Source organism: Seohaeicola zhoushanensis, from assembly GCF_014656415.1.
Classification (GTDB): domain Bacteria; phylum Pseudomonadota; class Alphaproteobacteria; order Rhodobacterales; family Rhodobacteraceae; genus Seohaeicola_A; species Seohaeicola_A zhoushanensis.
Genome location: NZ_BNCJ01000012.1, coordinates 73,398 through 128,216, shown reverse-complemented (window position 1 = coordinate 128,216; position 54,819 = coordinate 73,398). Strand labels below are relative to the sequence as shown.

The window sequence follows — 54,819 nt, the reverse complement described above, 5'->3', positions numbered from 1 at the left end:
TCGCGCGAGACGCTGGCCGAGCCGGCGGTCATGGTCAGCGCCACCCCGGCGCGCGCCCGCTCGGCGTGATAGGCGCGATAGCGCGCCTTGGGCATCCCGTCCTCGGCATAGGCCGGTTCATGGCTGGTGATCATCAGCCGGTTCTTCAGGGTCAGATGCTTGAGCTGGTAGGGCTGCAGCAGCGGGTCGTTCGACATGGGCACTCCTTCGGCTTGCCCTCAGGAAGGCGCATCGTCCCTGCCCTGTCAAACGCCCAAACGACACGGGGCGGCGCCGCTTTGCGACACCGCCCCGTCCCTGTCCCCCGTCTGCCGCCTTACTCGTCGAGCTGGCGGCGCAGGTTCTCGATATCTTCGGCCATCTGACTGTCGGATTCCTTCAGCTCCTCGATCCGGCGCACCCCGTGCATGACGGTGGTGTGATCGCGCCCGCCAAAGCGGCGGCCGATCTCGGGCAGCGAGCGCGTGGTGAGCTGCTTGCAAAGATACATGGCCACCTGGCGCGGCCGGGCATAGGACCGCAGCCGCTTCGGCCCGATCATGTCCGAAAGGCGGATGGTGTAATATTCCGAGACCTTGCGCTGGATCTCTTCCACCGTGACCTTGCGCTCCGAGGCGCGCAGCACGTCGGCGAGGCAGTCCTGCGTCAGCTCCATGTCGATCTCGCGCCCGACCAGCGAGGCGAAGGCGAAGAGACGGGTCAGCGCGCCTTCCAGCACGCGGACGTTGGTCGAGATACGCGCGGCCAGGAACTCGAGGATCCCGTCGGCGATCTGCAGGCCCGGATAGGTATTGCGATACTGTTGCACCTTCGATTGCAGGATGCCGAGCCGCAGCTCGTAATCCGTCGGGTGCAGGTCGACGACCAGCCCGCATTGCAGGCGCGACTGGACGCGTTCTTCGAGGTCCTTGATCTCGCCCGGCGCGCGGTCGGCCGAGATGATGATCTGCTTGTGCTGGTCGACCAGCGCGTTGAACGTGTGGAAGAATTCCTCCTGGGTGGAATCCTTGCCGGCGATGAACTGGACGTCGTCCACCATCAGCACGTCGACCGAACGGAACATCTGCTTGAAGTCCAGCATCTTCTTCTCGCGCAGCGCCTGCACGAAGCGGTACATGAACTGTTCCGCCGAGAGATAGAGGATGTTGGCCTTCGGATTGCGGCTGCGCATTTCGCGCGCGATGGCGTGCATCAGGTGCGTCTTGCCGAGGCCGACGCCACCGTAGAGCACCAGCGGGTTGAACGTGACCGGCCCGCCCTCACTCACCCGGCGGGCGGCGGCATGGGCCAGTTCGTTCGGCTTGCCGACAACGAAGGTGTCGAAGGAAAAGCGCGGATCGAGCGGCGCGGTATAGAGCTCCGTCACCGTGTCATCGGCCGTGCGCGCCTCCGGCTGCGCCCGCATCACGCGCTGGCCGCTGTGTTTGGCCGCGTCCACGGCCACCGCGACCGGCTCCGGCCCCGGTTCGGCCCTGCGCGCCGCACGCGGCTCACCGCTTTTCCGTGCCACCTGAAACAGCAGGCGCTTCACTTCGTGGCCTGCAGCCTTGAATTCGTACAGAATCAAGTCCGAGAAGTTCTGACCGACATAGTTTCCGGTAAAGTTGGTGGGGACGTGAAACATCGCCACTTCGTCTTTCAACCCATTGAATTCGAGCGGTTCGATCCAGGTTGTGTAGTTGTTCTGACCGACAGTCTTCAACAATCGCTGTCTGAGTTTGCCCCACTGGTCGTCGTTCATTTTTATCGCCCCATGCATCCCCTCGGCCTTTCAGCCTGATTTTGTATTGCCGGTGTCCCGACCGGCCGATTCACAAGCAAAAGAAATGACGTTCCATCCCTTTGCGGATGGAAATGTTCCCCCAGGAACACTTCTCGCAACGCCCTCCCGGCTCCTTGCCCTGGTGGGCGCAGAGACCGGGCGACAGGCGCCACGGACACATCATTTTGACAGGGCTTCGTTGCTGCGAGCAGCTTTGCAACGTCGCGCACCGCACCGACCGGGGTGGCCGGGTGTTACGGTATCGTCATCGGAAAATCCCCGAATGCCTGCCGGGAATCGCCGCTGACGTCCTGTCCCCCCAAGCGAGTGAATCGCTCAACCGTCCTAGCAATTCCCGCAGGAGAGCGGCAACGAAACTATGCTGTTGACTCCCGTTTTCCCCGGGAGGGCGGCGGGGCTGCACAGATTCTCGCAACACCCGCTCGCAGACGTGAAAAAGGCGCTGCCGATGGCAACGCCTTGTGGTTCTTGCACTTAAGATCGCGCCTTGCGGATCAGGCCATCGCCTTCACGCGCGACGACAGGCGCGACATCTTCCGGGCGACAGTGTTTTTGTGCAACACACCCTTGGTGACGCCGCGCATCATCTCGGGCTGGGCGGCGCGCAGGGCGGCGACAGCGGCTTCCTGGTTGCCCGAAGCAATGGCTTCCTCGACCTTGCGCAGGAAGGTACGGATGCGCGAACGGCGGGCTTTGTTGATGGCGAAACGGGCTTCGTTCTGGCGGGCGCGTTTCTTGGACTGCGGCGAATTGGCCATGTTGGTTTCCCTCTGATCGGGTCGATTGCAATAGGTTCTGCGCAGCCAAGGCCCGACCGGGTTCATAACCGGCTGATTCTGACCAGAGCGGGTCTCGCACGCATGTGTGGGCTGCCTCTAGCGCAAAGTTCCGCGAAAGGGAACAGCTAATCGGCAACCTGGCCGGAGACGGCGCCTGACGCCGCCCCCGAGAGGCTTACTTGTCGCGGAACTGCGGCTGGCGCTTTTCCATGAAGGCGCTCATGCCTTCCTTCTGGTCCTCGGTGGCGAACATCGAGTGGAACACCCGGCGCTCGAAGAGGATGCCTTCGGCCAGCGTGGTCTCGTAGGACCGGTTCACCGATTCCTTGATTGCCATGACCGAGAGCATCGACTTCTCGGCGATCTTCTGCGCCGCGGCCATTGCCTCTTCCATCAGCTTCTTGGCCGGCACCACACGGCTCACCAGCCCGGCGCGCTCGGCCTCCTCGGCGGTCATGAAACGTCCGGTCAGGTTCATGTCCATCGACTTGGACTTGCCGACGAAGCGGGTCAGCCGCTGGGTGCCGCCCAGCCCGGCCATCACGCCCAGGTTGATCTCGGGCTGGCCGAACTTGGCGGTATCGGCGGCGATGATGAAGTCGCAGGCCATCGCCAGCTCACACCCCCCGCCCAGCGCGTAACCCGCGACGGCGGCGATCACCGGCTTGCGGATACGGGTAATCCGGTCGTTGGCACCGGCGAACATGTTCTCGGTGAAGACGTCGACAAAGCTCTTCTCCGACATCTCCTTGATGTCGGCGCCGGCGGCAAAGGCCTTCTCCGAGCCGGTGATGACGATGCAGCGCACCTTCTCGCTGCCATCGGCCTCTTCCAGCGCGGTGCAGAGTTCGTCGAGCAGTTGGGAATTGAGCGCATTCAGCGCATCCGGACGGTTCAGGCGTATCAGGGCGACATAATCTTCCGTGTCTACGGTGATCATCTCAAAGGCCATGGGCGCGTGCTCTCGATTGTTCCGTTTGTACCGGAGTCCTTACCATGCGAGTGCAGGGCTGCAAGTTATCTTTGGCATTTCGGGCAGTGGAAGGACGACCGCCCCGACTGCACCAGTCGGCCCACGGTGCCGTCGCAGCCTGGCCGGCGGCAAGGTTCGCCCTCGCGCCCGTAGACGTCGAAGGAGTGCTGGAAATAGCCCAACTCCCCGTCCGCGCGCCGGTAATCCTTCAGGCTCGACCCGCCCGCCTCGATCGCCTCGCCCAATACCGCCCGGATGATCGGCACCAGCGCCGCCACCCGCGCCGCGGCGATCTGCCCCGCCTTGCGCCGGGGCGAGATCCCGGCCCGGAACAGCGCCTCGCAGACATAGATATTGCCCAGCCCCGCGACGATTCCCTGATCGAGCAGCGCCGCCTTCACCGGTGTATTCTTGCCCCGGAAGGCCGCAACGAGGTGATCCTCGTGGAAATCGTTGCCCAGCGGCTCGGGCCCCAGCACCGAGATCAGCCGGTGTTCAGCGGCGCGCGCCGTCTCCATAAGGTCCATCGCGCCAAAGCGGCGCGGGTCGTTGAACACGATCCGCGTGCCGTTTTCCATGTGGAAGACCACGTGGTCGTGCTTCTCGGGCATTGCGTGCTCATGCGTGAACACCCCCAGCGGATCGCCTGAAACCGTCATTCGCCCCGACATGCCCAAGTGCATCAGCAGCGTCTCGCCCGAGTCGAGATCCGCCATCAGATACTTCGACCGCCTTCCCAGCCGCAGCACCCGCCGCCCTGTCAGCCGCTCGGCCATCCGCTCGGGGAAGGGCCAGCGCAGGTCGGGCCGGTTCACCTCGGCCCGCGCGATCACCTGCCCCTCCATCACCGGGGAAAGCCCGCGGCGGACGGTCTCGACTTCGGGCAGTTCAGGCATGGTTCGATCCAGTGCAAAGGGGCCGCATTGTGCCGCCCGGAAACGCCCTATAACAAGGGGCAAACTTTCCGAACGGCAAGGCCCCATGACCGAGACCACCCCCAAGACCACCCATTTTGGGCGCGAGACCATCCCTGAGGGCGAAAAGGCCGGGCGCGTGCAGGGCGTGTTCAACTCGGTCGCCTCGAAATACGACGTGATGAACGACGTGATGAGCGTCGGCATCCACCGGCTCTGGAAGGATGCGATGATGGACTGGCTGGCGCCCCGCCCCGGCCAGCGCCTGCTCGATGTCGCCGGCGGCACCGGCGACATCTCCTTCCGCTTCCTGAAACGCGCCGGGTCCGGCCATGCGACGGTGCTGGATCTGACCGAACCGATGCTGGTCGAGGGCCGCAAGCGCGCCGAGGCGGCACAGATGGAGGGCAGCCTCGACTGGGTGGTGGGCGATGCGATGGCCCTGCCCTTCGAGGACAATACCTTCGACGTCTACACCATCTCCTTCGGCATCCGGAACGTGACCCGCCCGCAGGAGGCGCTGAACGAGGCCTTCCGCGTCCTCAAGCCCGGCGGGCGGCTGATGGTGCTCGAGTTCTCGCAGCTGCCGAACGAGGGCCTGCAGAAGCTTTACGACCTCTACAGCTTCAACGTGATCCCGCGCATGGGGCAACTGATCGCCGGCGACCGCGACAGTTACCAGTATCTGGTCGAATCGATCCGCAACTTCCCCGACCAGGAGACCTTCCTCGGCATGGTGCGCACCGCCGGATTCGAGCAGGCGAAATACCGCAACCTCAGCCTCGGCATCGCCGCGCTGCATTCGGGGTGGAAACTGTGAGGGCCACAGTGACAAGGCGTCAGCCGGGCAGCGCCTGCCTGGGCGGGCGCCCGCGCGCAACGTCCAAGCCGGTGCTTCGGTTGTGCAATAATCTGGCTGCGTCGCTGGCGGACAGGTTGAAAGCGCCTGCCGGGGGGCAGGCAGGCGCTGCCCGGCTGACGCCCGGCGGTCTGTGCGGCATCCGTCGCTCTCAAGACGCCGCCCTGCTCGCAGCCCCAAGCCAGGGGCACTGAATGCGCGGCCCCCACAACATCATCCGCCTGATCCGTACCGGCGCCACCTTCGAGCGCACCGGCGCGATGGACGTGATCCTCGACGCTTATGACGCGCCGCCGATGCTGCGCCTTGTCGCGCGCCTGCTCGGCAAGCCCTTCATGTGGCTCGGCTATCGCGGCGACCCGACAATGCCGCCCGCCACCCGCGCGCTGACCGCGCTGGGGCCTGCCTACATCAAGTTCGGCCAGGTGCTCTCCACCCGCCCCGACCTCGTCGGCGACGATCTGGCGGTGCAACTGCGCGTGCTGCAGGACAAGCTGCCCCCCTTCCCCACCGCCCAGGCCCGCGCCGAGGTGCAGCGCGAACTCGGCCAGCCGGTCGAGGCGCTGTTCTCCGAGTTCAGCGAGCCGATCGCCGCCGCCTCGATCGCCCAGGTCCACAAGGCCCGGCTGGCCGACACCGGCGAGGACGTGGCGGTCAAGGTGCTGCGCCCCGGCATCGAACGCGCCTTCCGCAAGGATATCGACGCCTTCTACTTCGCCGCCCGCATGATCGAACTCTTCGCCCCCGGCGCGCGCCGCCTGCGCCCGATGGAGGTGATCACCCATTTCGACGGCGTGGTGAAGGGCGAGCTCGACCTGCGCCTGGAAAGCGCCGCCGCCAGCGAATTCGCGGCCAATACCAAGGACGACGCCGGCTTCCGCCTGCCGCCGATCAAGTGGCATCTCTCGGGCCGCCGGGTGATGACGCTGGGCTGGGCCGATGGCACATCGCTCGGCGACAACGCCGCGCTGGATGCCGCCGGGCACGACCGCCGCGAGCTGGGCGAGCGGGTGCTGCGGCTGTTCCTGATGCACGCCCTGCGCGACGGCTATTTCCATTCCGACATGCACCAGGGCAACCTCAAGGTGGCCCCGAACGGCGATATCATCGCCTATGACTTCGGCATCATGGGGCATATCGACGAGTATACCCGCCGCGTTTATGCCGAGATCCTCTTCGGCTTCATCCGCCGCGACTACAAGCGCGTGGCGGAGGTGCATTTCGAGGCCGGCTATGTGCCCGCCGACCGCGACGTCGACGAATTCGCCCGCGCCCTGCGCGCGGTGGGCGAGCCGATATTCGGCATGGATGCCTCGCATATCTCGATGGGCCGCCTGCTCGCCTATCTCTTCGAGGTCACCGAACGCTTTGGCATGGAAACCCGGACCGAGCTGATCCTGCTGCAACGCACCATGGTGGTGGTCGAAGGCGTGGCGCGTTCGCTCTCGCCAAACCTCAACATCTGGGAAGTCGCCCGGCCGGTGGTCGAGGATTACATCAAGCAGTCGATCGGCCCGCGCGCGCTGGTCAAGGACCTGGCCCAGACCGCGCTGGTGCTGGCCCGCTTCGGCCCCCGCCTGCCCCGCCTGGTGCAAAACGCGCTGATCGCCCAGGCCGATCCGCCGCCGCCCCCGCGGGGCTTCGGCCGTGCCGCCCTGGCCTGGACCGCGCTGGCCGCCGCCGCGATGGGCGCGCTGGCCATGGCCCTGGTCGACCACCTGGCCTGAGCGCGCTCAGCCCAGCTCGGCCGGCAGGCTCGCATAGCCGCGAAAGCGCATCCGCCCGCCGTTCACCCGGCCTTCGGCCAGGCGGAACTCGGGGAATCGGTCGAGGAAACGGGCAATCGCGATCCGCCCCTCCATCCGCGCCAGCGTCAGCCCGACGCAGACATGCGGCCCGCCGGCAAAGGCAAGGTGCCGGTTCGGCTTGCGCGCGATATCCAGCCTCGCGGGATCGGCAAAGACCGCCGGGTCGCGGTTCGCGGCGCCGATGCAGAGATGCAGGTTGGTGCCCTTCGGAATCGTCATCCCGTCGATCTCGATCTCGGCCGTGGTCTCGCGGTTGCCCAGCTGGTTGGGCGAGCGGAAGCGCAGGAACTCCTCGACCGCCGGGGTAATCAGCGCCGGATCGGCCCTCAGCCGCGCCCGCTGGTCGGGCCAGTCGTTCAGCAGCGCCAGGCCGTTGCCGATCAGGTTGGTCGTCGTCTCGTGCCCGGCGTTCAGGATGAAGATGCAGTTTTGGATCAGCTCGATCTCGCTCAGCTTCGCATCCGCGCCGTCGCCCCGGATCAGCCGGGTCAGCACATCGGTCTCGGGATCGCCCGGCCGGGCGCGGCGACGGGCGATGAGGTCTTCGAGATAGGCCTTGAAGTCGCGCACCGCCGCATGGCCGCGCTCCAGCTGCTCCGGCGTCAGCGAAGGCTCCAGCGCGCCCAGGATCGCCAGCGACCAGTCGCGCAGCGGTTCGCGCTCCTCCATCGGCACGTCGAGCAGGTTGCCGATGATCTGGATCGGAATGGCCGAGGCGAAATCCTCGATCAGGTCGACCGTGCCACCTTGCCCCGCCAGCCCCTCCAGCAGGCGGTCCACCGTCTCGACCAGCCCCGGCTCCATCCGCTGCAGCGCCCGTGGCGTCAGCGCCGAGGTCATGATCCGCCGCACCCGCGTGTGGAGCGGCGGGTCGGAGAAAACGAGCGAGGTGGTGTGATGCTCGAACAGGGGCGAGCCCGCGCCGAATTTCGGCGCAAAGGCCGCCTTCTTGTCCGAGGAGTAAAGCGTCGTGTCCCGATAGATCCGGTCGAGATCGGCATGACGGCTCAGGAAAACCGAGCCATCCGGCTGCACCAGCACCGGCGCGTGCTCCAGCAGCGCGTCATACCAGGGGAACGGGTCATCCACGAACCCCTGCGGCGGCGCCGCAAGGGTAAAGTCCAGCGCCATCTCGCGTGTGATTTCGGTCAAGCCCGCCCCCTCCCCGAAGCGGGCTCACCCTCGCCCCGCACCGCCGCGCTGTCAATCGCGGGCGGCCCGGATCAGAACAGGAAATCCGCGTCGACGAGATGGTCGACGCCCACCACCTTGAACACCAGGTCGGCTTGCCGGTCGCCGTCGAAATCGACGCGGACGCGGGTGTGCTCGCCCACCACGCGGGTCGAGACCGAGGGGCCGTCGGGGCTGAAGAAACGGTCGATCCGCAGTTCGAGCGCCGCCACCTCGGCAATAATCTGGATGGTATCAAGGCCCGAGACGAAATCCATGATCCGGCTCACGCCCGCCTCGCTCCCGTCGCCCGAGCGCAGGTCGAAGACGAAACAGTCAGCCCCCGCCCCGCCGTAAAGCTGGTCCGCCCCACCGCCGCCCTGCAATGTGTCGCGGCCCGCACCGCCGCGCAGGATGTCGTCACCGCGCCCACCGATAAGGGTGTCGTTGCCGCGACCGCCAAGCAGCACATCGTTGCCGGCACCCCCATTGATCCAGTCGTCGCCGTCCAGACCGCTCAACCGGTTCGCGGCCCGGTTGCCCATGATACTGTCCTCGCCGGCCCCGCCGAAGGCATTCTCGATCAGCGACCGGTTGTCGCCATCCACCAGCAACGCATTCGCCACGTTGCCCCGCGCCGTCATGTTCGGCCCGTCGCCGAAACGGTTAAGATCCGCCAGCTGGCCTTGCGAGAAGGTCGACCAGGCGCCGGGCCGCAGGTCGATCTGCACGCCGTTGTCATAGTTCGACAGGTCGTAGGTATCCTTCCCGTGCCCGTCCCAGATGGTGCGGAAGATCCGGTTGCCCGCGGGAGTCCCCTGGCCTTCCCCGTTGATCGACATCTCGCCGGTGAGCGGGTCGAAAGTATAGACCGACCGACCGCTCCAGACCTCGCCCCGCGCCGAGTAATTCGCGCCGTAGAGATATTGCAGCGCCGCGATGTCGAGCTGCTGGTAGCTTTGCGCCCAGTCGACCGCGCCCGAGGCATATTCGTGCAGGTTGGTGTCACCGACGTAGTCGGTGTAGGTCATCAGCGTGAATTCCTGCGAGTTGTAGGCAGACTTCGCGAAGGTTACCGACTGGTGGCCGTGCTCCAGCCCCAGCGCATGGCCCAGCTCGTGCAGGAAGTAGAGATTGGCCTCGTTGCCGATCTGCGCGCCGGCGGTATTGCGGCCATAGAAGGAATCCCCGCCCGAGTCCTCTCCGTTCGGAAGATAGGCATAGGCCCCCGTCTCGCCGGTATCGCGCGAAAAGCGCAGAACGCCGTCGCCGGCTTCACCGGACTTCTCGAAGGTCAGCTGGGTAAAGCCTGAAATCTCGGCCATCGCCCGCTCGACGGCGGACACCTGGTCCGGCAGCAGCTCGGCGATCGGCGTGCGGCCAACGTATCCGTAATCCTCCGCGGCGACCGGGAAGGAGTAAGTCAGGTTGAGAGACGTCCAGTGATAGCTGAAGAGCCATGTACCGAAGATCTCGTGCGAGTAGTCCGTAGGCGTAACCAGTGCCAAACCAAATCCTCCGACGACGCCGCCAAGGCCTTAAAATAGTCACAATCGGGATTTAGCACTTTTTTTATATATGGCGAGCCGCAAGATTCCAATCTCGCGGCGGTTGAACCGTCCAGACCCTCTCGCTAGGGTCCGTTTCGCCACATCTTTGGCGGTTCAACCCCCTTTGTCGCGATGCCCACACCCGTCTCCTCGATCCGGAATCTCGGCCCCGCCTTCGAGGCCGCCTGCACCCGTGCGGGGATAAATTCAGCCGAGGAACTGCGCGCGCTCGGGCCGGACGCGGCCTATGCGCGACTGCTGGAAACCGGCTCGCGGCCGCATTTCATCGGCTATTACGTGCTGGTCATGGCGCTGCAGGGCCGCCCCTGGAACGACTGCCGGGGCGCCGAGAAGGCGGCGCTCCGGGTTCGCTTCGACGCGCTCAAGGCCGCCAAAAGCGACGAGGGCCGCTCCCGGCTGGAAGCGGCCCACGATGAGATCGGGGTAATCGAACCGCGCTGATCGCCGCGCGGTCAGGCCTTAGCCGACCAGCTCAAGTCCCGAAAAGAAATAGGCAATTTCGACTGCCGCGGTTTCCGGGGCGTCCGAACCGTGGACCGAATTCTCGCCAACGCTCTCGGCGAATTCGGCGCGGATGGTGCCGGGGGCCGCGTCGGCCGGATTGGTCGCGCCCATGATTTCGCGGTTCTTCGAAATGGCGTTCTCGCCTTCCAGGACCTGCACCACGACCGGCTCGGACGACATGAACTCGCAGAGTTCGTCGTAGAAGGGGCGCGCGCTGTGGACGGCATAGAATACGCCGGCCTGCTCCTTGGTCATGTGGATCCGCTTCTGCGCGATGATGCGCAGGCCGGCCTCTTCGAACTTGGCATTGATCTTGCCAGTCAGGTTGCGGCGGGTGGCATCGGGCTTGATGATCGAGAAAGTGCGTTCGAGGGCCATTGCGGAATTCTCCATGTTCGCGGGTCCGGGACAATTCCTGCCCCGCACCGGGTTCGTTTCCGGCGCCCCGTTATCACGGCCCAGAGGGGTTGGAAAGGCCGCCGGTTCCGGGAATCACCTGCGCTTGCTAGGCTCGTTGCGTCGCCAGCCGCAGGGACGGCCACAATGATGCCCCAATCGCTCAGCCGCCGCCAATTCGCCGCGCTCGCCGCCAGCGCGGCGCTGGCCCCTCGCGCGGCCCTCGGCGCCTCCCCCGGCGACAGCCGCATCCACGTCATCGATATGGCCAACGCTCCCTTCCTCGACCGCGACAGCGTGCCGGCGGGGCTCGATGGCAGCAACGCCTGCACCCGGCCCAATCACCGCTTCCTCGAAACGCTGGGCAATGCGGGGATCGACACGGTGTTTCGCTACTATTCGGACACCAACAACGCGAACCTCAACTGCAAGAACGTCACCCGGCGCGAGCGCGACCTGCTGCACGACCACGGGCTGGCGCTGGCCATCGTCTACCAGTTCGAGGGCCGCGCGAAGGACCGCTACACAGGCGCCCGCGCCCGCCAGGACGCCGCCTTCTGCCTGGAGCGCGCCCGGGTGATCGGCCAGCCAGAGGGCAGCACCACCTGGTTCGGCGTCGACTCCGACACCGGGCTGAACGCCGACCGCGACGTGCTCGACTATTTCCGCGAGGTGCGCCGGATCTTCGCCGGCCGTTTCCGCATCGGCCTCTACGCCGCGGGCGCGCGCTGCCGCCTCGTGCGCGAGGCCGGGCTGGCGGAGGCCTTCTGGGTGCCCGAGGCCCCGGCCTGGGAGGGCACCCGCGCCTTCATGAACTCGGGCGACTGGACGCTGTTCCAGAACAAGACCGATATCGACCAGAACCTCCTGACCCGCGGGATGGGCCAGCAGCTGCACATCGACACCGACATCCTGAACCCTTCGGCGGGCAACAGCATCGGCGCCTTCCTCAAGGACGGCTCGATCCGCACCTACGACAAGGCGCGCCTCCGGGCGGTGGCCGGCGCGCGCCACTGGGTGAAGGCGGGCAAGCTCGACATCTACGACGAACCCGACGGCGCGGCGCAGGCCCATGCCTGCATCGCGCGCATGGTGCACGTCCTCGACCATGGCCCGAAATGGGGCCTCGTCGACATCGACGAGGACGGCTTCGCCGAGGGCTGGTGCCGCAGCCGCGACCTCGCCCCGCTGGGCCAGATGCCCGCCTGGGCGCGAACCGACTGCAAGCCGATGGATATCTAGGCGCCTGCACGGCCCCGCGCACGCCCCCTGGCAAGGCCGCTTCCCTGCCCCCGCCACCTCTGTTAAAGCGCCGCCATGCTACGGATCAGCGACATCACTTATGCCGTCGACGGCCGCAACCTCTTCGAGGGCGCCAGCGCGACGATTCCCGAGGGCCACAAGGTGGGTCTCGTCGGCCGCAACGGAACCGGGAAGACCACGCTCTTCCGGCTGATCCGGGGCGAACTCGTGCTCGAGAGCGGCGACATCTCGCTGCCCTCGCGCGCCCGCATCGGCGGCGTGGCGCAGGAGGTGCCCTCCTCGGACGTCTCGCTGATCGACACGGTGCTGGCCGCCGACAAGGAACGCGCCGCGCTGCTCGCCGAGGCCGAACACGCCACCGACCCGGCCCGCATCGCCGAGGTGCAGGCGCGGCTGAACGACATCGACGCCTGGTCGGCCGAGGGCCGCGCCGCCTCGATCCTCAAGGGCCTGGGCTTCGACGACGAGGACCAGAAACGCCCCTGCTCCGACTATTCCGGCGGCTGGCGGATGCGCGTCGCACTGGCGGGCGTGCTGTTCTCGAAACCCGACCTGCTGCTGCTCGACGAACCGACCAACTACCTCGACCTCGAAGGCGCAGTCTGGCTCGAGAACTACCTCGCGCGCTATCCCCATACCGTCATCATCATCAGCCACGACCGCGGCCTGCTGAACCGGGCGGTGGGCGGCATCCTGCACCTGGAAGACAAGAAGCTGACCTTCTACCAGGGCAATTACGACAGCTTCGTGGAAACCCGCGCCGCCCGCCTGGCGGTGGCCGAATCCGAGGCCCGCAAGCAGGAGGCCCGCCGCGCCCACCTGCAAAGCTTCGTCGACCGCTTCCGCGCCAAGGCATCGAAGGCGGTGCAGGCACAGTCGCGCCTGAAGATGATCGCCAAGCTGAAACCGATCAACACGCCGCAGGAGGCCGCCCTGCGCGCCTTCTCCTTCCCGGAACCGGAAGAGCTCTCGCCCCCGATCGTCAACATCGAGGGCGGCGCGACGGGCTATGGCGACACCACGGTGCTGTCGCGCCTCAACCTGCGCATCGACCAGGACGACCGCATCGCGCTCTTGGGCAAGAACGGCCAAGGCAAGTCGACCCTGTCCAAGCTGCTCTCGGACCGCCTCGCGCTGATGGGCGGGCGGATGGTGAAATCCTCCAAGCTGCGCATCGGCTATTTCGCCCAGCACCAGGTCGACGAGCTGCACATCGACGAGACGCCGCTCGACCACCTGCGCCGCCTGCGCCCGGCGGAAGGCCCCGGCAAGTGGCGCTCGCGCCTCGCCGGCTTCGGGCTGACCGCCAACCAAGCCGACACGCTGGTCGGCCGCCTCTCGGGCGGACAGAAGGCGCGGCTCTCGCTGCTGCTGGCGACGATCGACGCGCCGCACATGCTGATCCTCGACGAACCGACCAACCACCTCGACATGGAAAGCCGCGAGGCGCTGGTCGAGGCGCTCACCGCCTATAGCGGCGCGGTGATCCTGGTCAGCCACGACATGCACCTGCTGGGTCTGGTGGCCGACCGGCTCTGGCTGGTCTCGGACGGCACGGTGAAGCCCTACGAGGGCGACCTCGAAAGCTACCGCGACATGCTGCTGGCCCGCGACAAGCCGGCGGCCAAGACCGAAGCGGTCAAGCCGAAGAAGGTGACGCGCGAGTCGGTACAGGCGCTCAGGGCCGAGGTGAAGAAGGGCGAGCAGCGCATCGAGAAGCTGAACGAGATGCGCGACAAGCTGGCCAAGATCCTCGCCAACCCCGAACTCTACGAAGACGCGCGGCGCGGCGAGATGGAGGTCTGGCAGCGCAAGTATGCCGAGGTGATGGACGGCCTCGACCGCGCCGAAACGCTCTGGATGACCGCTCTGGAGAAGCTGGAAGAAGCGCAGGCCTGAGGCGCGGGCGCCTGACGCCCCCTTTCAGCCGAAGAGGTCGCCCTGCCCGATCTGGCGCGGTACCTCGAGGCCGAGATGCGTCCAGGCCCCCTGCGTCAGCATCCGCCCGCGCGGCGTGCGCTGGATCAGCCCCTGCTGCAGGAGATAGGGCTCGATCACCTCCTCCAGCGCGTCCCGGCTCTCCGAAAGCGCGGCCGAAAGCGTCTCGATCCCCACCGGCCCGCCCATGTAGGCCTCGGCGATGAGCTGCAGATAGCGGCGGTCCGCACCATCGAGGCCCAGATGGTCGACCCCGAGCCGGGTCAGCGCATTGTCGGCCAGCGCGCGCGAGATGGTGCCGTCGCCCTCGACCACCGCGAAGTCGACCACCCGGCGCAGCAGCCGGCCGGCGATGCGCGGCGTGCCCCGCGCGCGCCGCGCGATCTCGCGGGCGCCCGCGGGATCGGCGGGCACGCCCATCAGGCGGGCGTTGCGGCTGACGATCTCGTGCAATTCGTCGACGGTATAGAACTGCAACCGCACCGGAATGCCGAACCGGTCGCGCAGCGGCGTAGTGAGCAGCCCCATGCGGGTGGTCGCGCCCACCAGTGTAAAGGGCTGCAACTCGATCCGCATGGTTCGCGCCGCCGGCCCCTCGCCGATAACCAGGTCGAGCTCGAAATCCTCGAGCGCCGGGTAGAGCACCTCCTCGACCGCCGGGTTCATCCGGTGGATCTCGTCGATGAAGAGCACGTCGCGCGCCTCTAGATTGGTGAGGATCGCCGCGAGGTCGCCGGCGCGGGCCAGCACCGGGCCCGAGGTCATGCGGAAATTCACGCCAAGCTCGCGCGCCATGATCTGCGCCAGCGTGGTCTTGCCAAGGCCCGGCGGCCCGTGGAACAGCGTGTGATCCATCGCCTCGCCGCGCTGCCGGGCCGACTGCAGGAAGACCCGCAGGTTGGCGCGCGCCTCGGCCTGGCCGATGAACTCGGACAGCATCTGCGGGCGCAGCGCGCGGTCGTGATCCTCGGGCAAGGGTTCGGGACGAAGGGTGGGGTCGGGCTGGCTCATCCCACTATCCCTTCGGCGCCAGCAGCTTCAGCGCCGCGCGGATCAGCGTGGCGGCATCTGCCTCCGGCGCGCTGCCCGCCGCCTGGGCCACCGCCGAGGCCGCATCGCTGGGGCCATAGCCGAGGTTGGCCAGCGCCGAGAGCGCATCCGCGACGGCCGCCCCATTGCCCGACGGCGCCGCCGAGCGGGCGGTCGCGCGGGCCGGGGTCGGCGCGGCCTCGTCTTCGATCACCTCGGCCGGGTCGGGGAGCGCGCCGCCCGCGATACCGCCCATCGCCATGACCGCCGGGGCCTTGTCCTTGAGGTCGAGCACGATGCGCTGCGCCGTCTTCGGCCCGACGCCCTTGGCCGCCTTGACCGAGGCCCAGTCGCCCAGCGCGATGGCGCGGCTTACCCCGTCCGGCCCCAGCGCGCCGAGGATCGCCAGCGAGACCTTTGCCCCCACCCCCTGCACCGTCATCAGCAGCCGGTGCCATTCCTTCTCGGCCAGCGACAGGAAGCCGAACAGCTGCCAGTGGTCCTCGCGCACCACCAGGTCGGTATAGACCGAGACCACGCCGCCCGGCCCCGGCAGCTCGGCCAGGGTGCGTTCGGAAACATAGACGATATAGCCCACGCCGTTCACGTCGATCAGCACGTGGTCGGCGGTGCGGTAGTCGAGCCGCCCGCGCAGCCGCCCGATCATGCCACCACCCGCGCCGAACCCATCCGGCTGAAGGCGTGATGCGCGTGGCAGATCGCCACCGCCAGCGCGTCGGCCGCATCCGGCCCCGCCGGGTTGCAGCCGGGCAGCTGCAGGCGCACCATGTGCATCACCTGTTCCTTGGCGGCATGGCCCACGCCCACGACGGTCTTCTTGACCGTGTTGGGCGCATATTCCCCGATCGACAGCCCCGCCTGCGCCGGCACCAGCAGCGCGACGCCGCGTGCCTGGCCGAGCTTCAGCGTGCCTGCACCATCCTTGTTGACGAAGGTCTGCTCCACCGCCGCCGCCTCGGGTGCATGGGTGCGCACGACAGCGCTCAACTGGTCGAAGATCGACAGCAGACGCTCGGCCAAGGTCTCGCCCTCCGAGGGGCAAAGCCCGTTCGCGACATGGGACATGCGTGACCCGTCGACGTCGATGACGCCCCAGCCCAGGGTCCTGAGCCCCGGATCGATCCCCAGTATCCGCATGTGCTGCCCGTCTTTTTTGCCGCCGCTTGCGCGACAATTCGCTTTTCCCAGCCCTAGCACGAAAGGCGAACATTGGCCAAGACTTTTGGCGCGGCGCGAAAAGCGACATTTCCGGCGTCACGTGCGACGGCTGTGGCCTTATTGCAAGGGCCAGATTGGCATTTCGCGCCTCAAGTTGAGCGCAAGCATCTGAAATATATAATAGTTTCTAAAATGCCTCAGCTATGCACAAACTGCATGTTTAGTATGCAGGCGGGCCACTTGCGCGGCAGATCATGCAGGAATATGTGCCGCTCCGAAGTTGACGAACGCATCCCATTCGAAAGGACTAAGGAAATGGCTGCATACGATACCGGCGCTTCCTATGGCCTGCAAAGCTTTGCTGGCCGTATCGGCGCGCACATCGCAAACCTCTGGGCCGTCATCCGTGACTGGAACGATGCCCGCATCACCCGCAACGCGCTGGCCGCGCTGAGCGACCGTGAACTGGAAGATATCGGCCTGGCACGTGGCGACATCGACACCGTGGCCGACCGCCGCGCAAGCCTCTGACCGGACGTCGGCCTCGGCCGCCCGCCCGGACGGGACCCGCAAAAAATGCCGTGTGACCAGGTCACGCGGCGTTTTCTTTTTCCGGCCTCCCCGTTGGCGCGGAACAGAAGTGTCAAAGATTCAAACGCTAAAGACCAAGCCCCTAGCGCATCATCGGCGCAAGCTGGACCGCGACCAGCGCCGTCAGCGGATCGGCCTTCATGGCAAAGGCGCCGGCCTGCTGGACAAAATTGCCCTCCGCCAGGCGAACCACGCGTCGCTCATAATCGCCGGGGCCCAATGCGGCGATCAGAACGCCCTTGAGCAGGATGAAGACGCCGAGGCACATCACGACCGAACGGGGAGAGACCGGCGGCGGCGGGCGGCGCGGCACCGCCACCATCAGCCCGTCGGGGCGCATCCGGGTGGTATAGCCGCGTGTCATCGCCGTATGCTTGCGCAGCAGACGGCGGACGCGGGTCTGGAATTCCATATGGCCAGAACTCATGCCTATCTCCGGTCGCTCGTCCCCACCAGCGATCGAGGATTCTTAGCGGGGATTCGGGACGAGAATAGGGCAATGCCTCAGTTTCACGCCATATTTTAGCCGAATTCAGGCCTTCTTCACGCCAACAAGCGTGATCCACTCACCAATCTGGCCGCGCTCGCGGATATTGATGCCAGCCGCTTCATAATGCCCGGCAACCTCATCCGCCTGATCGGCAAGAATCCCCGACAGGATGACTATTCCTTCGGCATTCAGATGCGCGGCAAGGTCGGGGGCCAGCGCGATCAGCGGGCCTTTCAGGATATTGGCGAAGATCAGGTCGAAGGGCGCGGCCTCGGCCAGCGCCGGGTTGCCGAAGCCGGCGGCCTCGACGCAATCCACCGCGCCGTCCATCCCGTTGGCGCGCAGGTTCGACACCGCCACCTCGACCGCCACCGGATCGATGTCGCTGGCCAGCACATGCGCCTCGGGCCAGACCCGCGCCGCGGCCATCGCCAGCACCGCCGTGCCGCAGCCGATATCGGCGACGGCACTGGGCACGAAGCCCTGCGTCACCAGCGCGTCCAGCGCCTTGAGGCAGCCGAGCGTGGTGCCGTGGTGGCCGGTGCCGAAGGCCATCGCCGCCTCGATCAGCAACGGCACCGCCTCGGCGGGCACCTTGTCGGCGTCATGGCTGCCGTAGACGAAGAACCGGCCCGCGACCACCGGGGCCAGCTCGCGCTTCACATGGGCGACCCAGTCGGTCTCGGGCACCTCGGAGACGGTGAAGTCCCTGGCGCCATGGGCCGCCGCCAGCAGCGCCAGCGCCACGGTATCCGGCGGCTCGATGAAATAGCCGCCGACCTCCCAGAGGCCCGAGCCGTCTTCCATCTCGAAGACGCCGACGCCGGTCGGTTCGGGGATCAGGTTCTCCATCGCCTCGCCCAGCGCCTCGGCGGGGGCCTTGCCGGTCAGGGTGGTGAGGGCGGTATAGGTCGTGGTCATCAGCGTCTCCGGAAGCGGTCGACATGCGGATAGGGCCGCGTGGGCGGAAGATCAACCGGTGCCGGCAGATCAGCACCGAAACCGCGCACGAAACGCCAGCCCCACCAGGCGGCCAGCGTGCCGACCATCAGGCTGGCCACCGCCTGGGCATAGATCACGCCGGGCGCGCCGAAACCGGCGGCAAGCCAGAGCGCCAGCGGCAGCGTCAACACGCCGTCGCGCACCCAGTTCGTCAGGGTCGAGCGGCCGGGCCGGCCCAGTGCGTTGAAGGCGGCGTTCGACACGAAGAGCGCGCAGGCGAAGATGAACCCGCCCGCCCCGACATGGGTAAAGGCGCGCAGCACCTCGCCCCCCTGCTCGCTCAGCGCGAAACCGGCGCTGAGCGCCGGGCCGGCCAGCACCAGCAGGCCCCAGGTGATCAGCGTGTAGCCCAGGCCGAACAGAATCGCATCGCGGTAGATCCGCCGGAGACGGCCGTATTGATGCGCCCCCCAGTTCTGCCCGAAGATACCGCCGATCGCCCCCGACAGCGACATCACCCCGCCGAAGGCCAGCACCGTCATCCGCCCGACCACCGCCCAGGCCGCCACCGCGTCGTCGCCGAACTGCGACATCACATGGGTCATCAGGTAGTTGCCGACCGGAGTGGAGAGCTGGGTCAGGATCGCCGGGAAGGCGATGGCCAGGAAGGGCGCCGCCGTCTCGCGCAGGTCGTTGAGACGCGGGCGGGCCAGCAGGTCATGCGTCCCGGTGGCGAAGCGCAGCGCCATCACCAGCATGACACAGCGCGAGATCACCACGCCGGTCGCGGCGCCGTCGAGGCCCATGCCCAGCCCGTAGATCAGCAGCGGGTCGACCACCATCGCCACCGACCCCGATGTCAACGTCACCACCATCGAGCGGGTGCCGTCCCCTTGGGCGCGCAGCGCGCCGTTGGCGATCATCGCCACCGCCATGATCGGCAGCGAAGGCACCGACATGGCGAGGTAGCGCGCCGCCAGCCGGGCCGTCTCGCCGGTCGCGCCTGTGGCGCCGACGATCTCATGCCGGAAGGTGACGAGCAGCAGCGCCACCGCCGCCTGTATCGCGCAGGCGATCATTGCGGCACCGGTCGCCCTATGCCGCGCGGCTTCGCGCTGCCCCGCGCCGATCCCGTGCGAGATGAGCGCCACCGCGCCGATCATCAGGCCGATACCGATCGAGACCGAGAAGAACTGGATGGCGAAGGCGAACCCGATGGCCGCGACCAGCCGGGGATCGCCCAGCTGCGAGATCCAGAACAGGTTGGCGGCGTCGACCAGGAAGACGAAAGTGATCCCGAAGGTGCCGGTCATCGTCATCCGCACGATGTGGCCCATGGTCGAGCCGGTGACGAAACGGCCCTCCATGGTGGCGCTCACTCCGCCGGTTCGGCGAGGAGCCTCGCCAGCACGGTTTCCTGCCCCGGGCAGGGATCGCGGGGGATCAGCAGCGCCAGCCCGAACGACCCGGCCGCCATGCAGGCCGCCAGCAGGAAGACCGCCGAGGGCGAGACCACCCAGAGCAGGCCCAGCGCCGCCGGCAGAAAGACCGCCGCGATATGGTTGATGGTGAAGGCCACCGCCGCCGTGGGCGCGATGTCGGCGGGGTCGGCGATCTTCTGGAAGTAGGTCTTCAGCGCCAGCGCCATGGCGAAGAAGATGTGGTCGATGACATAGAGCGAGGCCGCCAGCACCACGCCCCAGCCGAACCAGTAGACCCCGCCATACATCAGGAAGACCAGCGTCAGCCCGGTATATTCCACCATCAGGATGCGCCGCTCGCCAAAGCGGCCCACCGCCCGGCCGATGAAGGGGGCGGCGAACATGTTGATGAGCAGGTTGATGATGTAGAGGCCGGTCAGCTCGTGCACCTCGAAGCCGAAGTGTTCGACCATCATGAAGCCGGCAAAGACCATGAAGATCTGCCGCCGCGCGCCGGCCATGAACTGCAGTGCGTAATACAGCCAGTAGCGGCGGCGCAGCACGAAGGTCTTGAGCTGCGGATGCGGCGATTCGAACTGCGGATAGGCCAGCAGGCAGAACAGCGCAATCGCCGCCGTCGTCCCGCCCGCAACCATGAAGACGAGGTTGTAGGAGAGATCGAAGGTCTCCCAGGTCAGCGCGATCAGCACGTAGACCACCAGCGTGCTCGCCGAGGCAGCACCGAGGATCCAGCCGAGGATCTGCGGCGCGCGCTCCTTGGGCAGCCATTGCAGCTGAAGCGACTGGTTGACCGTCTCGTAGTAGTGAAAGCCGATCGAGGAGAGCAGCGTCAGGAACAAGAGCCCGCCCAGCGAGGGGAACCAGGCGGTGAAGGCCGTCGCCACGCCCAGCAGCACCAGCGAGATCAGGCCCAGCACCTGTTCGCGCATGAACAGCAGCACGACGATCACGCCCACCGCCAGGAAGCCCGGAATCTCGCGCACCGAATGCAGCAGGCCGATATCCGCGCCGTCGAAACCCGCCACCTCGATGACGAAATTGTTGAGCAGCGCGTTCCAGGCAAAGAAGGCGATGGGCATCGCCACCGCCATCACGAAAAGGAGAGTCATGGGCCGGCGCCAGAGCGGCAGGGCATGAGCATCGGACAGGCGCACGGGACTTCGCATGAAATCGCAGATACGCCGGATATCCCGACTTGGCGAGACAATTTCGCCGAGGCGCGGCTGATCTGGATCAAAGTTGTCGTCAAGGCCCCGGCATACATTCCGGCAGCGGAATGCTTGGAGGTATGGGCATGGATCTCGTCGCCCTGGTCGACCGGATCGGAGAGGCACCGACGGCGGCACTGTTCGGCCTGATAACCGGCGCGATCTTCGGGGTCGCGGCGCAACGGTCGCGCTTCTGCCTGCGCGCGGCGACGGTGGAATTCGCCCGCGGCCGGCTCGGCGCGGCGGTGGCGGTCTGGCTGCTGACCTTCTCCACCGCGCTGGTCTGGGTGCAGGCGGCGCGGCTCGCCGGCTTCCTCAATGTCAACGACGCGCGGATGATGGCGGTGCCCGGCAGCTGGTCGGGCGCGGTGATCGGCGGGCTGATGTTCGGCGCCGGCATGGTGCTGGCGCGCGGCTGCTCGGGCCGCCTGCTGGTGCTGGCCTCGACCGGCAACCTGCGCTCGGTCGTCTCGGGGCTGATCTTCGCCGTGGTGGCGCAGATGAGCCTCGGCGGGATCCTGTCGCCCTGGCGCGACCGGCTGGCCGCGCTCTGGATCACGCCGGGCGGGCGCAATGTCGACCTGCTCGCCGCGCTCGGCCTGCCGGAGCAGTCGGGGCTGGTGCTCGGTCTCGCCATCGCGGTCGTCGCGCTTGCACTGGCGCGGCACAACCGGATTGGAGCGGCCCGGCTGGTCTTCGCCTCGGGCGTCGGCTTTGCCGTGGCGGTGGGCTGGGCGCTGACCTCGGCGCTGGCGCAAGTCGCCTTCGAGCCGGTTCAGATCGAGAGCGCCACCTTCACCGGCCCCTCGGCGCATACGCTGATGTTCTTCCTCGACCGCGCTGCCGTGCTGGAATTCGACGTCGGCCTGGTGCCGGGTGTGGTGCTCGGCGCGTTCTTCTCCTCGCTGCTGGCGCGCGAGTTCCGGTTCGAGGGCTTCGACGGCCCCGCCACCATGCGCAAGGCGATGATCGGCGCGGTGCTGATGGGTTTCGGCGGGATGCTCGCTGGCGGCTGCGCCATCGGCGCCGGCGTCACCGGCGGATCGATCTTCGTTGCAACCGCCTGGCTGGCCCTGTTCTGCATGTGGATCGGCGCGGTGGTGACCGATTTCCTCGTCGACCAGGACCGTGGCCTGCTGGCGCGTGGCCGTGCCGGCTGAGGCGACCTCAGCCGCCCAGCGCCTTGCGCACCATGTCCCAATAGATCGCCTCGACCTCGTCGAGCGTCAGGCGGCCGCCCTCGCGGTACCAGGTATTCACCCCGTTCAGCATGGCGATCACCGCGCGGGTGGCGAGTTTCGGGTCGGGCGGGGCCAGCACGCCTTCGGCGATGCCGTCGGTAAGGATCGATTCGAGCAGCCCCTCGTAGCGCTGTCGGCTCGCCTCGATGGCGGCGAAGTTCTCGGGGCTGAGGTTGCGCAGTTCCATGTAGGCGATGAACACCGCGTCGGGCCGCGCCAGGTGAAAGCGGATGTGAAATCCGGTGAACGCGCGCAGCCGGGCCAACGCGCCCTCGGGGCGGGGCAGTTCGGCGAATGCCTCCAACAGTTGGGCCAGGTGACCTTGCATCAGTTCGAACAGCAACGATTGCTTGTCGGGGATGTAGTTGTAGAGCGCACCGGCCTGCACCCCGACCTCGGCAGCGATCTGGCGCATCGACACGGCGGCATAGCCATGGCGCGCGAACAGTCGCAGCGCCGCGTCGCGGATGCGCGGGCCGGTGATGTCGGAATGCGATCCCTGGGTGCGAGCCATGCGGCAAAGATTAACTGACCATCCGTTCATATAAAAGCCCCGCCTTGCATCCGCGCGCGCCACGGGCGAGATTGCAGGCACCAGCCCGGAGTGATGCCGATGCCCCTGCCCCGTCCCGCCCTTGCCGCGCTGCTGGCGCTGGCGGCCTGCACCCAGGTGCCGGAACTGGGCGACGTGGTGCCACCCGACCTGAGGGCGGCCGATTACCCCGCGCTGATCCCGCTGGATACCGAGCTGACTGCCCCCGCCGACCCGGCGGCCGAGGCTGAGCGGCTGTCGGGCGCGCTGAACGCGCGCGCCGACCGCTTGAAGCGGCGGGCGCGTGAACTTTCGGCACGGACGGTGGTGGATGACACCGCGCGCGCCCGGATGGACGCGGGCGTCACCGAGTAGGCATCTGCCGCGTTGCGCTGGCCGGGCGAACCGGCTAAGCGACTGCCGAACGACATTTCCGACAAAGAGGATCCGCCAGATGACTGCACCCTTGCGCCTTGGAATCGCCGGCCTGGGGACGGTGGGCACCGGCGTGGTGCAGATCCTGCGCCGCCATGCCGCCCTGCTCGAGGCACGCACCGGGCGGGCGATCACGCTGAGCGCGGTCTCGGCCCGCAGCCGCGACAAGGACCGGGGCGTCCCTCTCAAGGACTATGGCTGGGAGGACGATCCGGTCGCCCTGGCCCGTCGCGACGACATCGACGTCTTTGTCGAGCTGATCGGCGGCGACGAGGGGCCGGCGCTCGACGCGGTCAAGGCCGCGCTTGCCACCGGCAAGGATGTGGTCACGGCGAACAAGGCGATGCTGGCGCACCACGGGCGCGAGCTGGCCGAGATGGCCGAAGCGGCGGGCCGGGTGATCCGCTACGAGGCGGCGGTCGCGGGCGGCATTCCCGTCATCAAGGCGCTGACCGAGGGGCTGGCGGCCAACGAGATCACCCGCGTCATGGGCGTGATGAACGGCACCTGCAACTACATCCTGACCCGGATGCAGGCGACCGGCCAGGGCTACAACGCGCTGTTCGAGGAATGCGCCAAGCTGGGCTATCTCGAAGCCGATCCGAACCTCGACGTCGGCGGCATCGACGCCGGGCACAAGCTGGCGATCCTCGCGGCCATCGCCTTCGGCACCGCGCCCGATTTCGACGGGATCGAAATCGAGGGCATCCAGCACATCCAGCTGGAAGACATCCACCAGGCGGCTGACATGGGCTATCGCATCAAGCTGCTCGGCGTGGCGCAGCGCACCGGCCGCGGGCTGGAACAGCGGATGCAGCCCTGCCTGGTGCCGGCGGACTCGCCGCTGGGGCAGCTCGAAGGCGGCACCAACATGGTGGTGATCGAGGGCGACGCGGTGCAGCAGCTGGTGCTGCGCGGCCCCGGCGCCGGCCAGGGCCCGACCGCGAGCGCGGTGATGGGCGACGTCTGCGACATCGCGCGGGGCCTGCGCCTCGCCACCTTCGGGCAACCGGCCACGACGCTTGAAACCCTGCCGGCGGCACGCTCGGCCCTGCCCGCGCCCTATTACCTGCGCATGAAGCTGGTCGACAAACCCGGCGCGCTGGCCAAGGTGGCGGCGATCCTCGGCCAGGCCGGTGTCTCGATCGACCGGATGCGGCAGTATGGCCATTCCGACGCCACCGCCCCGGTGCTCTTCGTCACCCACAAGACCAGCCGCGCCGCCCTGGACGAGGCGCTGGCTGCCATGCGCCAGACCGACGTGATCGCCGGCGAGCCGGTGGCGCTGCGGATCGAGGAAGTCTGAACCACCGATCGGGGCCACGGGGCCCCGATATCGCTCCGGCGCGGTGAATCTGCGACGATTCCGCGCGTACAGGCCATTGCGACCCCCTCCGAGTCCCGATAAACGGCACCGGCATCGCCTCTGGCCCGATGCATTCCCGTCCCGACCCGAAGAGGCCCCGACGCGTATGCAAACGCCATATTATCTCATCGACAAGTCCCGCCTTCTCCCCAACATGGAGAAGATCGCCCGGTTGCGCGCGCTCTCCGGCGCCAAGGCGCTGCTGGCGCTCAAGTGTTTCGCCACCTGGTCGGTCTTCGACATGATGGCCGAATATATGGACGGCACGACCTCCTCCTCGCTGTTCGAGGTCAAGCTGGGGCGCGAGAAGTTCCCGGGCGAGACTCATGCCTATTCCGTGGCCTGGGCCCCGCACGAGATCGACGAGGTGCTGGCCTCCTCGGACAAGATCATCTTCAACACCGCGCAGCAGCTGGAACGCTTCGAGGCGGTCAGCCGCGGCCACACCCGCGGGCTGCGGGTCAACCCCGGCGTCTCGACGTCGAGCTTCGACCTCGCCGATCCGGCGCGGCCCTTCTCGCGTCTTGGCGAACACAGCCCCGAGGTGATCGAACCGATCGCCGACCAGATCAGCGGCTTCATGTTCCACAACAATTGCGAGAACGCGGATTTCGACCGCTTCGACGCGATGCTGGGCATGATCGAACAACGCTTCGGCCACCTGATCCGCCGCATGGACTGGATCAGCCTGGGCGGCGGCATCCATTTCACCGGCGAGGGCTATCCGCTGGAAAAGCTGGCCGAACGGCTGAAACGCTTTGCCGGCGAGAACGAGGTGCAGGTCTATCTCGAACCCGGCGAGGCCGCGATCACCAGGTCGACGACGCTCGAGGTGACGGTGCTCGACACGCTGTTCAACGGCAAGAACCTGGCCATCGTCGACAGCTCGATCGAGGCCCATATGCTCGACCTGCTGATCTATCGCGAAAGCGCGAAGATGCAGGAGAGCGGCGACCAGAAATGGATGATCTGCGGCAAGTCCTGCCTCGCCGGGGATGTCTTCGGAGAGTTCCGCTTTCCGCAGGCGCTCAAGGCCGGTGACCGCCTCTCGATCCAGGATGCGGCCGGTTACACGATGGTGAAGAAGAACTGGTTCAATGGCGTGCAGATGCCCGCCATCGCGATTCGCGAACTCGACGGTTCCGAGCGCCTGGTGCGCAGCTTCACCTATGACGATTTCGCGGCGGCCCTGTCGTGATCTGACCGCGTCCTGACGGACGCCTGTTGACCTGGCGCCCGCCTGGCGGGCCGCCTCATCATCTGAGGGGATTCAGATTTGAAGAAGAACGTGCTCATCATCGGCGCCGGCGGCGTCGCGCAGGTCGTCGCGCATAAATGCGCCCAGAACAACGACGTGTTCGGCGCCCTTCACATCGCCAGCCGTACCCGCTCGAAATGCGAGGCGATCCTCGCCAGTGTCCACGAGAAGGGCGCCATGAAGGTCGCCGGCGACTTCACCGCGCATGAGGTCGACGCCATGCAGTCCAACGCCGTCGCCGCCCTGATCCGGCAGACCGGCGCGCAGATCGTCATCAACGTCGGCAGCGCCTTCGTGAACATGCATGTGCTCGACGCCTGCATCGAGACCGGCGCCGCCTATATCGACACCGCCATCCACGAAGAGGCCGACAAGATCTGCGAGACCCCGCCGTGGTACGCCAACTACGAGTGGAAGCGACGCGATACCTGCGCCGAGAAGGGCGTGACGGCGATCCTCGGGGCCGGCTTCGACCCGGGCGTGGTCAACGCCTATGCCCGCTTCGCCATCGACCAGATGGACGAGGTCAAGAGCATCGACATCATCGACATCAACGCCGGGTCGCACGGCAAGTATTTCGCTACCAACTTCGACCCGGAGATCAACTTCCGCGAATTCACCGGGACCGTCTACTACTGGGAAGACCAGAGCTGGAAGGAAACCAGCATGTTCGCCTCGGGCCAGACTTGGGACCTGCCGGTGGTCGGCCCCTCGAAGGCCTATCAGTCGGGCCATGACGAGGTGCATTCGCTGGCCACGCATTACCCGCAGGCGGATGTCCGCTTCTGGATGGGCTTCGGCGATCACTACATCAACGTCTTCACCGTGCTGCAGAACCTGGGCCTGCTGTCGGAACAGCCCGTCACCACGGCCGAGGGCCAGGAGGTGATCCCGCTCAAGGTGGTCAAGGCCTGCCTGCCCGACCCGGCAAGCCTCGCGCCGAACTACACCGGCAAGACCTGCATCGGCGACCTGGTGAAGGGTGTGAAGGACGGCAAGGAGGTCGAGCTCTTCGTCTACAACGTGGCCGACCACAAGGAAGCCTACGAGGAAGTCGGCAGCCAGGGCATTTCCTATACCGCCGGCGTGCCGCCGGTGGCCGCGGCGATGCTGGTGGCGACCGGCGAGTGGGACGCCCGAACCATGAAGAACGTCGAGGAACTCGACCCTCGGCCGTTCTTCACCCTGCTCGACCGGATGGGACTGCCGACCCGTGTCCTGAAGGGCGGCCTCGGCGGCGAGGACATGCCCTGGGCCGACTACGCCGGATAGGCCCTTGCGGGCGGGGGCGACAACCCCCGCCCCCTCCGCTGGCGGCACGCAGGCTTGTGCCGCATCCGCCGCGCGGATAAACCGAAGGCAAGCAACCTATTCAGCAGGAATGATGACACCATGACCTCGACCGCCGATTTCCAGGACCGGATGCTCTCGCTCGGCCTCGCCCGTGTCGCCGAACAGGCGGCGCTGGCCTCGGCCAGCTGGGTGGGCCGCGGCAACGAGAAGGCCGCCGACCAGGCCGCCGTCAACGCCATGCGCACGCAGCTGAACCTGCTCGACATCGCCGGCGTCGTGGTCATCGGCGAAGGCGAGCGTGACGAGGCACCGATGCTCTACATCGGCGAGGAGGTCGGCACCGGCAACGGCCCCGGCGTCGATATCGCGCTCGACCCGCTGGAAGGCACCACGCTGACCGCCAAGGACATGCCGAACGCGCTGACCGTGATCGCCATGGGCCCGCGCGGCTCGATGCTGCACGCGCCTGATACCTACATGGAAAAGCTCGCCATCGGCCCCGGCTATCCCGAAGGCCTCGTGACCCTCGACATGCCGCCAGCCACCCGCGTCTCGGCGCTGGCGACCGAGAAGGGCTGCCAGCCGAAGGACATCACCGTCTGCATCCTGGAACGCCCGCGCCACGAGGCGATGATCGCCGAAGTGCGCTCGACCGGCGCCTCGATCCGCCTCATCACCGATGGCGACGTCGCCGGCGTGATGCACTGCGCCGACAGCGCCACAACGGGCATCGACATGTACATGGGCACCGGCGGCGCGCCCGAGGGCGTGCTCGCGGCGGCGGCGCTCAAGTGCATGGGCGGCCAGATCGAAGGCCGGCTGGTGTTCCGCAACGACGACGAGAAGGCCCGCGCGGCCAAGGCCGGCATCACCGACCTCGACCGCGTCTATCGCCGCGACGAGATGGTGACGCAGGACGTGATCTTCGCCGCCACCGGCGTCACCGGCGGCACCCTGCTGCCCGGCATCCGCCGCGAACCCGGCTGGATGACCTGCACCACGCTGCTGATGCGCTCGAAGACCGGCTCGGTGCGGCGCATGGAATACCGCACCCCGGTGGTCTGAGGCCGCGCGGGCGGCGACTTCGGGACGCCTCCGGCGGGAGTATTTTTCAAGAGAAGAAGCAGCAGGCGCGCAGGGCATGATGGAGGCGGGTTTCCTGGGAGTGTCGGCCTCGCTGACCGGGCGCCGCTGGGTCGGCCCCGGCATCGAGATCGAGCGCGCCTCGGAGGCGATGGCCCAGGCCACCGCCCTGCCCCGCCCGCTGTGCCAGGTGCTGGCCCGGCGCGGCGTGCCGCCCGCCGAGGCGATGGCCTTCCTGACCCCCAAGCTGGCCGACCTGCTGCCCGACCCGCGCCGCCTGCGCGACATGGAGGTGGCGGCGCGCCGCTTTCTCGCCGCGGTGAAACGGCGCGAGCGGATCGCGGTATTCGCCGATTACGACGTCGACGGCGGCAGCTCGGCCGCGCTGCTGCTGGTCTGGCTTCGCGGCATGGGACTGACCGCGACGCTCTACATCCCCGACCGGATCGACGAGGGCTATGGCCCCAATGTCGAGGCGATGTCGATGCTGGCGGCGAACCATGACCTGATCGTCTGCGTCGACTGCGGGACGCTGAGCCACGAGCCGATCGCCGCCGCCAAGGGCGCCGACGTGATCGTGCTCGACCACCACCTCGGCGGCGAGACGCTGCCCCCGGCGCTAGCCGTGGTGAACCCCAACCGGCAGGACGAGGAGGGCGACCTCGGCCACCTCTGCGCCGCCGGCGTGGTCTTCCTGATGCTGGTCGAGGCGCGCCGCCAGCTGCGCGTGGCGGGGCAGCCGACCGGGCCCGACCTGATGGCCCTCCTCGACCTGGTGGCGCTTGCCACCGTGGCGGATGTCGCGCCGCTGATCGGGGTCAACCGCGCGCTGGTGCGCCAGGGGCTGACGGTCATGGCCCGGCGCGAACGCCCCGGCCTGGTGGCGCTGGCCGACGTCTCGCGGATGGACACCGCGCCCACCCCCTATCACCTGGGCTTCCTGCTCGGCCCGCGCGTCAATGCCGGCGGGCGGATCGGCAAGGCCGATCTCGGCGCGCGGCTGCTCGCCACCGACTCCGAGGCCGAAGCGCAGGGACTGGCCGCGCGGCTCGACCAGCTCAACACCGAGCGGCGCGAGATCGAGGAGGCGGTGCGCCTGTCCGCGCTGGCCCAGGCCGAGGACCGCGGCCTTGAAGCGCCGCTGGTCTGGGCGGCTGGCGAAGGCTGGCACCCCGGCGTCGTCGGCATCGTGGCGGCGCGGCTCAAGGAGTCGGCGAACCGCCCGGCGGTGGTGATCGGCGTCGAGAACGGCATCGGCAAGGGCTCGGGCCGCTCGGTCGCCGGCGTCGACCTCGGCGCGGCGATCCAGCGGCTGGCGGCGGAAGGGCTGGTGCTGAAGGGCGGCGGCCACCGCATGGCGGCCGGGCTGACGGTGGCCGAGGACCGCATCGAGGCGGCGATGGAGCGGCTCTCGGAGCTGCTGGCGCGCCAGGGCGCAGGCACCGGCGGCGCCGCCGACCTGCGCATCGACGGCGCCCTGATGCCCGGAGCCGCCACGCCCGAACTGGTCGCCCAGGTCGAACAGGCCGGGCCCTATGGCGCCGGCGCCTCGGCCCCGCGCTTTGCCTTCCCCGAGCTGCGGGTGAGCTTTGCCAAGAAGGTTGGCGAGAAGCACCTCAAGCTGGTCCTGCATGACGGCGGCGGGCAGAAGCTCGACACCATCGCCTTCGGCGCCTTCGATTCCGACCTGGGGCCGCGGCTGCTGGAGCATGCCGGCGCGCGTTTCCATGTCGCCGGGCGGCTCGAGATCAACACCTGGGGCGGGCGCTCGCAGGTGCAGCTGCGGCTCGAGGACGCGGCCGAGGCCTGAGCCTCTGGACAGCGCCCCCGCCGCGTCCGACACTCGGCCCAGCCACCGAAGGAGACCGCATGGCCTGGTATGCGCTGGCCAGCCTGACCCCTGCCGCCCTGCTGGCGCTGGCCTGCCTGCTGGGCGGAGCCTGGGCCTGGGTCGCACTGTTCGCCATGACCCTTCTGGTCAGACTGCTTGACCGGCTGACACGCGTTGCCCTGCTGCCGCGCGAGACAAGCGGCGCTGGGCTGGCGGTGGCTGTGGCACTGGCGCATTTCGTTCTGCTGGTCCTGGGCCTGCGCGCCCTCTCCGGTGCGGTCCCTCTCGGCCCCTGGCAGATGCTCGCGCTGGCGGTGGCGCTGGGGAACTTCTTTGGGCAGGTTTCGAACTCGGACGCGCATGAGCTGATCCATGCCCGCAATCGCTGGCGGGTGCGGCTTGGCACGGCGGTCTATGTCTCGCTGCTGTTCGGCCACCACGTCTCGGCGCATCTGCGGGTGCATCACCCAAATGTCGGCACCGGCGCCGACCCCAATTCGGCGCGGGCGGGCGAAGGCTTCTACCGCTTCTGGGCGCGGGCCTGGGCCGGTTCGTTCCGCGAGGGTTGGCGGGCCGAGACCAGGCTGCGACGCGGGCGCGGCGGGCTGCATCCCTATGCCGCCTATCTCGGCGGGGCCCTGCTGACCCTGGCCGCTGCCTGGATGATCGGCGGGGTTCGCGGCGTTCTGGCGCTGCTCTTCCTCGCGCTCTACGCCCAGACCCAGCTGCTGATGGCCGATTATGTCCAGCACTATGGCCTGCGCCGGGCGCTGCGCGCCGACGGCAGCCCCGCGCCGGTCGGCCCCGGCGACAGCTGGAACGCCGCGCCCTGGTTCTCGGGCGCAATGATGCTGAACGCACCGCGCCATTCCGACCACCACCTGAACCCGGCCCGCCCCTTCCCCGCTTTGCGGCTCGACCCGACGCTGCCGATGCTGCCGGCGGGCATCCCGGCGATGGCGATGCTGGCCACCGTGCCGCCGCTCTGGCGGCGGGTGATGGACCGCCGGCTCACCGCCCTGCCCCCGCGCCCGGTTAACCATTCGCAAACCATAAGTGGCGGCGATGGGGCGATTCTGGCAGACTTGCCCCATGGTGAGACTGATCCCGATTCTGCTGGCCCTGACGGCCTCGCCAGCGCTCGCGCAATCGACGCTGAGCGCCGAGGCCTTTGACGCCTATACCCGCGGCAAGACGCTCTACTACGGCGCCGGCGGCGAGGCCTATGGCGTCGAACGCTACCTCGAGGGGCGGCGCGTGGTCTGGTCCTTCCTCGATGGCAAGTGCAAGGACGGCATCTGGTACGAACAGGCCGGGCAGATCTGCTTCCTCTACGAGGACAGCGGCGAGCCGCAATGCTGGACCTTCCGCGAATCGGCCAGCGGCCTGGTGGCGCAATACGTCAACGACCCCGAGGAAACCGAGCTCTACGAGGCGCGCGACATGGGCGACGAGATGCTCTGCTACGGGCCGGACGTCGGGGCCTGAGGGGACTCAGCGCGCCAGCAGCAGGTCGAGCATGGCCGAGATGTCCTCGACCTGCTCGGCGATCACATGGGTGACCTCATGCGCCCGCTGCACCCGGCCGGTCACCCGCAGCATCCGCCCGGCGATCACCGCGCGGCGAAACCGTTCATACATCTTGCGCCAGACGATGACGTTGACCACCCCGGTCTCGTCCTCCAGCGTGAGGAAGATCACCCCCTTGGCGGTGCCCGGCCGCTGCCGCAGGATCACCAGCCCCGCCACCGCCACCCGCGCGCCCTCGGGCGGCTCGGCAAGCCGGGCGGCGGGCAGGCAGGCCGGCGGTCGCGGCCAGCGGGGCAGATCGGAGCGCGATTCCATGAGAACAAATATAGAACACGCCTCCGCACTGTCCAGCGGCCTCCCAGCCTAACACAGATTTGGGTGGCATCCGGCAAACCGCTTGGCTAGGAAGTTCCCGCAGGAAGCGAAAGGAGCCCGCCGCATGGCGAAGATCACCTATATCGAGCACAACGGCACCCGGCACGAGGTCGAGGTTTCCAACGGCATGACCGTGATGGAAGGTGCACGGGACAACAACATCCCCGGCATCGAGGCCGACTGCGGCGGCGCCTGCGCCTGCTCGACCTGCCATGTCTACGTGGACCCCATCTGGGTCGACAAGCTCCCGGCCAAGGAAGACATGGAAGAGGACATGCTCGACTTTGCCTGGCAGCCCGATCCCGAGCGTTCGCGCCTGACCTGCCAGCTGCGGGTCACCGACGCGCTCGACGGTCTCGTCGTGCAGATGCCCGAAAAGCAGATCTGATGCTGCGGCGGGGCGCAGGTCTCTGCCGCCTCGCGCTGCTCGGCCTCATGGCCGCGACCGCTGCCCCCGCCTGCGAGGCCCGTTTCCCGGCAGGCGGTCTGCCGGGACGATCCTCCGTCGCCCCCTTCATCAACCCGCCCCCCAATCTCGCGCACGAGAACTGGGCACCGGTGGGTGTCCGGATGGAGTTCCACGCCGGCTTCGCGGAAGCGACCGACGCCTACGGCCATAACATCATGGGCCGATTGCAGGACATGCGCCTGCTCACCATCCACGTCACCCAGGCCGGGTCCGACCGGACCACCTGCCCCGCCGAGGCCCTGCTGCCCGAGGACGAGGTCTTCGAGGACATCGCCCCCCGCATCGCCGATCTCGACGGTGACGGGATGCCCGAGGTCATCGTGGTGCAAAGCGACCTGCGGCTGGGCGCCCGCCTCGCCATCTACGACCGCCGCGCCCGGCTGATCGCGGCAACGCCCCCCATCGGCCAGCCACATCGCTGGCTCGCCCCGCTCGGGGCAGACGATCTCGACAGCGACGGCAGGATCGAGATTGCCTATGTCGACCGCCCGCACCTCGCCCGGGTCCTGCGGGTCTGGCGGTTCGAGGGCGGCCACCTGACCGAAGTCGCCAGCGCCGAAGGCCATACCAACCACCGCATCGGCGACGAGAGCATCTCCGGCGGCGTGCGCTACTGCGACGGTCGGGCCGAGATCGTGACCCTCGACCCCGCCTGGCGGCGCATCCAGGTCACGACCCTGAGCGACGGACAGCTCGAAACCCGCGACCACGCCGCCCTGCGCGGCAGCCAGAGCCTCGAGGCCGCGCTGCTCTGCCGCTAGGCGGGCCTCACTCCCAGGGCGCCGGATCCGTGGGCATCACCTGTCCGAAGACATGCTCGCGGTGCCAGCGCAGGTTCTCGGGGTGCGGCGCGTTGCGCGGGTCCTGTGGCGGCAACAGGGTACCCTCGCTGCGCAGCAAGCGGTGCGCCACGTCGCCCGGCACCTTGTTGTGCGAGACGAGGATGGTCCGGCAATCATCGGCCACCGAGATCAGCCCGCGGTCAAACATCCAGTGCAAGGTCCCCGACAGGGCCAGCCCGTTGCGGACCGAATCGCTGCCATCGCGTTCGACCGGGCGGATATGCGCCGCCTGCACCTCGGGCCGTCCACCGCCGTTCCGCAGCCGCAGACCCGACATGGCACAGCGATAGTCATAGGCCTCGCGCACCTTCCGCCGGAAGGCGACATCGCGATATGGCCGGCGGGTCAGCCGCTCCAGCACGGGGCGCTCAAAGGTCAGCGCCTCCTCCTGCATTCCAGCAGGCACAGGGTCGTAGCGCACCTGTTCCTGCCATTCGAGATCCTGCGGCAGGCCAAGGTTGACGATGCGCGCGAACTCGGCCTCGGGCAGGCGGCGCACCGCCAGCTGCACCGAGCCGCCCGATCGCGGCAACCCGTCCGGTCCGGTCAGTGCCTGCTCCAGCGGCCGCCCGTTCAGCAGACGCGGGACATCGCTGTCGAAGGGCAGGTAGCTGCCCGGCGCGATCAGCGCGAGAAAGCGCCCCTCGGCTCCGGGTTTCGGGATCACCTGCGCGATCTTGGCGACCGCGAAATAGCCGCGCGGCCCGGCTTTCACCGGTTCGTAATAGACGATCCAGTCACCAACCGCTTCGTTGACGGCCTTCAGATAGGACCGGGGAAAGTCGTAGACCCGGTCCGGTTCATCCTCGTAAATCGAGTCGGCCTTGTGCAGAAGAACCAGTTTAACCATGCCGCCAGGAAATCCGGACGGCCTGGAAAAGCAAGCAAATTCCTCAGATTACCTCACAGCGCCCGCCAGCCGATGTCACGGCGGCAGAAGCCCTCGGGCCAGTCGAGCGCGTCGACCATGGCATAGGCGGCGGCATGGGCCTCGGCCAGCGTGGCGCCGCGCGCGGTCAGGTTCAGCACACGGCCGCCGGTGGCGATGACCTGCCCGTCCTTCTCGGCGGTGCCGGCGTGGAAGCACATCTGGAAGCTGTCCTCGGGCAGGCTGTCGAGCCCGCCGATCACGCTGCCCTTCCGGTAGGCGCCGGGATAACCCTGCGCCGCCATCACCACGGTGAGCGCATGATCGTCGGCCCAGTTGACCCGCATGGTGTCGAGCCGCCCCTCGGCCACCGCGTGCATCAGATCCATCGCCTGGGCGCCAAGCCGCATCATCAGCACCTGGCACTCGGGATCACCGAAGCGCACGTTGTATTCCACCAGCCGGGGCTGGCCGTCCTTGATCATCAGCCCGGCATAGAGCACGCCCTGGTAGGGCATCCCGCGCCGCGCCATCTCGGCCATGGTCGGGCGCACGATCTCGTCGAGCGCCTTGGCCGCGATCTCGTCGGTCAGCACCGGCGCGGGCGAATAGGCGCCCATGCCGCCGGTGTTCGGACCGGTATCGCCATCGCCAACCCGCTTGTGGTCCTGCGCCGTACCGATCGGCAGCACCGTCTCGCCGTCGCAGAGCACGAAGAAGCTGGCCTCCTCGCCCTCCATGAACTCCTCGATCACCACCTCGGCCCCGGCCGCGCCGAAGGCGCCGCCAAAAATCTCGTCGATACCGTCCAGCGCCTCGGCTTCGGTCATCGCCACGATGACGCCCTTGCCGGCGGCCAGACCGTCGGCCTTCACGACAATCGGCGCACCCTGCGCGCGGACATAGTCCTTTGCCGCCCCAGCCTCGGAAAAGCGCGCCCAGGCCGCTGTCGGTGCGCCGGCCGCGTCGCAGATTTCCTTTGTGAACCGCTTCGAGGCCTCAAGCTGCGCCGCCGCCGCCGAAGGGCCGAAAACCAGGAAACCGGCCTCGCGCAGCCGGTCCGAGATGCCGGCGGCCAGCGGCGCCTCGGGGCCGACGATCACGAAGTCGATGGAGTTGTCCTCGGCGAATTCGGTCACCGCCGTCGGGTCGAGAATGTCGAGCTGGGCGCATTGCGCGATGCGCGCGATCCCGGCGTTGCCCGGTGCGACGATCAGCTTGTCGCATTTCGGGTTCTGCATCACTGCCCAGGCCAGCGCATGTTCGCGCCCGCCGCCGCCGAGAATGAGGATGTTCATGCGCCTGACCCCTTGCCGTTCCTGGCGCCTGCTTAGGGGGGAGGGCGGCGATAGGCAAGAACCCCCGGTGTCGCGGAACCCCTCGGGCCACCACACGTTGACCTGCTCGAACAGAGACACACCGGAAAGGAGCGCACCATGCCCCGTATCGACGGAAAGAAGATCGCCATTCTCGCCACCAACGGCTTCGAACAGTCCGAACTGGAACACCCGCTGAAAGCCCTGGCCGAGGCAGGGGCCGAGGTCCACGTCGTCTCGCCCGAATCCGGCCAGATCCGGGGCTGGGACAACAAGGACTGGGGCCGGGCCATCCCGGTCGACCGCGCCTTGTCCGAAGTTTCGGCAACCGACTACGACGGCCTCGTCCTGCCGGGCGGGCAGATCAACCCCGACCTGCTGCGCGTCAACGAGGACGCCCTGTCGCTGATCCGCGCCTTCTGGCAGGCGGGCAAGCCGGTTGGCGCCATCTGCCACGCCCCCTGGCTGCTGGCCGAGGCGGGTATCGCCGAGGGCCGGCACCTCACCTCCTACAAGTCGATCCGCACCGACATGCGCAACGCCGGCGCCCATTGGGAGGACAGCGAAGTGGTGACCGACCAGGGCCTTGTCACCAGCCGCAACCCGAACGACCTGCCGGCCTTCTGCGCCAAGCTCGTCGAGGAGATCGCCGAAGGCCGCCACGAGCGCCGCGCGGCCTGATCCTGCTTCAACTGGAAATCCGCTTCTTCAGCCAGCCGGCGGTTCTGCTCTGCAAATCCGCCGGCAACTCGCGTCCCAGTTGATCCGCAAGGGCGGAAAGCGACTGCGCCGCCAGTTCGCGCCGCCAGGCGTCATCCGCCCGCCACATGATGCGCGCCACCTGGCACGGCCCCTCGGGGCGGAAGCCTGGCGGATGGCAGGGCGCGTTGCAGCGGATCTCGGTGCAGGCAAAGCTGCGTCCGCCGCCCTCCACCGCCTCGACGATGTCGAGAAAGCTGATAGCCGAGGCCGGCCGGGCGAGCCGATAACCGCCTGCCGGCCCAAGCGAGCCCTCGACAATCCCCACCTGCGCGAGGCTCTGCAACGCCTTGGAGAGATACTCTTTCGGCACCCCGTGGAACTCGGCCAGCGCCCGTGTCGAAAGCCGCGCGCCTTCGGGCAGCATTGCCAGGATGGCGCAGCAATGCAGCACCCATTCGACCTGGTTGCGCAGCTGCATCAGGACAGGCCCGCCTTGTCCAGCCCGAGCAGCGCGTCCGAGGAACCCGGCACCGGGGTGAAGGCCGCGACAACCCGGTTCCAACCGTTGATGGCCACCACCGCGAAGGTGAGCTGCGCCAGCAGCGCCTCGCCGAGGATGCCGCGCATCCGCTCGAACAGAGCTTGCGACACGCCTTCGAGCGACAGCCGGGTCAGCGCCTCGGTCCATTCCAGCGCGGCGCGTTCCCGTTCGTCGAACAGCGGCGATTCGCGCCAGACCGCGACGTGATGCAGGCGCAGTTCACGCTCCCCCGCCAGCCGGGCGCCCTTGACATGCATGTCGGTGCAGAAGGCGCAGCCATTCATCTGGGAGGCGCGCAGGTTCACCAGTTCGCGCAGGATGTCATCGAGTTCGCCACCGTGCACCGCCTGGCTGAAGGCCAGGTATTTCTTCGCCGCGTCCGGCGCCTTGCCGTAATAGTCGAGCCGCTGGGTCATCGCTCCACTCCAATTAGGATACATATTATCCTAATGGATATACAATATCCGCATTACGAGTCAATGCCCCCCTTTCCCTCGCCCGCGCGCTGGGGCAGACTCGGCGCATGGACCTGATCGACGATCCCCAGCCGGGGCAGAACACACCGGAATACACCGTCTCGGAGATCTCCGGCGCGGTGAAACGCACGCTCGAGGGCGAATTCGGCCGCATCCGTGTGCGGGGCGAGGTCGGCCGCGTCTTTCGGGCCGGCTCGGGGCACCTCTATTACGACGTCAAGGACGACCGGAACGTGCTGGCCTGCACCACCTGGAAGGGCCAGGTCGCGCAGCTTTCGGTCAAACCGGAAGAGGGGCTCGAGGTCATCGTCACCGGTCGGCTGACCGCCTTCGGGGCGCAATCGAAATACAACCTCAACGTCGAGGAAGTCACCGTCGCCGGGCAAGGCGCGCTGATGGCGCTGCTCGAGAAACGCAAGAAGCAGCTGGCCGCCGAGGGGCTTTTCGATGCATCGCGCAAGAAGAAGCTGCCCTTCCTGCCTGGCATCATCGGGGTTGTCACCTCGCCCCAGGGCGCAGTGATCCGTGACATCCTGCACCGGCTGCGCGACCGGTTCCCGCGCAAGGTGCTGATCTGGCCGGTGGCGGTGCAGGGCGCGAACTGCGCCCCCGAGGTGGCCCGCGCCATCGCCGGGTTCAACCGCCTGACCCCCGGCGGCGCGCTGCCGCGCCCCGACCTGCTGATCGTCGCGCGTGGCGGCGGCTCGGTCGAGGATCTCTGGGGCTTCAACGAGGAAATCGTCGCCCGCGCCGCCGCCGCCTCCCAGATCCCGCTGATCTCGGCGGTGGGTCACGAGACAGACACCACGCTGATCGACTATGTCGCCGACATGCGCGCGCCGACGCCCACCGCCGCCGCCGAACTGGCAGTGCCGGTGCGCATGGAGCTGATCGCCTGGGCCGAGGCCATGGGCGGGCGGCTGTCGCGCGCCGCCGCTTCGGGGGTCAGGCAGCGCCAGCAGCGCCTTGCCGACCTCTCCCGCGCGCTGCCGCGCAAGGAGAGCCTGCTCGACACCGCCCGGCAGCGCTTCGACCGCACCGCCGACCGGCTCGACGGCGCGCTGACCGCGGGCGTCCAGCGCCGCCGCCTGCACCTCTCCGAGGTGGCAGGCTCGCTGCGTCCCGGCCTGCTCAACCGGATGATTGCCGCCCATCGCAACGCCTTCCAGGCCCGCGCCCGCGCCCTGCGCCCGGCGCAGCTGCAGACGCGGCTGACCGCCGAACGCGAGGCGCTGACCCGGCTTGAACGAAGGCTCTCGATCGCCGCCAACGCCCAGCAGCAACGCCGCGCCACCGCGCTCGCCGGCGCCGAGCGGATGCTGGCCACGCTGGGCTACCAGGCGACGCTGGAACGCGGCTATGCCGTGGTGCGCAGCGGGACGGACCTCGTCACCACCCGCGCCGAGGCATCGGGCCACGCCGCCCTGGAGATCGAATTCGCGGATGGCCGGCTGGAGGTGGCAACAACCGGCGCTCGCCCGACGCGCAAGACCAAACCCGAGGATCCGCCGGGCGGTCAGGGGTCCCTTTTCTGAAGTGTAATGCCCGGCGCGGGCGTTGCGGCGGAGTATTTATCAAAAAGGAGAAGCAGGGGGCGCGGACCAACGTCCCGGCAGGCGCGCCCTTGGCGAGGATGCCTGCCGCGCGCTAGACTGGGCGCAACCGCCCGCCAGAGGCCAGCCGAGCATGACCCCGATCCGCCCTGCCCTTCTCGCCCTCGCCCTTGCCGCCTGCGCTGCGCCGGTGGAGGATACCGCCGAAAGGCTCGACCTGCTCGCGCCCGACGATGCTTGCTGGGCCGACGAGCGGTTGAAGAACGGCTCGCCCCGCCGCTACCAGGTGCCCTGCCCCGAGTTGCAGACGCCCGAGTTCATCGCCGCGCTCCAGCGCGCGCTGGCGGTGCGCGGCCTCTACGACGGGCCGCCGAGCGGAACGATGGACGCGGCGACCGCCGAGGCCATCCGCCGCTACCAGGCGCCGCTCGGGATCTGGTCGGGCAAGCTGACCGTCGAGGCCGGGCGCAAGCTGGGCCTGGTGGTGGACCCGCCGGCCGGCTGACGCAAAAACCTTGTGCCAGAGGTGGGGTTTGCTAGTCTGGCGCCGCCAGAGGAGACCCGGCCATGCTCACAGACAATCTGCCCAAGACCGGTTTCCTTTCGGAGGCTTCGGACACCCTGCTCGAGATGCTGATGTCGCTGGCCACCGAGGTCAAGCTCGACACCGGCGCGGTGCTCTTCGAGCAGGGCGACGAGGCGCGCGAGCTTTACGCGCTGCTGAGCGGGGTGCTGGAGATCAGCGTGCTCTCGCTCGACGGCCGCAAGCTGGCGCTGAACATGCTGCATCCCGGCGCGCTCTTCGGCGAGATCGCGCTCTTCGATCCGGGCGAGCGGACGGCGACTGTGACGGCGCTGGAGCCCTGTGTGCTGCGCCGGGTGCGCTATGACGACGTGCTCGACCAGGTGCGCGAGGAGCCCGATCTGGCGATCGACCTGATCCACCTGGCCGGGCAGCGGATGCGCTGGATGGACCGGCAGCTCAACGACCAGGTCTTCCTGCCGATGCCGACCCGGCTGGCGCGCAAGATCCTCTATCTCACCGAACGCCCCGAGGGCGAGGTCGGCACGCTGGCGCTGAGCCAGTCGGAGCTCGCCGAGTTTGTCGGCGCGACCCGCGAGGCGGTGTCCAAGACGCTTTCGATCTGGAAGAAGATGGGCGTCGTCGATTCCTCGCGCGGGGCGCTGATGGTGGTCGACCGGCCCGCCCTGCAGGCGCTGGCGGACCCCGACCAGATCTAGGCACGCCCCTGAACGACTCGCCGCTGCGGCAACGGCGCGCAGTCGTCCTGCCGGGGCAGATTATACTCGTATATTTTATTCATATATTTCATATAGATATCCAGTTTCACCGAAATTTCCGCCCCCATTGTGATCTGTTTCACATACCCCGCAGGCCCGATTTGCGACTGTGAGCCTACGAGGTCGCGCTGTCCCATCCCCAACCGAAGGCGGACCCGAGAAAGAAGGAACCGAAGATGCCGCACAGCTCCTCCCCCTCCCTGCGGCGCGGTTTCGGGAAGACCCTGTTCGGCACGGGCTGGCAGCCATCCCCGTCCCCGGCCGCCCGTGTCGACAGGCCTCAACCGGGAAACCGGCGGTAAAGTAACGAGTAAGTAGATAGTGCAGTAACGAGTGTTCTGGTTCTTGTTTCGTAAAGAGTGCTCCGGCCATTTGCCGGGAAAGGCCACTATAAGGCCGACCAGGTGCCAAGGTTTGTAAAATCGTATTTTCACGAGACGTTTGAGAAGGAAAAAGGCCATGTGCTCGCGCACATGGCCTGTTTTCTTTGCAGGGTAGCGCCGCTACCGCGGCTTACTTCTCTTCCAGCGACAGCGCCACGAAGCGCGGCTCGCCAGCGCGGCGCACCAGCAGCAGCAGCGACTTGCGCCCCGCCTCGGTGGCCTCGGCGATCCGCGCGTCGAGATCGGCGAGCTTGGTCAGCTTCTGCTGCCCCGCCTCGGTGATGAGATCTCCGGTGCGCAGGCCCTTCTCGAAGGCTTCCGAAGATTCGTCCACCGCCGTCACGATCAGCCCCTCGGCATCGTCGGCGAGGTTCAGTTCCGACCTCTTGTCGTCGGTCAGCACGCTCAGCGTGAGGCCGAGCACCGATTTCTCGGTGACATCGGGCGCGGCGCCCGGCTCATCGGAGGGCGCGTCGGTGCGCTCGGCATCCTCGCGCCGGCCCAGGGTGACAGTCAGCGTCTGGGTCTTGCCCTCGCGCCAGACCACCACGCGCACGGCCTTGCCGACCTGCGTGTTGCCGACCTGGCGGACGAGCCCGCGGGTGTCGGCGACATCGACGCCGTCAAAGCTCACGATGACGTCGCCCGAAAGCATCCCGGCCTCTTTCGCCGGGCCTTCCGGCACGTCGGTAATCAGCGCGCCGGCGGCCTTCTCGAGGCCCATCGCCTCGGCCACGTCGGCGGTCACGTCCTGGATGCGCACGCCCAGCCAGCCGCGGCGGGTCTCGCCGAACTCGCGCAGCTGGCTCACCACCTTGGAGACCACGTTCGAGGCCATCGAGAAGCCGATGCCGATGGACCCGCCGTTGGGAGACAGGATCGCGGTGTTCACGCCGATGACCTGGCCGTCCATGTTGAACAGCGGCCCGCCCGAGTTGCCCCGGTTGATGGCGGCATCGGTCTGGATAAAGTCGTCATAGCTGCCCGAAAGCGCGCGGTTGCGTGCCGAGACGATGCCGACGCTGACCGAGAAGCCCTGGCCCAGCGGGTTGCCCATGGCCATGACCCAGTCGCCCACGCGGGCCGAGTCGCTGTCGCCGAAGCTGACGAAGGGCAGCGGCGCGTCGGCCTCGACCTTCAACAGCGCGATGTCGGTGTTCTTGTCGGTGCCGACGACCTTGGCGGGGAACTTCTTGCCCGAGAAGAATTCCACCTCGATCTCGTCCGCGCCCTCGATGACGTGGTTGTTGGTGACGACGAAGCCGTCCTCCGAGATCACGAAGCCCGACCCCAGCGCCGAGGAGCGGCGCGGACGCGGCGCTTCGCCGTTGGGGTTGTTGCGGTTCTGGAAGTCGCGGAAGAAATCCTCGAAGGGCGAGCCTTCGGGCACGATACCCTGCGGGCCGGTGCGGCCTTCGACCAGCGTCGAGGTGGTGATGTTCACGACCGAAGGGCTGATCTGCTCGGCCAGAGGCGCGAGGCTGTCGGGCCGGGCCTGGGCCAGCGTCGCCTGCACCAGCAGGACCACCACCGCCAGGAAGCCGAGCCAGAGCATCCGCAGGGCGGGTGCCGGATCATGCCCAAGGGCGCGGGTCTGGGAAATGGCCTTTGGCTGCACGTGTAATCTCCTCACTCGATGGGCCAGCGGCGCGCACGGCGGAGTGCGGGCCGCTGTTGTGAGGGTCAATGTAGTCACTTCTGCCGGCCCCGGAAAGTCCGATACAGGCGTTCAACGTTATGTGACTTCGGCTCAGCCGCCGATGGCGCGGGCGAGCCAGAGCAGGATCAGCCCCGAGATCACGGCCAGCGCGCCAAGCTGGCGCCGCGCGGCCTCGGGGAGGTCGCGCAGCGCCTGGAGCATCTTCTCGACGCTGGAGGGGGCGAGCGCCCAGAGGGCGCCCTCGAGGATCAGAACCAGCCCGAAGGCGACCAGAACCTTGCCCAATCGCGTTCCTTACTGGCTGACGGGCGCAGCGCCCGCGGCCGGGGCGGCCGCGCCGCCCGGCGACTTCAGGTAGTTGAAGAACTCCGAGTCGGGCGAAAGCACCATCGACGAGTTGTTGCCCGGCAGCGCCTTCACATAGGCGTTGAGCGAGCGGTAGAACTCGAAGAATTCCGGGTCCTTGCCGAAGGCCTCGGCGAAGATGCCGTTGCGCTGCGCGTCGGCCTCGCCTCGGGTGATCTCGGCCTCCTTGCGGGCCTCCGAGACCAGTTCGACCACGGTCCGGTCGGCCTGCGCGCGAACCCGCTGCGCGGCTTCCTCGCCGCGGGCGCGCTCGTCGGTTGCCTCGCGTTCACGCTCGGCGCGCATCCGGTCGAAGGTGGCGGCAAGGTTCTGCTCGGGCAGCGCGGTCTGCTTGAGGCGGACGTCGACCACCTCCAGCCCCAGTGGCCCGGCCAGCGCCTGGGTCGACGCGGTGATCCGCGACATCAGCGCCGAACGGTCCGACGACAGGATGGTGTTCGAGGTCACACCCTCCGAACCGAGAACGGCGCGGACCTGCGCGTTGAGGATGCCTTCGAGCCGGTCCTCGGCCACGTTCAGGCCGCCGGTGCCAACCGCCTGGCGGAACCGCACCACATCGGCGATGCGATAGCGCGCGAAGGCGTCGACCACGAGACGACGGTCATCCGAGGGGGTGACCTCGGTCGCCTGGGTGTCGAGCGACAGGATCCGGTCGTCGTAGCGGACGACTTCCTGGATCAACGGAATCTTGAACGCGAGGCCCGGTTCTTCCTTGACGCTCTTGATCTGGCCGAATTGCAGCACCAGTGCCTTTTCGCGTTCATCCACGATGAAGACCGAGGAGAGCGCGACGACAGCCGCCACCACAACGACGGGAAGGATGAAGGTCGACTTGCCCATCACTTGCCCTCCGCCGATGCGCCCGAACGGCGCAGCTCGTTCAGCGGCAGGTAGGGCACCACGCCCTGGCCGCCGCCCGACTGTTCGTCGAGGATGATCTTGTCGAGGTTGCCGAGCACTTCTTCCATCGTCTCCAGGTAGAGGCGCTTGCGGGTCACTTCCGGCGCCTTTTGGTATTCGGCAAGCACCGCCGTAAAGCGGCTGGCCTCACCCTCGGCCTCGTTGACGACGCGGGCGCGATAGGCCTCGGCCTCTTCCAGCAGCTGCGCGGCTTCACCGCGCGCACCGGCCAGAACCCGGTTGGCATAGGCGTCGGCCTGGCGTTCCAGACGATCGCGTTCCTGCTCGGCGGCCTGCACGTCGCGGAAGGCGTCGATTACCGAACTTGGCGGGTCGGCCTTGTCGAGGTTGAGGCGGACGATGTTGACCCCGGACTGGTAGCTGTCGAGAGTCGACTGGATCAGCGTCTGCACGTCATCGGCGATGCTCTGACGGTCGCGGTTGAGGATCGGTGCCAGTTCCGACTTGGCGATCACCTCGCGCATGGCCGACTCGCTGACCGCACGGATCGTCTCGGTCGGCTCGGCCACGTTGAACAGGAACAGCGCCGGGTCGTTGATGTTCCAGACCACCTGGAAGTCGATGTCGACGATATTCTCGTCGGTGGTCAGCATCAGCCCGTCCGGGGTGCGGCCGGTGCGGCCGTTGCCGATCTGCTCGGTCTGTTCGCGGGTGACCGGGATCACCTCGGCGGTGACCAGCGGCCAGGGGGCAAAGTTCAGGCCCGGCTCGCCGATGCCCGAGAACTTGCCGAGGAACAGCTCGACCGATTTTTCTTCCGGCTTGACGGTGTAGAAGCTGGCGAGGCCCCAGACCACCACGGCGGCGATCACGCCCAGGCCGATGGTGCCGCGGGTGAACATCGGGCCGCTCGGAGTCCGGCCGCCATTCGAGCCGCCCCCGCCATTGCCGCGCCCGCCCATCAGGACGCGCAGCTGTTCCTGGCCCTTGCGGACGAGATCGTCGATCTCGGGAATGCCCTGGCCTTCGGGACGCCGTCCGCCGCCGCTGTTGCGATCGTCGCCGCCGCCGTTGCCCCGGTTGCCTCCGCCACCGGAAGAGCCTCCGCCCCCCCAGGGGCCGCCACTATTGCCCGCCATGCCTTGTGTTTCTCCTCTTACAGCCGCGGCCTGTTGCGGCATTGTCTTATACTGGATTGACTGTCGCGTCCAATCAGGCGCTGCGCACCGATGTCCGCATGGTCACGATCTCCTCCGACATGGTCGGATGGACCGCCACGGTGCGGTCGAAATCTTCCTTGGTCGCACCCATCTTCACCGCGATGCCGGCAAGCTGGATCATCTCGCCCGCGTTCGGCGCCACGATGTGGCAGCCGAGCACCCGGCGCGTGGCCTTGCTGACCACCAGCTTCATCAACACCCGGTCTTCCGAGCCGATGAAGGCCGTCTGCATCGGCCTGAACGTGGTCGAGTAGATCTCGACCGGCTCGCCCGCAGCCGCCTCGGTGACACCGACGGTGCCCAGCTCGGGCTGGGTGAAGACCGCGCTGGGGATCAGCTCGTGATCGACCGGCGTGGGCTTGCCGCGGAAGACGGTGTCGACAAAGGCCATGCCCTCGCGGATCGCCACCGGGGTCAGGTTCCAGCGGTCGGTCACGTCGCCAATGGCATAGATCGAGGGCACCGCCGTCTGGCTGTATTCATCGACGACGACCGCGCCATTGGCCTTCAGCGCCACGCCCAGCGCCTCGAAGCCGAGACCACGGGTGTTGGGCGCGCGGCCGGTGGCGAAAAGCACCTTGCCGAAGGTCTGCACGCCGCCTTCGGTATCCGTGACCCGGATCGCGTCGCCGTCCTGCTCCAGCTTCACGGCGTTGGTGTTCACCCGCAGGTCGACACCCTTGCGGCGCATCTCCTCGGCGACAAGGGTGCGCGCCTCGTCGTCGAAGCCGCGCAGGATCTGTTCGCCGCGGTAGAACTGCGTCACCTGCACGCCCATGCCCGACAGGATGCAGGCGAATTCGCAGGCGATGAAACCGCCGCCGACGATCAGGATCCGCTCGGGCAGCGCGTCCAGGTGGAAGATGTCGTTCGAGGTGATGGCCAGCTCGGCCCCTTCGACCTCGGGCAGCGTCGGATGGCCGCCGGTGGCGACCAGGATGTGCTTGGCGGTCTTGGTCTCGCCGCTGGACAGCTGCACCGTATGGGCATCGACCAGCGTGGCGCGGGCGTCGAAGGTCTCGACCCCGGCACCGGCCAGCAGGCGGCGGTAGATGCCTTCCAGCCGGTCAAGCTCGGCATGGAGCCTTGTGCGGAAGGCCATCCAGTCGAAGCGGCCCTCGGGAATATCCCAGCCATAGCCCGCGGCATCGGCGCTGAGGCGGCCGAACTCCGAGGCGAAGACCATCAGTTTCTTGGGCACGCAGCCCCGTATGACGCAGGTGCCGCCATAGCGGTCTTCCTCGGCCAGCGCGACCTTGGCGCCTGTCTCGCCCGCGGCCACGCGCGCGGCACGCACGCCGCCCGAGCCGCCGCCGATCACGAAGAGGTCATAGTCGAAAGTCATCCGTCGCCTGTCCCAGAAATCCGTTCCGCCGGTTTATTTCACAAGCGCCGGTTCATGACCATAGAAGTTGGGTATTGAGATGCGCCATGCCAAGGGGCCGCGATCACATTTGGGTCAGCGGAAGAAACATCCGGGGCCGAAGCGCCCCCTCACCCTGACCCTCTCCCCCGAGGGGAGAGGGAAGCGCCCCACCCTGGCGGAGGGTTCAGTCGTAGAGGTCGCTGAACAGGTTCTCGGTCTCGACGAACTCGACCCGCTCCTGCTCGATCGTGCCCTTGTGGATGTCGCGCATCTCGACCCGGCCGTCGCCGTGACCGATGCAGACCAGGTCGCAGATGTCGATGAACAGCCCGTTCTCGACCACGCCGGGCATCTGGTTGATGACCAGCGCCATCTGGCGCGGGTTGCCGATGCGCTGCAGATGCAGGTCGAGGATGTAGTTGCCCTCGTCCGTCACAAAGGGCTTGGCCCCGTTCATCCGCAGCGTGGTCTGGCGGCCGAGCACGTCGAGCGAGATCAGCGTCTCCTCGACCAGCGCCTGGGTGGTCTGCCAGCCGAAGGGGATCACCTCGATCGGCAGCGGAAAGGCCCCCAGCGTCCCGACTTCCTTCCCGGCGTCCGCGATCACCACCATCATGTCCGAAGCAGCCGCGACGATCTTCTCCTGCAGCAGCGCGCCGCCGCCGCCCTTGATGAGGTTGAGGTTGCCATCGAACTCGTCAGCCCCGTCGATGGTGATGTCGAGCCAGCGCGCCTCGTCGAGGCTGATGACGTTGATCCCCACCTCTCGCGCCAGCGCAGCGGTGCGCGACGAGGTCGGCACGCCACGGATCTTGAGACCATCCTCGCGCACCATCTCGCCCAGGCAGCGCACCAGCCAGGCTGCGGTCGAACCGGTGCCGAGCCCCACGCGCATACCATCCTCGACCAGGTCGGCCGCCCGGCGGGCAGCCGCGTATTTCGCCTTGTCGATAGGTGAAAGCGTTCCGCGCATGAGGCCGTCTCCCGATGGTTTCGACGGCGGTTATAGAAGAGTTGGCGCGCCGGAGCGAGGGGGGAACCTGCCCCGCGGCCACAGTTCTGTCGGCTTGGACGCGACAAGCGGCGCTTGTCAGCAGGACCGGCAGCCCCTCGCCGCCCGGCAGGGCCGACCACCGATACACGGTCCCGGTGCGAAAACCGCTGCAATATGTCGTATCTGGCTCAAACCGGCGCGGCAAACAGGCTATCAACCCGACATGCGCCCGCCCTACCGCCTCCACTACGCCCCCGACAACGCCTCGCTGGTGATCCGGCTGACGCTGGAAGAGCACGGCCTTCCCTACGAGACCGCGCTGGTCGACCGCGCGACACGCGGCCACAAGGCGCCGGGCTATCTACAGCTCAATCCCAACGGTCTGATCCCGGTGTTGGAAACGCCCGAGGGCGCGCTGTTCGAGACGGCGGCGATCCTGCTCTGGCTGGGCGACCGCCACGGGCATGGCCCCGCCCCGCAGGACGCGGATCGCGGCGCCTACCTCAAGTGGCTCTTCTTCGCCTCCAACACGCTGCACGCCGACATGCGGATGACCTTCTACCCGTCGCTCTACATCGGCGAGGATGCCGATGCACAGGCTACGCTGGTGCGCCACATACAGACCCGCCTTGCCACCCATCTCGGCCATCTCGACGCGCTTGCCGCCGCGCGCCCCCGGTGGCTCGACCCCGATGCGCCAACCGGGCTCTGCTGGTATCTCGCCTGCATGATGCGCTGGATGGCGATCTATCCCAGCGCCCACGACCGCAGCTGGTTCCGCCTCGCCGACACCCCTGCCCTTGCCGAACTGCTCGCCGCGCTGGAAACCCGCCCCGCGACATGCAATGCCGATATCGCCGAGGGTCTCGGCCCGACGCCCTTCACCGCCCCGCGCCTCGCCACGCCACCCGAAGGATCTGCCACCTGATGTTTCTCTCCGTCTTCGACATGTTCAAGGTCGGCATCGGCCCCTCCTCCTCGCATACCATGGGACCGATGGTCGCCGCCGCGCGGTTCCTCGACAAGATGCGCGCCGCGCCCTTCTCCTTCGCCGGGCTGCGCGCCAGCCTGCACGGCTCGCTCGCCTTCACCGGGGTGGGCCATGCCACCGACCGCGCCACCATCCTCGGCCTCGCCGGGTTCGAGCCTGCGACCTATGACGCCGACAAGGCCGCCAAGGCCCTGGCCGAGATCAAGGCCACCCACCAGGTCACGCCCGAGGGCCTTCCGGCGTTGCGGTTCAACCCGGCAACCGACCTGGTCTTCGACTACGACCGCGCGCTGCCGGGCCATGCCAACGGCATGATCCTGATGGCCACCGACGCCCAGGGCGACGTGATCCTGAGCCAGGTCTACTACTCCATCGGCGGCGGCTTCGTGATGACCGAGGAGGAACTGGCCGCCGGCAAGGCCACCGACGAGGGCGCCCCGGTCCCCTTCCCCTTCAAGTCCGCCGCCGAGATGCTCGAGATGGCCCGTACCTCTGGCAAGACCATCGCTGGCATGAAGCGCGCCAACGAGGTGTCGCGCAACGGCGAGACCAACCTGAAGGCAGGCACGGCGCGGATCTGGCAGGTGATGAACGACTGCATCGACCGGGGGCTGACCAGCGACGGCACCCTGCCGGGCGGGCTGCAGGTCAAGCGGCGGGCCAAGGCGATCCACGAGGCGCTGCTGGCCGAGCGCGGGCTGAACCTGACGCCGCCGCATTCGATCAACGACTGGATGAGCGCCTATGCCATGGCGGTGAACGAGGAGAACGCCGCCGGCGGCCAGGTCGTCACCGCCCCGACCAACGGCGCGGCGGGCGTGGTGCCGGCGGTGCTGCGCTACTACCTCGACCACGTGCCCGGCGCCTCGAAATCGCATGTCGAGGACTTCCTGCTGACAGCCGCCGCCATCGGCGGGCTGGTCAAATACAACGCCTCGATCTCCGGCGCCGAGGCCGGCTGCCAGGCCGAGGTCGGCAGCGCCAGCGCCATGGCGGCGGCGGGCCTCTGCGCGGTGATGGGGGGCACCCCCGCCCAGGTCGAGAACGCCGCCGAGATCGCACTCGAGCATCACCTCGGCATGACATGCGACCCGGTGAAGGGGCTGGTTCAGGTGCCCTGCATCGAGCGCAACGGCCTCGGCGCGATCAAGGCCGTCAGCGCCGCCAGCCTCGCCCTGCGCGGCGACGGCACCCACCTGGTCCCGCTCGACGCCTGCATCGAGACGATGCGCCAGACCGGCGAGGACATGAGCGCGAAATACAAGGAAACCTCGCTCGGCGGCCTCGCCGTCAACGTGCCGAACTGCTAAGGCTCAGATCGGACTGAACCCAAGCGCCTCGCGGAAGCGGTTCTTGATGTAGGGGCCGTCACGCGGCGGCAAAACGCGGGGCGGGTTGTCGGCGCGGATCTTGACCGAGGCGAGCGTCAGGGCGTCACGGGCGGCAACATGCCCGCGCAGAACTTCGACCTCCTCCATCGTCGTGATCCGCAGGGTGCGGGGGAAGGTGCAGGCCTCGGCCACCCGGTCCAGCTCGATGCCCCGCGCCGCATGGCTCTCCTGCATCCCGGTCTCACCGAAATGCCCGTTGTCGAGCACCGCGATGGTCAGGTTGCGCGGGGCCTTGACGGCGATGGTCGCCAGCGCGCCGAAACCCATCAACGCCTCGCCATCGCCGGTTATGACCAGCACCGACTTGTCGGGCTGCGTCATCGCCAGCCCGAGACCCACTGTCATGGCCGAGCCCATAGCCGCCCAGAGATAATAGTTCATCGCATGGTCGCCGGCTGCCATCACGTCATAGGAGGCCGAGCCGAGGCCGGTCACAACCAGCATGTCCCTGCGCCCCTCCAGCAGGGTCGCCACCGCCGCGCGGCGGTCCAGAACGGTCACTTCACCCATTTCTTCTCTCCGATCAGTCGCTGGCCCAGCAGCAGCGCGCAGGCCTGGTCGCCGTTGAAGGCCATGCCCGCGGCGCCGTTCAGCAGCGGCACCACGTCCTGCGGCGCATCCGCGCGCCAGGTCAGCACGCCCATGCTGCGCAGGACCGTTTCGGTCGCCTGCCCCATCGGGTTCTGCCAGGGATTGAACTCGGCCCAGTCGCCGCGCATCGTCACCACCATCAGCAGCGGAATGCGCGCCATCTGGTTCAGCGCCAGCGTGTTGATGCAATTGCCCACGCCCGAGGACTGGATCAGCAGCGCGCCGCGCTGCCCGCCGAGATGGACCCCGGCGAGATAGCCGATGCCTTCCTCCTCGGTCGTGAGCACCAGCGAGGTCATCTCGTTGTCGGCCTCGGCCAGCTTGATCGCCGCCGAATGGCCCGCGTCGGGGACATAGGCGATGTGGCGCACGTCGTGGCTTTTCAGGACGCGGTAGATCTCGTCCTGCCATTGGTTCTCACTCATCGGTCATACCCTGTGGCGCGAGTTGTGGGGCAGGCGCGGCGGGGTCAGGCCGTTGGCGTCGCAGGCGGCGTCGAGCATCCCCGAGAAATCGGTGCCGCCGAAGCCACGGGCGCGCGCCTGCGAGAAGGACTCACGCGCGGCCGCCGCCATCGGCATCGGCACCTTGGCGACATTGGCGCTCTCGACCACCAGCGTCAGGTCCTTGTGCGCGAGGTCGATGGTGAAGCCCGGCTTGGTATCGCCGATCAGGCATTTCGAGGCCCAGTTGACCTTGAGCTGACCGTTGGTCGCCGTGGTCCCGTGAAGCACGTCCAGCGTGCTTTCCAGATCGAGCCCGAAACCTTGCGCCAGCGTCAGCGCCTCGGCGTTGAGCTGGCAGAGCGAGACCGCGAGGAAGTTGTTGACGATCTTCGTCCGCGTGCCGGCGCCGCAGTCGCCGCAGTGATAGATCGTGGTGCCCATCGCCTCCATCGCCGGCTTCACCCGCTGGAAGTCGGCCTCCGATGCGCCGACCATGAACAGCGACTGCCCGGCGTCGGCGTGGCTGGCAAGCCGCCCGACCGGCGCGTCGACAAAGCCCAGGCCCTTGGCCTTGCAGGCGCGGGCCGCGGAATCAGTGGTTTCCGGCGAGACCGTGCTCATGTCCATTACCAGCGCGCCCGGACGGGCCGCCGACAGGATGCCCTCGGGCCCCTCGATCACCTGTGTCACGATGGCCGAGTTCGGCAGCATGGTGATGATGATATCAGCCTGCGCCGCCACACCGGCCACGCTCTCGCCCCGGTCCGCGCCAAGGTCGACCAGCGTATCGACCGCCGCGCCGTTGATGTCATGCACGATGAGGGAGAACCCCTTCTTCACCATGTTCGACGCCATTGGCAGCCCCATTCGGCCGAGGCCGATGAACCCGATCTTTTCCATTCTTTCCTCCCTTCGCGCCGCCACCAGACCGGCCCGGCGCATTCCCTCACCTTCACACCTTAACCATCGCCGCGAGACTTTCCAGAAGGGTTGCTCGGGCGCGGTCAAGCAAGAGAAACGCGATGCCCCTCACTCAACTGTTGCGTGTTCCGATACGCGCATCTAGCGTTCTGAATATGAATGTGGATCGCCCAGTTCTCGGGGTTCTGCTGATGCTGGGCTTTTGCGTCGTCGCCCCCATGGGCGACGCGGTGGCCAAGCTGATCGGTCAGAGTATCCCCCTTGGCCAGCTTTTGCTGTTCCGTTTCGCCGTACAGGTCGCAGTTCTGCTCCCGCTGATCTGGCTTGGCCGCCGCGCCTGGCGGATGTCGGGTCGGGTGCTGCGCCTGACCATGCTGCGCACCCTGCTGCATATCCTCGGCATCGGCGCGATGTTCACCGCGCTGCAATACCTGCCGCTGGCCGATGCCGTCGCCATCGCCTTCGTCATGCCCTTCATCATGCTGCTGCTCGGCAAATACGTGCTTGGCGAAGAGGTCGGCTCGCGCCGCCTGATCGCCTGCGCGGTGGGTTTCGTCGGCACGCTGATGGTGATCCAGCCGAGCTTTGCCTCGGTCGGCTGGCCGGCGCTGCTGCCGGTGGCGGTGGCGTTCAACTTCGCCTTCTTCATGCTGGTGACGCGGCAGATCGCCAAGCAGACCGATCCGGTCGGCCTGCAGGCGGTCAGCGGCGGGATGGCGGTGGCGATCCTCGCCCCGGTGGTTCTCCTGGGCGAACGCATGGGCTGGACGCCGCTGGAACTCGTCACGCCGGACGGGCGCGAATGGGCGCTGCTGCTGACCATCGGCGTGCTGGGCAGCGTCGCACACCTGCTGATGACCTGGTCGCTGCGCTATGCGCCCTCGGCCACCCTGGCGCCGATGCAGTATCTCGAGATCCCGGTCGCCACGCTGATCGGCTGGCTGGTGTTCCACGACCTGCCCAACCGCCTCTCGGCGCTCGGCATCAGCGTGACCATCGCCGCCGGGCTCTACATCGTGCTGCGCGAAGGCCGGCTGGCGCGCGCGGCCGCCGCGCGCCGGGTCGACGAGCCGCACCTCACGGCAGAGCCGCACCCGCCGGAGATCTGAGCGCCGCGACCACATCGCCCAGCGCCTCGCGCGGGAAGATCCCGAGCAGGCCCGGACCATGGGTCTCGATCACCGCCGGGCCAGTCGCCCGGTTCGAGGTGCCGATCCGCCCCGCCGGCTCGAACATCAGCCCGTCGATCGGCCAGAGCAGCCCGGTCGACCGCCCCGAGACCCGCGCCATCGGAAACAATGAGACCACGTCGCCCGCCCGCGTCGGCAAGGCCAGCCGCGGCGGCAGGTGAAAGACCACCTCGTGCTGGCCGATCAGCACGCAGGATTGATGGCGAAACCGCACCAATGTGCTGAACGCCGCCAGTTGATGATCGACCCTGGCACCAAGAAAGCCGACGCCCAGCACCAGGGGCGCCGAGATTCGAGTCAACGCCTTGTCGAAATCCGTGCTATCCTGTTCTTCTACGGGAAACAGCCGATCCGCAGGAAGACGCACCTTGTCCGCTGCTCGCAGGGAGTCGAAATCGCCGATCACGGCAACCGGAACGTGGCCTGCCTCCAGCGCCGCGCCGGCTCCGGAGTCCGCCGCCACCAGCAACGGCGCATGGTCGAGCGCAAGGGCGATATCGCCCGGCCCGACGCTGCCGCCGCCAACCAGGGTCACCGGCGTTTCGGACCTGACTATTTTCTGGGTCATGCGAAAGTTAATCGCATTTTCAGGGAGTCACCACAATATGGCCACAAAATCATACGTTCAATTGCACAGATTCGGGCCGCTTTTGACGCTCTGAACATGGTTAATGCCAGCAAGACCCCAGGCAGAGGACGAGCAACCGATGGCGAATAGCAATAAGATCCTGACCGTGTCGTACGGAACGTTCTCGTGCACACTGGAAGGATTCGAGGATTCCTTCGGCACGATGAAGGAGATTGCAGAGTATTTCCGCGATCTCGCCGCCGATGACCGCTACTTCGGCGCTGAACCGCCGCAGCCCGACGCCGAGATGCTGGCCCGCATCGCCGAGAAGGAAGTCACCCGGCAGGTGCGCAGCCGGCAGGAGCCGAACCGCATCGTCCTGCGCGCGACCGACTACCAGCCCGCGGAAGAAGCGCCCGCGCCCGCCCCGAAACCCGCGCCGAAGCCGGCCGCCGCCAAACCGGCGGCTGTCGCTCCCGTTGCCGAAGCGCCGGCGGGCGACAGCATCGCCGCCAAGCTGCAACGCATCCGCGCCGTCGTCTCCGAGAACCCCACGACCCAGGGCCTGGTCGAAGACCCCGACGCCGAGGCGCCGCTTGCCGCCGATATCGGCGACCTGACCGCCGCGCTTGATATCGACGACGCCACCATGGCGCTCGAAGCCGAGGCCGACGACCTCGACGCCGGCGCCGAAATCGCCGCCACGCTCGACCGGATACAGGCCGGCGCCAACGATGCCTACGACGAGGTCTATGAAGAGGACGAACCGGTATCGGTCGCCACGCTGGCCCGCGCCCAGGAAGACTTCGTGCTGGAAGACGATTCGCTCCTGGCCGAGGAAGACAGCGCCGAGGACATCGAGGCGGATGAGGATACCGTCGCCGACGCAGGCACCGATGAAGACGAGGAACCGCCCGCCGCCGCGTCGAGCGGGCTGTTCTCGGATATCGGCGAGGACGACAACAGCTTCGAAGACGACGCTGACGACGAAATCGTCAACATCCTCGGCGAGGACGAGAACGGCGGCGCCCCGCGCCTGCTGAAACTGCGCCGCGCCGAACTCGACGCCGCCATCGCCGCCGGCGATATCGAGGAGGTCGAGGAAGACGAACCCGAAGCGGCAACGCTCAGCCCCGAGCAGGAAGCCGACCTGGCCCGCGAACTGGCCTCGGTGCTGGAAGGCGACGAGGAGGAAGAGGCCCTCGAAGAGGACGAACGCCCCGCCCGCGCCTTCGGCCAGTCGGAATCGGGCGCCGATGTCTCGCGCCTGATGGCCGATGCCGAAAAGCGCATGGACGAACCAGAAAGCTCGTCGAGCCGCGCGGCCTACAGCGCCCTGCGCGCCGCCGTGGCGGTGGCCAAGGCCGAGAAATCGGCCGGCAAGGATCTCGACGCCGATGCCACCGATGACGCCTACCGCGATGACCTCGCCAACGCGGTGCGCCCGCGCCGCCCTGTAACAGGTGCCGACGCACCGCGCCCCGAGCGCCCGGCCGACGGCTCGCGCCCGGCACCGCTGAAGCTGGTGGCCGAACAGCGTATCGACCTCGAAGAAGGGATGCGCGGCCCGGTGCGTCCGCGCCGCCTCTCGCAGGAAGTCGAGCTGGACGATGACGAACAGGACGACGACAACGGTTTCGCCCAATATGCCAAGGAACAGGGCGTGACCGAGCTGCCGCAGCTGCTCGAAGCCGCTGCCGCCTATCTCTCATTCGTCGAGGGGCAGGAGCAGTTCTCGCGGCCGCAGCTGATGCGCAAGCTGCGCCAGGTCGAGAACCAGGAGTTCAACCGCGAGGACGGGCTGCGCACCTTCGGCCAGCTGCTGCGCGACGGCAAGATCGAGAAGACCGGCGGCGGACGCTTCACCGCCTCCGACGACATCGGCTTCCGCCCCGACCGCCGCGCGGCGGGCTGAGGAACGCAAAGACATGCGATGGCGGCGGTCCCTCGGGGCCGCCGTTTTTCATTTGCGCACCTGCCGAGGTCGACGCCCCTTGAATGAGGGCGCATCGGGGGCCT

At 67.7% G+C, this 54,819-nt stretch carries 56 protein-coding genes (1 of these 56 cut by a window edge); 25 read left to right on the top strand and 31 right to left on the bottom strand.

The features are described from left to right. The 5 genes from IE266_RS18210 to mutM all read right to left on the bottom strand — a co-directional run. Positions 1 to 197, bottom strand: partial view of an NADH:flavin oxidoreductase gene (locus IE266_RS18210; RefSeq protein ID WP_189681542.1) — the 5' end (the start) only. 1,831 nt of this gene lie to the left of the window's left edge; only the first 197 of its 2,028 coding nucleotides appear in the window; the start codon lies at positions 195 to 197; the stop codon falls past the left edge of the window. Positions 198 to 316: 119 nt separating this feature from the next. Beyond that, positions 317 to 1,741 carry a chromosomal replication initiator protein DnaA gene (dnaA, locus tag IE266_RS18205; protein WP_189681541.1) on the bottom strand — a complete coding sequence of 475 codons (1,425 nt, stop codon included), beginning with the start codon at positions 1,739 to 1,741 and terminating at the stop codon, positions 317 to 319. Between the two features lie 536 nt (positions 1,742 to 2,277). Beyond that, the gene (gene rpsT / locus IE266_RS18200) at positions 2,278 to 2,541 is read right to left on the bottom strand and encodes a 30S ribosomal protein S20 (protein WP_189681540.1); all 264 of its coding nucleotides are present in this window, start codon (positions 2,539 to 2,541) and stop codon (positions 2,278 to 2,280) included. Positions 2,542 to 2,737: 196 nt separating this feature from the next. Next, the gene (gene acuK / locus IE266_RS18195) at positions 2,738 to 3,514 is read right to left on the bottom strand and encodes an acryloyl-CoA hydratase (RefSeq protein WP_189681539.1); all 777 of its coding nucleotides are present in this window, start codon (positions 3,512 to 3,514) and stop codon (positions 2,738 to 2,740) included. A gap of 65 nt (positions 3,515 to 3,579) precedes the next feature. Beyond that, positions 3,580 to 4,431: a bifunctional DNA-formamidopyrimidine glycosylase/DNA-(apurinic or apyrimidinic site) lyase gene (gene mutM / locus IE266_RS18190; protein ID WP_189681538.1), complete on the bottom strand. Its 852-nt coding sequence runs from the start codon at positions 4,429 to 4,431 to the stop codon at positions 3,580 to 3,582. An 85-nt stretch (positions 4,432 to 4,516) separates the two neighbouring features. On the opposite strand from mutM, the gene ubiE reads away from it, so the two are divergent. Continuing rightward, positions 4,517 to 5,269 carry a bifunctional demethylmenaquinone methyltransferase/2-methoxy-6-polyprenyl-1,4-benzoquinol methylase UbiE gene (gene ubiE / locus IE266_RS18185; protein WP_189681537.1) on the top strand — a complete coding sequence of 251 codons (753 nt, stop codon included), beginning with the start codon at positions 4,517 to 4,519 and terminating at the stop codon, positions 5,267 to 5,269. A 233-nt stretch (positions 5,270 to 5,502) separates the two neighbouring features. Then, a complete protein-coding gene (gene ubiB / locus IE266_RS18180) occupies positions 5,503 to 7,035 on the top strand; it encodes a 2-polyprenylphenol 6-hydroxylase (protein ID WP_189681536.1) in 1,533 nt (510 codons plus the stop codon). Between the two features lie 6 nt (positions 7,036 to 7,041). Here the strand turns inward: ubiB and IE266_RS18175 are convergent, their stop codons facing one another. Both IE266_RS18175 and IE266_RS18170 read right to left on the bottom strand, forming a co-directional pair. After that, positions 7,042 to 8,247: a cytochrome P450 gene (locus IE266_RS18175; RefSeq protein ID WP_189681555.1), complete on the bottom strand. Its 1,206-nt coding sequence runs from the start codon at positions 8,245 to 8,247 to the stop codon at positions 7,042 to 7,044. 92 nt (positions 8,248 to 8,339) lie between these two features. Next, a complete protein-coding gene (locus IE266_RS18170; protein WP_189681535.1) occupies positions 8,340 to 9,794 on the bottom strand; it encodes a M10 family metallopeptidase C-terminal domain-containing protein in 1,455 nt (484 codons plus the stop codon). A gap of 174 nt (positions 9,795 to 9,968) precedes the next feature. Here IE266_RS18170 and IE266_RS18165 point away from each other — a divergent pair, with 174 nt between their 5' ends. Next, positions 9,969 to 10,298 (top strand): TfoX/Sxy family DNA transformation protein, encoded by a 330-nt coding sequence (locus IE266_RS18165; RefSeq protein ID WP_189681534.1) that lies wholly within the window; start codon positions 9,969 to 9,971, stop codon positions 10,296 to 10,298. An 18-nt stretch (positions 10,299 to 10,316) separates the two neighbouring features. Here IE266_RS18165 and ndk read toward each other — a convergent pair whose 3' ends face one another. Continuing rightward, a complete protein-coding gene (gene ndk, locus IE266_RS18160; protein WP_189681533.1) occupies positions 10,317 to 10,739 on the bottom strand; it encodes a nucleoside-diphosphate kinase in 423 nt (140 codons plus the stop codon). A gap of 165 nt (positions 10,740 to 10,904) precedes the next feature. On the opposite strand from ndk, the gene IE266_RS18155 reads away from it, so the two are divergent. Further along, positions 10,905 to 11,999 carry a glycoside hydrolase domain-containing protein gene (locus tag IE266_RS18155; protein ID WP_189681532.1) on the top strand — a complete coding sequence of 365 codons (1,095 nt, stop codon included), beginning with the start codon at positions 10,905 to 10,907 and terminating at the stop codon, positions 11,997 to 11,999. Between the two features lie 75 nt (positions 12,000 to 12,074). Then, entirely contained in the window at positions 12,075 to 13,919 is a 1,845-nt protein-coding gene (locus IE266_RS18150) for an ABC-F family ATP-binding cassette domain-containing protein (protein ID WP_189681531.1), read from the top strand. Between the two features lie 24 nt (positions 13,920 to 13,943). On the opposite strand, the gene ruvB is transcribed toward IE266_RS18150, so the two are convergent. The 3 genes from ruvB to ruvC are packed head-to-tail and all read right to left on the bottom strand — an operon-like array spanning position 13,944 to position 16,145. Then, positions 13,944 to 14,969, bottom strand: a complete 1,026-nt coding sequence (gene ruvB, locus IE266_RS18145) for a Holliday junction branch migration DNA helicase RuvB (protein WP_189681530.1) — start codon at positions 14,967 to 14,969, stop codon at positions 13,944 to 13,946. A 4-nt stretch (positions 14,970 to 14,973) separates the two neighbouring features. Next, entirely contained in the window at positions 14,974 to 15,654 is a 681-nt protein-coding gene (gene ruvA / locus IE266_RS18140; RefSeq protein ID WP_189681529.1) for a Holliday junction branch migration protein RuvA, read from the bottom strand. Next, positions 15,651 to 16,145, bottom strand: coding sequence for a crossover junction endodeoxyribonuclease RuvC (gene ruvC / locus IE266_RS18135; protein WP_189681528.1), 495 nt, complete (start codon positions 16,143 to 16,145; stop codon positions 15,651 to 15,653). Before ruvC ends, ruvA begins: the two co-directional genes overlap by 4 nt. Before the next feature lie 336 nt (positions 16,146 to 16,481). Here ruvC and IE266_RS18130 point away from each other — a divergent pair, with 336 nt between their 5' ends. Next, entirely contained in the window at positions 16,482 to 16,697 is a 216-nt protein-coding gene (locus IE266_RS18130; RefSeq protein WP_189681527.1) for a DUF1127 domain-containing protein, read from the top strand. A gap of 142 nt (positions 16,698 to 16,839) precedes the next feature. Here the strand turns inward: IE266_RS18130 and IE266_RS18125 are convergent, their stop codons facing one another. The 4 genes from IE266_RS18125 to IE266_RS18110 all read right to left on the bottom strand — a co-directional run bounded on the left by IE266_RS18125 (position 16,840) and on the right by IE266_RS18110 (position 20,797). Next, the gene (locus IE266_RS18125; RefSeq protein WP_189681526.1) at positions 16,840 to 17,184 is read right to left on the bottom strand and encodes a hypothetical protein; all 345 of its coding nucleotides are present in this window, start codon (positions 17,182 to 17,184) and stop codon (positions 16,840 to 16,842) included. 105 nt (positions 17,185 to 17,289) lie between these two features. After that, complete coding sequence (locus tag IE266_RS18120; RefSeq protein WP_189681525.1) at positions 17,290 to 18,168, bottom strand: 50S ribosomal protein L11 methyltransferase; 879 nt, start codon at positions 18,166 to 18,168, stop codon at positions 17,290 to 17,292. Next, a complete protein-coding gene (locus IE266_RS18115; protein ID WP_229864255.1) occupies positions 18,168 to 19,568 on the bottom strand; it encodes an MATE family efflux transporter in 1,401 nt (466 codons plus the stop codon). The genes IE266_RS18120 and IE266_RS18115 overlap by 1 nt, the downstream gene beginning before the upstream one ends. Continuing rightward, a complete protein-coding gene (locus IE266_RS18110; RefSeq protein ID WP_189681524.1) occupies positions 19,565 to 20,797 on the bottom strand; it encodes an MFS transporter in 1,233 nt (410 codons plus the stop codon). The genes IE266_RS18115 and IE266_RS18110 overlap by 4 nt, the downstream gene beginning before the upstream one ends. A 128-nt stretch (positions 20,798 to 20,925) precedes the next feature. On the opposite strand from IE266_RS18110, the gene IE266_RS18105 reads away from it, so the two are divergent. Then, positions 20,926 to 21,999 (top strand): YeeE/YedE family protein, encoded by a 1,074-nt coding sequence (locus IE266_RS18105; RefSeq protein ID WP_189681523.1) that lies wholly within the window; start codon positions 20,926 to 20,928, stop codon positions 21,997 to 21,999. A gap of 7 nt (positions 22,000 to 22,006) precedes the next feature. Here IE266_RS18105 and IE266_RS18100 read toward each other — a convergent pair whose 3' ends face one another. After that, complete coding sequence (locus tag IE266_RS18100; RefSeq protein WP_189681522.1) at positions 22,007 to 22,594, bottom strand: TetR/AcrR family transcriptional regulator; 588 nt, start codon at positions 22,592 to 22,594, stop codon at positions 22,007 to 22,009. A 99-nt stretch (positions 22,595 to 22,693) separates the two neighbouring features. Between IE266_RS18100 and IE266_RS18095 the strand changes: the two genes are divergently transcribed. The 8 genes from IE266_RS18095 to IE266_RS18060 all read left to right on the top strand — a co-directional run bounded on the left by IE266_RS18095 (position 22,694) and on the right by IE266_RS18060 (position 31,366). After that, positions 22,694 to 22,987: a hypothetical protein gene (locus IE266_RS18095; RefSeq protein ID WP_189681521.1), complete on the top strand. Its 294-nt coding sequence runs from the start codon at positions 22,694 to 22,696 to the stop codon at positions 22,985 to 22,987. A 79-nt stretch (positions 22,988 to 23,066) separates the two neighbouring features. Beyond that, the gene (locus tag IE266_RS18090) at positions 23,067 to 24,353 is read left to right on the top strand and encodes a homoserine dehydrogenase (protein ID WP_189681520.1); all 1,287 of its coding nucleotides are present in this window, start codon (positions 23,067 to 23,069) and stop codon (positions 24,351 to 24,353) included. Between the two features lie 166 nt (positions 24,354 to 24,519). Next, positions 24,520 to 25,611, top strand: coding sequence for a carboxynorspermidine decarboxylase (locus tag IE266_RS18085; protein WP_189681519.1), 1,092 nt, complete (start codon positions 24,520 to 24,522; stop codon positions 25,609 to 25,611). 78 nt (positions 25,612 to 25,689) lie between these two features. Further along, entirely contained in the window at positions 25,690 to 26,943 is a 1,254-nt protein-coding gene (locus IE266_RS18080) for a saccharopine dehydrogenase family protein (protein WP_189681518.1), read from the top strand. A 120-nt stretch (positions 26,944 to 27,063) separates the two neighbouring features. Beyond that, entirely contained in the window at positions 27,064 to 28,029 is a 966-nt protein-coding gene (gene glpX, locus IE266_RS18075; protein ID WP_189681517.1) for a class II fructose-bisphosphatase, read from the top strand. Between the two features lie 76 nt (positions 28,030 to 28,105). Further along, a complete protein-coding gene (recJ, locus tag IE266_RS18070; RefSeq protein ID WP_189681516.1) occupies positions 28,106 to 29,857 on the top strand; it encodes a single-stranded-DNA-specific exonuclease RecJ in 1,752 nt (583 codons plus the stop codon). A gap of 59 nt (positions 29,858 to 29,916) precedes the next feature. Continuing rightward, a complete protein-coding gene (locus IE266_RS18065) occupies positions 29,917 to 31,053 on the top strand; it encodes an alkane 1-monooxygenase (protein ID WP_189681515.1) in 1,137 nt (378 codons plus the stop codon). Beyond that, positions 30,971 to 31,366 (top strand): hypothetical protein, encoded by a 396-nt coding sequence (locus IE266_RS18060; protein WP_189681514.1) that lies wholly within the window; start codon positions 30,971 to 30,973, stop codon positions 31,364 to 31,366. The genes IE266_RS18065 and IE266_RS18060 overlap by 83 nt, the downstream gene beginning before the upstream one ends. A gap of 6 nt (positions 31,367 to 31,372) precedes the next feature. On the opposite strand, the gene IE266_RS18055 is transcribed toward IE266_RS18060, so the two are convergent. Continuing rightward, positions 31,373 to 31,723 (bottom strand): OB-fold nucleic acid binding domain-containing protein, encoded by a 351-nt coding sequence (locus IE266_RS18055; RefSeq protein WP_189681513.1) that lies wholly within the window; start codon positions 31,721 to 31,723, stop codon positions 31,373 to 31,375. Positions 31,724 to 31,847: 124 nt separating this feature from the next. Between IE266_RS18055 and IE266_RS18050 the strand changes: the two genes are divergently transcribed. Continuing rightward, positions 31,848 to 32,171 (top strand): 2Fe-2S iron-sulfur cluster-binding protein, encoded by a 324-nt coding sequence (locus IE266_RS18050; protein ID WP_189681512.1) that lies wholly within the window; start codon positions 31,848 to 31,850, stop codon positions 32,169 to 32,171. Further along, positions 32,171 to 33,013: an FG-GAP repeat domain-containing protein gene (locus IE266_RS18045; RefSeq protein ID WP_189681511.1), complete on the top strand. Its 843-nt coding sequence runs from the start codon at positions 32,171 to 32,173 to the stop codon at positions 33,011 to 33,013. Before IE266_RS18050 ends, IE266_RS18045 begins: the two co-directional genes overlap by 1 nt. Before the next feature lie 7 nt (positions 33,014 to 33,020). On the opposite strand, the gene IE266_RS18040 is transcribed toward IE266_RS18045, so the two are convergent. Continuing rightward, entirely contained in the window at positions 33,021 to 33,944 is a 924-nt protein-coding gene (locus IE266_RS18040; RefSeq protein WP_189681510.1) for an HNH endonuclease, read from the bottom strand. 53 nt (positions 33,945 to 33,997) lie between these two features. Beyond that, the gene (gene purD, locus IE266_RS18035) at positions 33,998 to 35,260 is read right to left on the bottom strand and encodes a phosphoribosylamine--glycine ligase (RefSeq protein WP_189681509.1); all 1,263 of its coding nucleotides are present in this window, start codon (positions 35,258 to 35,260) and stop codon (positions 33,998 to 34,000) included. A gap of 138 nt (positions 35,261 to 35,398) precedes the next feature. On the opposite strand from purD, the gene IE266_RS18030 reads away from it, so the two are divergent. Beyond that, entirely contained in the window at positions 35,399 to 35,959 is a 561-nt protein-coding gene (locus tag IE266_RS18030; protein ID WP_189681508.1) for a type 1 glutamine amidotransferase domain-containing protein, read from the top strand. A 7-nt stretch (positions 35,960 to 35,966) separates the two neighbouring features. Here IE266_RS18030 and IE266_RS18025 read toward each other — a convergent pair whose 3' ends face one another. Next, positions 35,967 to 36,458 (bottom strand): RrF2 family transcriptional regulator, encoded by a 492-nt coding sequence (locus tag IE266_RS18025; RefSeq protein WP_189681507.1) that lies wholly within the window; start codon positions 36,456 to 36,458, stop codon positions 35,967 to 35,969. After that, entirely contained in the window at positions 36,458 to 36,937 is a 480-nt protein-coding gene (locus IE266_RS18020) for a carboxymuconolactone decarboxylase family protein (RefSeq protein ID WP_189681506.1), read from the bottom strand. Before IE266_RS18020 ends, IE266_RS18025 begins: the two co-directional genes overlap by 1 nt. Positions 36,938 to 37,044: 107 nt before the next feature. On the opposite strand from IE266_RS18020, the gene xseA reads away from it, so the two are divergent. The 3 genes from xseA (at position 37,045) to IE266_RS18005 (ending at position 39,792) form a co-directional block, all read left to right on the top strand. Beyond that, positions 37,045 to 38,532, top strand: a complete 1,488-nt coding sequence (xseA, locus tag IE266_RS18015) for an exodeoxyribonuclease VII large subunit (RefSeq protein WP_189681505.1) — start codon at positions 37,045 to 37,047, stop codon at positions 38,530 to 38,532. Positions 38,533 to 38,683: 151 nt separating this feature from the next. Next, positions 38,684 to 39,055, top strand: coding sequence for a peptidoglycan-binding domain-containing protein (locus IE266_RS18010; protein ID WP_189681504.1), 372 nt, complete (start codon positions 38,684 to 38,686; stop codon positions 39,053 to 39,055). Positions 39,056 to 39,117: 62 nt separating this feature from the next. Further along, the gene (locus IE266_RS18005) at positions 39,118 to 39,792 is read left to right on the top strand and encodes a Crp/Fnr family transcriptional regulator (RefSeq protein WP_189681503.1); all 675 of its coding nucleotides are present in this window, start codon (positions 39,118 to 39,120) and stop codon (positions 39,790 to 39,792) included. Positions 39,793 to 40,365: 573 nt separating this feature from the next. Here the strand turns inward: IE266_RS18005 and IE266_RS18000 are convergent. From IE266_RS18000 to rpiA, 6 genes are all read right to left on the bottom strand, one after another. Next, entirely contained in the window at positions 40,366 to 41,853 is a 1,488-nt protein-coding gene (locus IE266_RS18000) for a DegQ family serine endoprotease (RefSeq protein WP_229864252.1), read from the bottom strand. A gap of 132 nt (positions 41,854 to 41,985) precedes the next feature. After that, the gene (locus IE266_RS17995) at positions 41,986 to 42,180 is read right to left on the bottom strand and encodes a DUF2065 domain-containing protein (protein WP_189681502.1); all 195 of its coding nucleotides are present in this window, start codon (positions 42,178 to 42,180) and stop codon (positions 41,986 to 41,988) included. A 9-nt stretch (positions 42,181 to 42,189) separates the two neighbouring features. After that, positions 42,190 to 43,101, bottom strand: coding sequence for a protease modulator HflC (gene hflC / locus IE266_RS17990; protein ID WP_189681501.1), 912 nt, complete (start codon positions 43,099 to 43,101; stop codon positions 42,190 to 42,192). After that, entirely contained in the window at positions 43,101 to 44,261 is a 1,161-nt protein-coding gene (gene hflK, locus IE266_RS17985) for an FtsH protease activity modulator HflK (RefSeq protein WP_189681500.1), read from the bottom strand. The genes hflC and hflK overlap by 1 nt, the downstream gene beginning before the upstream one ends. 73 nt (positions 44,262 to 44,334) lie before the next feature. Then, positions 44,335 to 45,687 carry a glutathione-disulfide reductase gene (gene gor, locus IE266_RS17980; RefSeq protein ID WP_189681499.1) on the bottom strand — a complete coding sequence of 451 codons (1,353 nt, stop codon included), beginning with the start codon at positions 45,685 to 45,687 and terminating at the stop codon, positions 44,335 to 44,337. A gap of 205 nt (positions 45,688 to 45,892) precedes the next feature. Next, entirely contained in the window at positions 45,893 to 46,681 is a 789-nt protein-coding gene (rpiA, locus tag IE266_RS17975) for a ribose-5-phosphate isomerase RpiA (protein WP_189681498.1), read from the bottom strand. Between the two features lie 244 nt (positions 46,682 to 46,925). On the opposite strand from rpiA, the gene IE266_RS17970 reads away from it, so the two are divergent. Continuing rightward, positions 46,926 to 47,630: a glutathione S-transferase family protein gene (locus IE266_RS17970; RefSeq protein WP_189681497.1), complete on the top strand. Its 705-nt coding sequence runs from the start codon at positions 46,926 to 46,928 to the stop codon at positions 47,628 to 47,630. Beyond that, positions 47,630 to 49,003, top strand: coding sequence for an L-serine ammonia-lyase (locus tag IE266_RS17965; RefSeq protein WP_189681496.1), 1,374 nt, complete (start codon positions 47,630 to 47,632; stop codon positions 49,001 to 49,003). Before IE266_RS17970 ends, IE266_RS17965 begins: the two co-directional genes overlap by 1 nt. A 3-nt stretch (positions 49,004 to 49,006) precedes the next feature. Here the strand turns inward: IE266_RS17965 and IE266_RS17960 are convergent, their stop codons facing one another. Genes IE266_RS17960 through IE266_RS17950 form a run of 3 tightly spaced genes read right to left on the bottom strand, consistent with a single transcriptional unit; the run spans position 49,007 to position 51,021 of the window. Beyond that, on the bottom strand, positions 49,007 to 49,594 hold the full coding sequence (locus IE266_RS17960) for a thiamine pyrophosphate-dependent enzyme (protein WP_189681495.1): 588 nt from the start codon (positions 49,592 to 49,594) through the stop codon (positions 49,007 to 49,009). Then, positions 49,582 to 50,100: a thiamine pyrophosphate-binding protein gene (locus IE266_RS17955; RefSeq protein ID WP_189681494.1), complete on the bottom strand. Its 519-nt coding sequence runs from the start codon at positions 50,098 to 50,100 to the stop codon at positions 49,582 to 49,584. Before IE266_RS17955 ends, IE266_RS17960 begins: the two co-directional genes overlap by 13 nt. A gap of 3 nt (positions 50,101 to 50,103) precedes the next feature. Next, positions 50,104 to 51,021 carry an NAD(P)-dependent oxidoreductase gene (locus IE266_RS17950; RefSeq protein WP_189681493.1) on the bottom strand — a complete coding sequence of 306 codons (918 nt, stop codon included), beginning with the start codon at positions 51,019 to 51,021 and terminating at the stop codon, positions 50,104 to 50,106. 176 nt (positions 51,022 to 51,197) lie between these two features. Between IE266_RS17950 and IE266_RS17945 the strand changes: the two genes are divergently transcribed. Continuing rightward, positions 51,198 to 52,151, top strand: a complete 954-nt coding sequence (locus IE266_RS17945; protein ID WP_189681492.1) for a DMT family transporter — start codon at positions 51,198 to 51,200, stop codon at positions 52,149 to 52,151. Here the strand turns inward: IE266_RS17945 and IE266_RS17940 are convergent. Beyond that, the gene (locus IE266_RS17940; protein ID WP_189681491.1) at positions 52,120 to 52,800 is read right to left on the bottom strand and encodes a thiamine diphosphokinase; all 681 of its coding nucleotides are present in this window, start codon (positions 52,798 to 52,800) and stop codon (positions 52,120 to 52,122) included. The two genes, IE266_RS17945 and IE266_RS17940, sit on opposite strands and share 32 nt — an antisense overlap. A gap of 139 nt (positions 52,801 to 52,939) precedes the next feature. On the opposite strand from IE266_RS17940, the gene IE266_RS17935 reads away from it, so the two are divergent. After that, the gene (locus tag IE266_RS17935) at positions 52,940 to 54,715 is read left to right on the top strand and encodes a hypothetical protein (RefSeq protein WP_189681490.1); all 1,776 of its coding nucleotides are present in this window, start codon (positions 52,940 to 52,942) and stop codon (positions 54,713 to 54,715) included. The last annotated feature ends 104 nt before the right edge of the window (positions 54,716 to 54,819 follow it).

Excerpts from the sequence above, each read along its gene's own strand:
- dnaA (WP_189681541.1), bottom strand. The coding sequence starts at position 1,741 with ATGAACGACGACCAGTGGGGCAAACTCAGACAGCGATTGTTGAAGACT.
- rpsT (WP_189681540.1), bottom strand. The coding sequence starts at position 2,541 with ATGGCCAATTCGCCGCAGTCCAAGAAACGCGCCCGCCAGAACGAAGCC.
- acuK (WP_189681539.1), bottom strand. The coding sequence starts at position 3,514 with ATGGCCTTTGAGATGATCACCGTAGACACGGAAGATTATGTCGCCCTG.
- mutM (WP_189681538.1), bottom strand. The coding sequence starts at position 4,431 with ATGCCTGAACTGCCCGAAGTCGAGACCGTCCGCCGCGGGCTTTCCCCG.
- ubiE (WP_189681537.1), top strand. The coding sequence starts at position 4,517 with ATGACCGAGACCACCCCCAAGACCACCCATTTTGGGCGCGAGACCATC.
- ubiB (WP_189681536.1), top strand. The coding sequence starts at position 5,503 with ATGCGCGGCCCCCACAACATCATCCGCCTGATCCGTACCGGCGCCACC.
- IE266_RS18175 (WP_189681555.1), bottom strand. The coding sequence starts at position 8,247 with ATGGCGCTGGACTTTACCCTTGCGGCGCCGCCGCAGGGGTTCGTGGAT.
- IE266_RS18165 (WP_189681534.1), top strand. The coding sequence starts at position 9,969 with ATGCCCACACCCGTCTCCTCGATCCGGAATCTCGGCCCCGCCTTCGAG.
- ndk (WP_189681533.1), bottom strand. The coding sequence starts at position 10,739 with ATGGCCCTCGAACGCACTTTCTCGATCATCAAGCCCGATGCCACCCGC.
- IE266_RS18155 (WP_189681532.1), top strand. The coding sequence starts at position 10,905 with ATGATGCCCCAATCGCTCAGCCGCCGCCAATTCGCCGCGCTCGCCGCC.
- IE266_RS18150 (WP_189681531.1), top strand. The coding sequence starts at position 12,075 with ATGCTACGGATCAGCGACATCACTTATGCCGTCGACGGCCGCAACCTC.
- ruvB (WP_189681530.1), bottom strand. The coding sequence starts at position 14,969 with ATGAGCCAGCCCGACCCCACCCTTCGTCCCGAACCCTTGCCCGAGGAT.
- ruvA (WP_189681529.1), bottom strand. The coding sequence starts at position 15,654 with ATGATCGGGCGGCTGCGCGGGCGGCTCGACTACCGCACCGCCGACCAC.
- ruvC (WP_189681528.1), bottom strand. The coding sequence starts at position 16,145 with ATGCGGATACTGGGGATCGATCCGGGGCTCAGGACCCTGGGCTGGGGC.
- IE266_RS18130 (WP_189681527.1), top strand. The coding sequence starts at position 16,482 with ATGGCTGCATACGATACCGGCGCTTCCTATGGCCTGCAAAGCTTTGCT.
- IE266_RS18125 (WP_189681526.1), bottom strand. The coding sequence starts at position 17,184 with ATGAGTTCTGGCCATATGGAATTCCAGACCCGCGTCCGCCGTCTGCTG.
- IE266_RS18120 (WP_189681525.1), bottom strand. The coding sequence starts at position 18,168 with ATGACCACGACCTATACCGCCCTCACCACCCTGACCGGCAAGGCCCCC.
- IE266_RS18110 (WP_189681524.1), bottom strand. The coding sequence starts at position 20,797 with ATGCGAAGTCCCGTGCGCCTGTCCGATGCTCATGCCCTGCCGCTCTGG.
- IE266_RS18105 (WP_189681523.1), top strand. The coding sequence starts at position 20,926 with ATGGATCTCGTCGCCCTGGTCGACCGGATCGGAGAGGCACCGACGGCG.
- IE266_RS18100 (WP_189681522.1), bottom strand. The coding sequence starts at position 22,594 with ATGGCTCGCACCCAGGGATCGCATTCCGACATCACCGGCCCGCGCATC.
- IE266_RS18095 (WP_189681521.1), top strand. The coding sequence starts at position 22,694 with ATGCCCCTGCCCCGTCCCGCCCTTGCCGCGCTGCTGGCGCTGGCGGCC.
- IE266_RS18090 (WP_189681520.1), top strand. The coding sequence starts at position 23,067 with ATGACTGCACCCTTGCGCCTTGGAATCGCCGGCCTGGGGACGGTGGGC.
- IE266_RS18085 (WP_189681519.1), top strand. The coding sequence starts at position 24,520 with ATGCAAACGCCATATTATCTCATCGACAAGTCCCGCCTTCTCCCCAAC.
- glpX (WP_189681517.1), top strand. The coding sequence starts at position 27,064 with ATGACCTCGACCGCCGATTTCCAGGACCGGATGCTCTCGCTCGGCCTC.
- recJ (WP_189681516.1), top strand. The coding sequence starts at position 28,106 with ATGATGGAGGCGGGTTTCCTGGGAGTGTCGGCCTCGCTGACCGGGCGC.
- IE266_RS18065 (WP_189681515.1), top strand. The coding sequence starts at position 29,917 with ATGGCCTGGTATGCGCTGGCCAGCCTGACCCCTGCCGCCCTGCTGGCG.
- IE266_RS18060 (WP_189681514.1), top strand. The coding sequence starts at position 30,971 with ATGGTGAGACTGATCCCGATTCTGCTGGCCCTGACGGCCTCGCCAGCG.
- IE266_RS18055 (WP_189681513.1), bottom strand. The coding sequence starts at position 31,723 with ATGGAATCGCGCTCCGATCTGCCCCGCTGGCCGCGACCGCCGGCCTGC.
- IE266_RS18050 (WP_189681512.1), top strand. The coding sequence starts at position 31,848 with ATGGCGAAGATCACCTATATCGAGCACAACGGCACCCGGCACGAGGTC.
- IE266_RS18045 (WP_189681511.1), top strand. The coding sequence starts at position 32,171 with ATGCTGCGGCGGGGCGCAGGTCTCTGCCGCCTCGCGCTGCTCGGCCTC.
- IE266_RS18040 (WP_189681510.1), bottom strand. The coding sequence starts at position 33,944 with ATGGTTAAACTGGTTCTTCTGCACAAGGCCGACTCGATTTACGAGGAT.
- purD (WP_189681509.1), bottom strand. The coding sequence starts at position 35,260 with ATGAACATCCTCATTCTCGGCGGCGGCGGGCGCGAACATGCGCTGGCC.
- IE266_RS18030 (WP_189681508.1), top strand. The coding sequence starts at position 35,399 with ATGCCCCGTATCGACGGAAAGAAGATCGCCATTCTCGCCACCAACGGC.
- IE266_RS18025 (WP_189681507.1), bottom strand. The coding sequence starts at position 36,458 with ATGCAGCTGCGCAACCAGGTCGAATGGGTGCTGCATTGCTGCGCCATC.
- IE266_RS18020 (WP_189681506.1), bottom strand. The coding sequence starts at position 36,937 with ATGACCCAGCGGCTCGACTATTACGGCAAGGCGCCGGACGCGGCGAAG.
- xseA (WP_189681505.1), top strand. The coding sequence starts at position 37,045 with ATGGACCTGATCGACGATCCCCAGCCGGGGCAGAACACACCGGAATAC.
- IE266_RS18010 (WP_189681504.1), top strand. The coding sequence starts at position 38,684 with ATGACCCCGATCCGCCCTGCCCTTCTCGCCCTCGCCCTTGCCGCCTGC.
- IE266_RS18005 (WP_189681503.1), top strand. The coding sequence starts at position 39,118 with ATGCTCACAGACAATCTGCCCAAGACCGGTTTCCTTTCGGAGGCTTCG.
- hflC (WP_189681501.1), bottom strand. The coding sequence starts at position 43,101 with ATGGGCAAGTCGACCTTCATCCTTCCCGTCGTTGTGGTGGCGGCTGTC.
- hflK (WP_189681500.1), bottom strand. The coding sequence starts at position 44,261 with ATGGCGGGCAATAGTGGCGGCCCCTGGGGGGGCGGAGGCTCTTCCGGT.
- gor (WP_189681499.1), bottom strand. The coding sequence starts at position 45,687 with ATGACTTTCGACTATGACCTCTTCGTGATCGGCGGCGGCTCGGGCGGC.
- rpiA (WP_189681498.1), bottom strand. The coding sequence starts at position 46,681 with ATGCGCGGAACGCTTTCACCTATCGACAAGGCGAAATACGCGGCTGCC.
- IE266_RS17970 (WP_189681497.1), top strand. The coding sequence starts at position 46,926 with ATGCGCCCGCCCTACCGCCTCCACTACGCCCCCGACAACGCCTCGCTG.
- IE266_RS17965 (WP_189681496.1), top strand. The coding sequence starts at position 47,630 with ATGTTTCTCTCCGTCTTCGACATGTTCAAGGTCGGCATCGGCCCCTCC.
- IE266_RS17960 (WP_189681495.1), bottom strand. The coding sequence starts at position 49,594 with ATGGGTGAAGTGACCGTTCTGGACCGCCGCGCGGCGGTGGCGACCCTG.
- IE266_RS17955 (WP_189681494.1), bottom strand. The coding sequence starts at position 50,100 with ATGAGTGAGAACCAATGGCAGGACGAGATCTACCGCGTCCTGAAAAGC.
- IE266_RS17950 (WP_189681493.1), bottom strand. The coding sequence starts at position 51,021 with ATGGAAAAGATCGGGTTCATCGGCCTCGGCCGAATGGGGCTGCCAATG.
- IE266_RS17945 (WP_189681492.1), top strand. The coding sequence starts at position 51,198 with ATGAATGTGGATCGCCCAGTTCTCGGGGTTCTGCTGATGCTGGGCTTT.
- IE266_RS17940 (WP_189681491.1), bottom strand. The coding sequence starts at position 52,800 with ATGACCCAGAAAATAGTCAGGTCCGAAACGCCGGTGACCCTGGTTGGC.
- IE266_RS17935 (WP_189681490.1), top strand. The coding sequence starts at position 52,940 with ATGGCGAATAGCAATAAGATCCTGACCGTGTCGTACGGAACGTTCTCG.